This is a genomic window from Actinacidiphila sp. bgisy160 (assembly GCF_965342435.1).
GTDB lineage: Bacteria > Actinomycetota > Actinomycetes > Streptomycetales > Streptomycetaceae > Actinacidiphila.
The window spans coordinates 57,672-112,270 of record NZ_CBDRCM010000003.1; the positions used below are offsets into that span (position 1 = coordinate 57,672).

Sequence of the window (54,599 nt, forward strand, 5' to 3'; positions counted from 1 at the left end):
TCGCCTACCCCGAACGCCTGCGGCCCGCGGTGATGGCCGCCTTCGCCGCGTCCTGGGTGCTGCCGTCCATCGTCGGGCCGCTCGTGGCCGGCACGGTCACCGAGCAGTTCGGCTGGCGCTGGGTCTTCCTCGCCATCCCCGTGCTCGTCGTCCTCCCGCTCCTCATCGGCCTGCCCGCACTGCGCCGCACCTCCCTTCAGCGTCCGCCGGACGACCGCGCGGCCCCCGACGGCCGCCGGCTGCGCCTCGCGCTCGCCGTCTCCGCCGGCGCCGGACTGCTCCAGTACGCCGGGCAGGACCTGCGACCGCTGTCCCTGGTCCTCGCGGCGGCCGGTGCCGCGCTCGTCGTCCCGGCCGCGCTGCGGCTGCTGCCCCGGGGCACCTTCCGCGCGGCCCGCGGCCTGCCATCCGTGGTGCTGCTGCGCGGTGTGGCCTCCGGCACGTTCCTCGGCGCCGAGAGCTTCGTGCCGCTCATGCTCGTCACGCAGCGGCACATGTCGCCGACCCTCGCCGGGCTCTCCCTGGCCGGCGGCGGCGTCACCTGGGGCATCGGCTCCTGGATCCAGGGCCGCCCCCGCCTCGAACGCCACCGCGAACGCCTCGTCGTCCTCGGCATGTTCCTCATGGCCGCCGCGATCGCCGGCGCCGCCCTGCCGTTGCTGGACGCCGCCCCCGCGTGGAGCACGGCCGCCGCCTGGGCCGTGGGCGGCCTCGGCGCGGGCCTGGTCATCTCCTCCCTGAGCGTCATCCTCTTCAAGCTCTCGCCGCCCTCCGAGGCCGGCGCCAACTCCGCCGCGCTCCAGGTCTCGGACGCCCTGTCCAGCGTCGTCCTCGTCGCCGCCGCGGGCACCGTCTTCGCGGCCCTCGGCGGAGCGGGCGGAGCCTTCACGGCCGTCCTCCTCCCCATGGCCGCCATTTCCCTCGCGGGCGTGGGCGCCGCGGCCCGGCTCCGCCCGAAAACCGGGTGAGGCGGCCGCGGCGGGGAGTTACCGTCCCGGTGTGAAAGAGCTGACCGTCGTCTTCACCGACACCGAGTGGGAGTCCCTGAGCGACCTCGCCGACGCGCACGGCGTGCCGGTCGCGGAGTTCGTGCGCACCGCGGTGCGGGCGTACGAGGCGGCCGAGGCCGCGCGCGTGCGCGCCGCGGGGGAGGCGTACACCGTCGCCCACGCGGACCTGCTGCGCAGGCTGGGGGAGTGAGGTGACCGTGCGCCACCTGACCCTCGACGAGGTCACGGAGCTCGCCCGCCTGGCCGCCCGCGGCGAACGGCCCGCGGTGCGCGAGCCCGGGCTGCTCGCGTCGGCCGTGCACCGGCCGCGGGCGCGGATGTTCGGCGTCGAGGCATACGGGGACGTGTACGAGCGGGCGGGGGCGCTGCTGCACGCGATCGCGGCGAACCACCCCCTGGTCGACGGGAACAAGCGGACGGCGTGGCTGGCGGCGGCGGTGTTCCTGGGGCTGAACGGGGTCGACCTGCGGTCGGCCGACCAGGACGCGGCGTACGACCTGGTCGTGTCGGTGGCGGCGGGAACCGTTTCCGCCCCCGAGGCGATCGGGCAGGCCCTGTCCCGCCTCGCCGCCGCCTGAACGGGGCTCCTCCCGGCTCCTTCGGCCCGAAACAGCCGGTACGGCCACCGTCCCCGCCACGCCGCAGGCGCAACGCGCCCGCACACGGCAACCGGCCCTCACAGACGCGCCCCCGATCGCGCCGCAGGCGGGGGCACGCGCCGCGCGCCAGTAGGCTGTGACGGTTGTCGTACCCGACCCGTCACCGGAGACCGTGACTACCACCGCCCCGCACAGCGCCAGCAACTCGCACTCGCACCACCTGTCGCCCGCCTTCCCCGGCCGCGCCCCCTGGGGCACGGCCGGCAAGCTGCGCGCCTGGCAGCAGGCTGCCCTGGACCGGTACATCGCGACGCAGCCGCGTGACTTCCTGGCCGTCGCGACCCCCGGAGCGGGCAAGACGACCTTCGCGCTCACCCTGGCCTCGTATCTGCTCCACAACCACCTCGTGCAGCAGATCACCGTCGTGGCCCCCACCGAGCACCTGAAGAAGCAGTGGGCGGAGGCCGCGGCCCGGATAGGCATCAAACTGGACCCGGAGTACAGCGCGGGGCCGGTCGGCAAGGAGTACCACGGGGTCGCGGTGACCTACGCGGGCGTCGGTGTGCGCCCGATGCTGCACCGCAACCGCTGCGAGCAGCGCAAGACGCTGGTGATCCTGGACGAGATCCACCACGCGGGCGACAGCCGGTCCTGGGGCGAGGCGTGCCTGGAGGCGTTCGAGCCGGCGACGCGGCGCCTGGCGCTGACCGGGACGCCGTTCCGGTCGGACACGAACCCGATCCCGTTCGTGACGTACGAGGAGGGCAACGACGGCATCCGCCGGTCGTCCGCCGACTACACCTACGGCTACGGCAACGCGCTCGCCGACCACGTCGTGCGCCCTGTGATCTTCCTCTCCTACAGCGGCAACATGCGCTGGCGCACGAAGGCCGGCGACGAGATCTCCGCGCGGCTCGGCGAGCCGATGACCAAGGACGCGATCGGCCAGGCCTGGCGGACCGCGCTGGCGCCGACCGGCGAGTGGATCCCGAACGTGCTGCGCGCCGCCGACCAGCGGCTGACGGAGGTCCGCAAGTCCATCCCGGACGCCGGTGCCCTGGTGATCGCCACCGACCAGGACACGGCCCGGGCGTACGCCAAGCTGATCCGGGAGATCACGGGGCACAAGGCGACCGTGGTGCTCTCCGACGACACCGGGGCGTCCTCGCGGATCGAGGAGTTCAGCGCGAGCGACGACCGCTGGATGGTCGCGGTCCGCATGGTGTCGGAGGGCGTGGACGTCCCGCGGCTGGCCGTCGGGGTCTACGCGACGACGATCTCCACGCCGCTGTTCTTCGCGCAGGCGGTCGGCCGCTTCGTGCGGTCGCGCAGGCGCGGCGAGACGGCCTCGGTCTTCCTGCCGACCATCCCCACGCTGCTGGAATTCGCCGGCGAGATGGAGGTGGAGCGCGACCACGCCCTCGACAAGCCCAAGAAGGAGGGCGAGGAGGACCCGTACGCGGAGTCCGAGAAGGAGCTGGAGGAGGCCGAGAAGCAGCAGGACGAGGACACCGGCGAGCAGGACATGCTGCCCTTCGAGGCGCTGGAGTCCGACGCCGTCTTCGACCGGGTGCTGTACGACGGCGCCGAGTTCGGCATGCAGGCGCACCCGGGGAGCGCGGAGGAGCAGGACTACCTGGGTATTCCGGGCCTTCTGGAGCCGGACCAGGTGCAGTTGCTGCTGCAGAAGCGGCAGGCCCGGCAGATCGCGCACAGCCGGAAGAAGCCGGACAGCGAGGCGGACCTGCTGGAACTGCCCGCCGAGCGGCGGCCGATCGTCACGCACAAGGAGCTGCTGGAGCTGCGCAAGCGGCTGAACACGATGGTCGCCGCGTACAACCACCAGAGCGGCAAGCCGCACGGTGTCATCCACAACGAGCTGCGCCGCGTGTGCGGCGGGCCGCCGAGCGCGGAGGCGACGGCGGGGCAGCTCCACGAGCGCATCAAGAAGGTCCAGGAGTGGGCCACCCGGATGCGCTGAGCGGCGGCCGGACTCGCAGCCGGGATGTCCGGGACGTCTGCTGATGGTGCGTCAGGAGAGCTGTGAATCTTGCGGCGTGAGAGGTGATTCGACGCAAGATTTACGTCGGGCGCCCCAGCTGCCCCGGTCACGTGACCGGATTGTGGACGAAGTCTTCCGCTGAGCGGTACGCGTCGCTACCGTTCCGGTCACGCAACGCGCCGTGGCAGAGCAGCCTCGGGGCGCCAGCCGGTACCGCCAGACCGGTGGCCTCTCCGCGCTCTGCCGCGGGACCGGCAGGTGCTCCCGCCGTGAGAGATGAGCCGCCACTCACACGAGAAGGGGGCGTCGTGACCGCGGAGACCTCTCAGACGCTCGATAGGGGCCTGCGGGTCCTGAAGCTGTTGGCCGACACCGACCACGGACTGACCGTCACGGAACTGGCGGCGAAGCTGGGCGTCAACCGAACGGTGGTCTACCGCCTCCTGGCCACACTGGAGCAGCACTCCCTGGTCCGCCGCGACCTCGGCGGACGTGCCCGGGTCGGCCTCGGCGTACTGCGGCTGGCGCACCAGGTGCACCCGCTGCTGCGCGAGGCCGCGCTTCCCGCCCTGCGTTCCCTCGCCGAGGACATCGGCGCCACCGCGCACCTCACCCTGGTCGACGGCACCGAGGCGCTCGCCGTGGCCGTCGTCGAGCCGAGCTGGACCGACTACCACGTCGCCTACCGCACCGGTTTCCGGCACTCCCTGGACCGCGGCGCCGCGGGCCGGGCGATCCTCGCCGGGCGCAGCGTGCAGCCGTACGAGCCCGATCCGCGCTGCTCCGAGGGCCCCGGCTACGTGCTCACCCACGGTGAGCTGGAGGCCGGGGCGAGCGGCGCGGCGGCCCCGCTGGTGGGCGTGCCGGGCATCGAGGGCAGTGTCGGTGTGGTGATGCTCGCCGACGTGATACCCGAACGGGTGGGTCCCCGGGTGGTCGAGGCGGCGCTGGAGGTCGCCGACGCCCTGCGCTAGCGGCCGTGCCGGGGCCGGGGTGCCCCGGGCCCCGGCACGCCGGGGCGCCGCCGTGAACTACATTCACCCCATGCCTTTCGCCTCCGCCCGGAACCGGATCCTCGTCGTCTGCGCCGCGCTCGTGGCCGCGCTGCTGGCGGTGGCCCTGTTCGCGCCGCTGCCGATCTCGATCGTCGTGCCCGGGCTGACGGCGGATGTCCTCGGCGCCGACCGGGGCAGGCCAGTGATCACGATCACCGGCACCGAGACCCGCGACACCTCGGGGCAGCTGCGGATGACGACCATCGCGGCGACCAACCCGGACGCGACCGTCCGCTTCGGTGACGTCCTCACGGCCTGGTTCGCCACGGACCAGGCCGTGATGCCGCGCGACGCGGTCTACCCGACCGGCGGCACGGTCAAGGAGATCGAGCAGCACAACCGGGCGGAGATGACCGAGTCCCAGCAGGACGCCACCACCGCGGCCCTCCGGCAGCTGCGGCTGTCCCCCTCGGACGTCAAGGTCACCCTCCACCTCGCGGACGTCGGCGGGCCCAGCGCGGGGCTGATGTTCAGCCTGGGCATCATCGACAAGATCGAGGGCAACGGGCGCGGCGGCGACCTCACCGGCGGCCGAAGGATCGCCGGTACGGGGACGATCACCGCCGGCGGCAAGGTCGGCCCGGTCGGCGGCGTCCCGCTCAAGGAGCAGGCCGCCCGGCGCGACGGCGCGACCGTCTTCCTCGTTCCCAAGGCCGAGTGCACCGACGCCAAGGCCGAACTCCCCAAGGGGCTGCGGCTGGTGCCCGTCACCACCCTCGACGGCGCGATCGACGCCCTGGACGCCCTCGACCGCGGGGGCGAGGTCCCCGCCTGCTAGGGCGTGTTTCGAAAGTCCCGCCTGTCCCGCGACGCCTGGCACGGCACCCCGCTGCGTTGTCGAATCGTCCGAGTAGCCCACTACGAGGACGACTCTCCGCCTTGCGATGCACCGCACCAGACGCCGCGGGACCCGCCCTTCGGGCGGCCGGCGCTACTTTCGAAACACGCCCTAGTGGCTCGGCTCGGATGGCCGACCCGGTGATCGATCGACTGTCGGTCTCCGGGAGGGCCGTAGCACGCGTTCGTCGCACACGCGTTCCATCCCGGATCGCGGAGCCTGACGGCTCGTCCTAGCCTGATAAGGGGTGCTTCAGCGCCGGCGTGGAACGAGCCGAGGCATTCTTGGCCGACACCGATTGCCGAGGCGGTCCTTGACGCCATCGCGGGTTTCCCGCACGGATCCGTTGGACCACGGTCCTGAGCCGCGCCGTCGTGATGACGTCCTGTCACCCGTTTTCGTCTACTCCCACAACAAGGTTGGGAAGCCATGAACGCAAAGCGACTCGCTGTCCTTCTCGTTGCCCCAGTGGCCGCCACCGTACTCGTTCTTCCTCAAGCCGCCACGTCGCACGCCCTGACCGCAGGACCGGCTCCGGCGGCCGGGCAGCCTCGGTCTCCGAGCGCCACCCCCTACGACCAGGGATACCAGGACGGATACCGGAACGGCCTGGTCTACGCCCGCGACTGACATTCGCGGCGACAGCCGTGGGCGCACGGGACGGACCGGATACTCTGCCGAGTACAACCGCGGCTACGTCGCCGGGATCATCGCTGCCTATCAGTACGGCCACCGGACCTACTGCGGGTTCGGGCCCGCGTGATGGCTCCACCCCCGGTGTCCAGCGCGTCAACCGCCGCTCGTCGAAGGCGTGGCTGACATCGCGCACGTAATCCGCGCTGACCTGTGACAACGAGACGATGTCCGTCACCGACCGGCCCTGGGCGGACAGCATCACCACGATGGCCCGCCGCAGCCTGACCGGGTCCTTCGAGGACCGACCGATCCGCTGCAGACGCCGGCCCTCCTCCATGGTCACCGGCCGGACGAACACTCCCGCGGACGACGCCCCACAACCACCTCCGAGATCAAGTCCTGGCGGCAGCCTGCCCGGAGACCGACAGTCGGCCAATTGGCCAGGTCGACCATCCGAGCCGAGCCGCCGGCCGGAGCTCAGGCGTCCCGCCGGGCGTCCATGCGGCGCCAGGAGGGGAAGACCAGGGGGCTCAGCGTGGCCAGGAAGTACGTCCCGCCGATCAGCAGCAGCGCGCCGGTCAGGCCGATGCCGTCCACCAGGTAGCCTGCGGCGAGCCCGCCCACGGGGGTGGTGAGCAGCACTCCGGCGCCCAGGGTGCCCAGGGCGCGGGTGCGCAGCTCGTCGGGCACGTGCTCGAAGGTCACTGTCGCCAGGATCGGGTTGAGCGCCCCCGCCGCGATGCCGCCGGCCACCATGGTCACCGCCAGGGCGCCCCATCCGGGCACCCACGCGGCGACCAGGAACCGGGGCGCGCCGCACAGCAGGAAGCACAGCGTGTAGACCGGCCACCGCGGCATGCGGTGGCCCACCGCGCCGTACAGCAGCGCCCCGGCGAGCGCGCCGGCCCCGAAGAGGCCGGAGAGCAGGCCGAGCTGGACAGCGCCGCCGAGCTCCCGCTCGGCGTGCACGGGCAGCAGCACCGAACTCCAGCCCGCGTCCAGGCCGTTGGTGACCATGACCATGAGGGTGATGGCGAGCAGCAGCCGGTTGCGGATCAGGAAGGCGTAGCCCTCGCGCAGTTCGGCCCGGTAGGTGCGCAGGGAGACCGGTGCCGCGTCCTTCGCCGGTTCGGTGCCCGGCAGTCCGCGGACGCCGAACGCGATCAGGGCCGCGGAGACGCCGAAGGTGGCGGCGTCCAGCAGCAGCACCGCCTCCGCGCCCAGGACGGCGATGAGCACGCCCCCGGCTGAGGCGCCGAGCATCCGGGCGCCGCGCGAGGCGCCGTCGAAGTAGCCGGCGGCGCGCCCCAGCGGCGTCCCGGCCCGCTCCGCCAGTACGGGCAGCAGCACCTCGCGCGCGGTCTCACCGGGGGCGTGGAAGAGCCCGCTGACGGCCATCAGCGCGCACAGCTGCCAGAACCGCAGCACGCCCGCGAAATGGAGCAGCGGGATCGCCACGACGGCCACCGCGCACACCGCGTCCGACAGGACCGACGACCTGCGCCGTCCGAAGCGGTCGATGACCGGCCCGCCGACGAGTGCGGAGACCACGACCGGCAGCGTCGCGCAGAAGGCCACCAGGCCCGCGCGGGCGGCGCTGCCGGTGGTCTGCAGCACGAACCACGGGACGGCCAGCACGGTGAGCGAGTTGCCGCTGATCGACACGACGTTGGCGGCGAGGACCAGGCGCAGCGGCCGCGGATCGGGTGGCCGCGGGCCTGGCGCGGTGACCGCCGTGCCGTCGGATATGCCGGTCCCGGTGTCCATGTGGGTTCCCCCGTGGTGGTCGGTGCGGTCAGTCGGCGGCGCGCGGAAAGGCGTGCAGATGGACGCGGACGTGCGCGGCGTCCTCGGCGGACCCGGGCTCGCCGCCCTCCTGGGCCCGGTAGCGCTCCAGCACGGCGTGGAGTTCCTCGCACAGGGCGCGGGTCCGGGCGGGGGTGAGCCGCAGGGCGAAGTTGCTGAGGTCGAAGCTGTCGCGCCACTCCTCGGACCAGTCGCCGACGGTGGCGAGCCAGGTCTCCAGTTCCGCGGTGTGGATCGCGGCGATCTCCCGGCCGAACAGCCCGACCGCCGCCCGCACTTCGGGGTCGTCGTGGGCCAGGAGGCTCCCGGCGTCGAAGCGGGTGCCCCGGTGCGCGGCCTTCCACCAGCGCTCGCGGGCGGTGCCGCGGCCCGGGTCCTCCTCCACGAAGCCGTACGCCGCCAGCTGTCGCAGGTGGTAGCTGGTGGCGCCGCTGGACTCGCCGAGCCGGGCCGCCAGGCCCGAGGCGGTGGCAGGCCCGTACTCGCGCAGGGCGGCGAGCAGCCGGATGCGCAGGGGGTGGGCGAGTCCGCGCAGGGTGCGCGGGTCGAGGCTGATGACGCCGGGGTCGGGTGCGCCGGCGGCGGGTTCGTCAGGCACGGGTTCACCGTAGAGCGCGCAAAGGTTCCTTTGCAATGCTTTCTTTGCATGAATCGCGGCGGCGCTCCGGTGGCACTCCGGCGGCACTCCGGGGCTACGTGTCCGCGTCCTGTGCCGCCTGCTCGACCAGCGGGATGATCCGCAGCGGGACCGGGTTCTCCATGACGATCGCCGTGGAGGCCCGCACGATGCCATCGAAGCCCACAACCCGGTCGATCACACGTTGGAGATCGGCGTTGGAGCGGGCCACCAGCCGGCACAGCATGTCGCCCTGCCCGGTCGTGGTGTGCAGTTCCAGCACCTCCGGGACGCCGGCCAAGTGGGCCCGTACGTCCGGACCTTGCCCCTGCTTGATCTCCAGCGTCGCGAAGGCCGTCACCGGGTAGCCCAGCGCGGCCGGGTCCACCTGCGGCCCGAAGCCCCGGATCACCCCATTGGCCTGAAGCCGGTCCAGCCGTGCCTGCACGGTGCCGCGCGCCACCCCCAGGCGGCGCGAGGCCTCCAGCACGCCGATCCGGGGCTCCTCGGCGAGCAGCTTGATCAGCCGTCCGTCCAGCGCGTCGATCCCCATGCCACCCCAGTCCCTCCTGTGTCGGTGGTCACCATGCACAGAATGCCGCCCATTTTCCGTGAACTGCTGTACAGAGTGCTCAGCCGTTCCGGAAACTATTGCGCACCTTGAGCTGCCGGGCGAGGCTGCTGCCATGACTGAGACCCTGGATCACACTTCCCCCACCCCCGGCGACGCGGACCCGTTCCCGGTCAAGGGAATGGACGCGGTCGTCTTCGCGGTGGGCAACGCCAAGCAGGCCGCCCACTACTACTCGACCGCGTTCGGCATGAAGCGCGTGGCCTACTCCGGACCGGAGAACGGCAGCCGCGAGACCGCGTCCTACGTCCTGGAGTCCGGGAGCGCCCGCTTCGTCTTCACCTCCGTCGTCAAGGCCGCCACCGACCGCGGCCGGTTCCTGGAGGAGCACGTCGCCGCCCACGGCGACGGCGTCGTGGACCTCGCCCTGGAGGTGCCGGACGTCCGCGCCGCCTACGACTACGCCCTCGCGCACGGCGCCACCGGCCTGGAGGAGCCGCACGAGGTCGGCGACGAGTACGGCACCGTCGTGCTGGCCGCCATCGCCACCTACGGCCAGACCCGCCACACCCTGGTCGAACGCGGCGCCTACAAGGGCCCGTACCTGCCCGGCTACGTCGCCGCCGAGCCGATCGTGGAGCCGCCGGCCAAGCGCTTCTTCCAGGCGATCGACCACTGCGTCGGCAACGTCGAACTCGGCAAGATGAACGACTGGGTGACCTTCTACAACCGCGTCATGGGCTTCACCAACATGAAGGAGTTCGTCGGTGACGACATCGCCACCGAGTACTCGGCCCTGATGTCCAAGGTCGTCGCGGACGGCACGCTGAAGGTCAAGTTCCCCATCAACGAGCCCGCGATCGCCAAGAAGAAGTCCCAGATCGACGAGTACCTGGAGTTCTACGGCGGCCCGGGCGTCCAGCACATCGCCCTCGCCACCAACGACATCGTCGCCTCGGTCCGCGCCATGCGCGCCGCGGGCGTCGAGTTCCTCGACACCCCCGACTCCTACTACGACACCCTCGGCGAGTGGGTCGGCGACACCCGCGTCCCGATCGACACCCTGCGGGAGTTGAAGATCCTGGCAGACCGGGACGAAGACGGCTACCTGTTGCAGATCTTCACCAAGCCTGTCCAGGATCGCCCGACCGTCTTCTTCGAAATGATCGAGCGGCACGGTTCGATGGGCTTCGGCAAGGGCAACTTCAAGGCGCTCTTCGAAGCGATCGAGCGCGAGCAGGAGCGTCGCGGCAACCTCTGATCGCCACCACCGCGGACCCCGGCGCCGGACCATGCCTCCACGGGGGAGGGGCGTGGACCGGCGCCGGCCCGCGGGTCAGAAGACGATCCGGAAGTCCCGGAGGGCCATCGCGAGCGTCCAGGCCCCGAACGCCCACAGCGCCAGCGCCCCCAGCACCATTCCTGTCGCGGCCCACAGCCCCGTGCGCGGCGGCCGCCGCAGCGCCCCGGCCAGAGCGCCGGTCACCGCCCCCGCCACCGGCAGGCCCACGATGAGCAGGGCGGCATTCTCCAAAGCCACCTTGGTGCGGTGGTTGCCCATCCAGTCCGTGGGGCTCTTGTGCTGCGCGGCGTCCGCCGCGCCCATGACCCACAGCACCACCGGCGGGGCGAGCAGCACGACCGCCCACACGCAGCGCACCGCGACCCTGCGCCCGTCGTGCCGCCGCGCCTGTGCCGCGCTGCCCGCGTCCGTCGTATCCGTCACGGCCGTCATCCTCGCCGCGCCCCCGCCCGCGCCACCATCCGTACGGATACTCAGACGGCCGCGAGCCGCGCGATGACGTGATCTTCCCCGGGCGGCCGCGCGGTGCGAAGCTGGACGCATGGGCGATCTCATCGACCGGCTGCTCGCCGGACTCCCCGGCGAGGCCATCCTCGCCGATCCCGACGTCACCGCCTCGTACGCCAACGACATGGCCGGCTTCTGCCCGGCCGGGGCGCCCGCGGTGGTCGTCCTGCCGCGCACCGTGGAGCAGGTCCGCCACGTCATGCGGACCGCCACGGCGCTGCGGGTGCCCGTCGTGCCGCAAGGGGCCCGTACCGGCCTGTCGGGCGCCGCCAACGCCTCCGACGGCTGCATCGTGCTCTCCCTGACCAAGATGGACCGCATCCTGGAGATCGACCCCGTCGACCGCGTCGCCGTCGTCGAACCGGGCGTCGTCAACGCCGTTCTCTCCCGCGCCGTCGCCGAGCGGGGCCTGTACTACCCGCCGGACCCCTCCAGCTGGGAGCAGTGCACCATCGGCGGCAACATCGGCACCGGCTCCGGCGGCCTGTGCTGCGTGAAGTACGGGGTCACCGCCGAGTACGTGCTCGGCCTGGAGGTCGTCCTGGCCGACGGACGGCTGCTGCGCACCGGCCGGCGCACCGCCAAGGGCGTCGCCGGGTACGACCTGACCCGGCTGATCGTCGGCTCCGAGGGCAGCCTCGGCATCGTGGTGCGGGCCGTGCTGGCGCTCAAGCCCGCACCGCCCGCCCAGTTGGCGCTGGTGGCGGAGTTCCCCTCGGCCGAGGCGGCCTGCGCGGCGGTCTGCGACATCATGGCCGGCGGCCATGTGCCCTCGCTGCTGGAGCTGATGGACGGCACGACCGTGCGCGCGGTCAACGACATGACCAGCATGGGACTGCCCGAGTCGACCGAGGCCCTGCTGCTGGCCGCCTTCGACACCCCCGACCCGGCCGCCGACCTGGCCGCGGTGGGGGAGCTGTGCGCGGCCGCCGGGGCGACGCAGGTGGTGCCCGCCGAGGACGCGGCGGAGTCCGAAATGCTGCTCCAGGCACGGCGGATGGCGCTGCCGGCACTGGAGCGGGTCTCCACGGCCACGATGATCGACGACGTGTGCGTGCCGCGCGGCAGACTCGCCGCGATGCTCGACGGGGTCGCGGCGATCGCCCGCAAGCACGACCTCACCATCGGCGTGTGTGCGCACGCCGGGGACGGCAACACCCACCCCGTGGTGTGTTTCGACGCCGCCGACCCCGAGGAGTCCGGCCGGGCCCGCGAGTCCTTCGACGAGATCATGGCGCTCGGCCTGGAGCTCGGCGGCACGATCACCGGCGAGCACGGCGTGGGGGTCCTGAAGAAGGAGTGGCTGGCGCGCGAACTCGGTCCGGTGGGCGTGGAGATGCAGCGCGGCATCAAGGCCGTCTTCGACCCGCTCGGCATCCTCAACCCGGGCAAGGTGTTCTGAGCACCCGGGCCCCGGCCGCCGGGCTCGCGGGCCGTCGCCCTACGCGTCCGGCGACTCGTCGGAGCCGTGCCAGGGGTCGCGCGTGCGGCGCTCGTCGCGCGCGGCGCCCTCGCCGGCGGCCGGGGCCAGCAGCTCGTCCAGCCGCTCGTCCATGGCCAGGTGGTCCAGCTCCGTCCCCGGCGGCACCGCCCGCAGGGTGCGCTCCAGCCACGCCGCCACCGGGTGCGAGGACGCCTCCAGCAGTGCGGTGCCGTCCGGCGAGCTGAGGGCCATGCAGATCACGCTCCGCCCGTCCGTCTTGGTCGGCCAGATCCGTACGTCACCGTGCCCGCTCGGCCGGAACACCCCCTCGACCAGCAGCTCCCGGGCGAAGGTCCAGCTGACGGGGCGATTGGAACCGATGTGGAAGGTGATGTGCACGGCGAAGGGATCCTGCGCCCGGTAGGCCAGCCTGGCCGGGACGGCGACGCTGCGCTCGGGCGACAGCACCAGGTGCATCTCCAGCTCGCGTTCGACCACGGTGTGCATCTCGTCGTCCTTTCCTCGGCGCGAAGGACCCTGGCGGTGCTGCGCGGCGGGTGCCGCGGGGGGCCCGCACCGGGAGAGAGAGCGCATACGGCCTTCACCATTACGCGGGTTCCGGCGATCGGGAGGACTTTTCCCGAAGGGCCGGCACACGCGAGATGGATGCGGTACACACGGAACGTCGCCGTCCGCCCCCGCCTGAGGTCGTCCGGCCGTGCGACGGCCCTCCCGTTCCCGCCCCGCCGCGCCCACGGTTCCGCGGCGCGCACGTCCCCGTCCGTCCGATGCGGTGTCAGTTCGGAAGCGTATCGGTTCGGTCGCCGGGATTTGCCCCGGAATGCCGATCCTCGCCCATGGATCGTTTCTTTCGTCCGCCCGCCGCGTTCTTCGTTAGTGTCCTCCTTGCACGCCGGGGACGGCGGGCTGGTCGAGCGTGTCGGTCGTGAGGGGAGTTGTCACGGATGACCTCCGGTAGCAGCGACGGGAGTCTGCCCGGTCCCGGGTATTACCCGGACCCGTCCATCCCGGGCTACATCCGGTACTGGAACGGGTCCTCGTGGGTGCCCGGCACGAGCCGCCCCGCGCCGCGGCCGGGGGAGGACCTCGCGCCGCCCTCCGGCGCGGCCGTGGCCGCGGCCGGGCCCGCGCTGGCGCCGCCGCCCGCGCCCCCCGTGCCGCAGGCCCCGGAGGCGGTGGCGACGCCGCGGACCCCCGCGCTGGAGGAGTCCGGGCCGATGTTCCTGGACGAGGACCCGCGGGCGCCGCGGGCCGAACGCGGACCCGAGACCGTCACCGGGCCGCAGGCGCAGCCGCAGCAGCCGCGGCAGGGGTCCCCGGGGCCCGCTCCGGAGCGGGCGTGGGCCGCCGACCCGGCCCGGCAGGACCCCTCGCCCCGCGTCTCGTGGGGCACCCCCGAGCGCGCGGAGCAGCCCGCCGCGCCCGCCCGGGCCCAGGCCCCCGCTCCGGCCTCCACGCCGACGACCGCCCCCGCCGCCGCTCCTTCGCCGGCCCCGGCACCCGCGCGTGCGGCCGCCACGTCCGCGGCAGGGGCCACGGCGTCCGCGCCGACCGAGAGCGCCGTGCCCGTGCAGCAGCCCGCTCCCGTCCCATGGGCACAGCAGGTGCACGACCTGGCCCGCCAGGTCCCGTCCCAGGGCGGGGAGGGCGCCGCCCCCACGCCGTGGCGGCCGGTGGCCGACGACCCGTTCGCCTCGGCGCAGGAGCAGGCGCGCCCCGCGTCGCCGGGGAAGCGGCTGGTGGCCCGGTTGATCGACACCGTGGTGGTGGGCGCGGTCGTCGCGGCCGCCGCGGTGCCGCTGGGAACGTCCGCGTACGAGCACCTGCGCGACAAGGTGGACGCCGCCCGGCTGACCGGCGAGGAGATGACGGTCTGGCTGATCGACGGCACGACGGGCGTGCAGCTGGGCATCGTCGCCGCCGTCGCGCTCGTCACCGGGCTGCTGTACGAGGTGCTGCCCACCGCCAAGTGGGGCCGCACCCTGGGCAAGAAGCTGCTCGGCCTGCGCGTGCTGGACATCGAGAGCCAGTACGAGCCCGGCTTCGGGCAGGCGCTGCGCCGCTGGCTCACCCACACGGTGCTGGACGCGCTCGTGATCGGCTTCCTCGGCCTGGCGTGGTGCCTCTTCGACCGGCCGTGGCGGCAGTGCTGGCACGACAAGGCGGCGCGCACCTTCGTGGCCCGGGAGCGCTGACACCCGAACGGCCCCCGCCGGAGGCGCGGCCGAATCGTCCGGGTTTCACTCGGGGCATGAGCACCGACGAGCCCGAGGACCCGTTCGCCAAGCCGCCCCGGGAGCCGTCCGGGCCCGCGCAGCCGCCGCCCGGGCAGTCACCGCCGCCCGGGCCGCAGCCCCCGGGTCAGCAGCCCCCGGGTCAGCAGCCGTACCCGCCGCCCCCGTACCGGCAACCACCCGGCGGCTCGCCCTACGACCAGCCGCCCCCGGGCTACGGCCGCGGCGACCCGTACGCGAGCGGTCCGTACGGCGTGGGCGAGCCCGATCCCCTGGCCGGGATGCCGCCGCTGGCCAACCGCGGGCGCAGGCTGGTCGCCCGTATCGTCGACGCGCTGATCATCGGCATCCCGGTCTACGGCCTCACCGGGCTGATCTGGAACTACGACTACAACGCCACCGGGGCGGTGTTCTCCCAGGGCGTGATCTACGCCGTGGTCTACCTGGCCTACCAGGTGTTCATGCTCACCCGGTCCGGGCAGAGCCTCGGCAAGAAGCTGCTCAGGGTGCGCGTGGGCATGCTCGCTGACGGCGCCAACCCGACGACCCCGGCGGCACTGAAGCGGGAGTCGGTCTACTCGCTGGTGCCGATCATCCCGTGCTGCGGGGAGATCTTCTGGATCATCGAAGTGCTCTGGTGTACCTGGGACAAGCCGTACCGTCAGTGTCTGCACGACAAAGCGGGGCAAACAGTGGTGGTTGCGGTGGACTGAGGCACACTGTGGGGTGATCGTCGCAGGGCCGTGACCATTCTCGTCTATGCGCTGTCATGCCCGGCTGATTTACTCACTCCATGAGTTCGAATCAACCGCCCGGCTACGGTTACCCGCAGGGCGGCTCGGGGGGCCAGGACCCGTACGGGCAGAACCCGTACGGACAGCAGCCGCACCCCCAGGGCCAGAACCCTTACGACCAGCAGCCGTTCCCGCAGCAGCAGCAGCCCTACGCCTATCCGCAGCAGGCGCCCGGCTACGGTCAGATGCCGACGGACCCGGCCCTGGCGGGCATGCCCCCGCTGGCCGGCAGCGGCCAGCGCTTCGTCGCGCGCCTCATCGACGGCGGCATCTTCCTCGTCGTGCTCATCGTGCTGATGGCGGCGACGAGCACCTCCTTCACGGACACCGGGGCGTTCCTCGGCATCGAGCTGCTCGTCTTCGCGGGCGCGTTCGTGTACGAGGGCCTGATGCTCCAGTCCACGGGTCAGACCATCGGCAAGAAGGTCATGAAGATCCGCGTCGCCAAGCTGGCCGACGGCAGCCCGCCCGGCGGTGCCGCCTGGGGTCGCGCCGCGGTGTACTCCTTCGTCGGCGTCGTGCCCTGCGTGGGCTTCATCCTGTCGCTGCTGAACGTCCTGTGGCACCTGTGGGACAAGCCGTACCGCCAGTGCTGGCACGACAAGGCGGCCAAGACCGTGGTCGTCCAGGCCTGACACGCACCCTGAACGTGAACGACGGCCCCGGAGCGGACGCTCCGGGGCCGTCGTCGTGTTCAGCGGGAGGCGCGGCGGTCAGCGCCGCAGCGAGTGCTCGCCCAGCCGGGCCTCGGCGGTGCCGCGGACGCGGGGCCGCGGGACCGGCTGCCGGGCGACGGGCAGTTCGCGCTTCGTGCGACGCGTGCCGGCCGGGATCGCCGCCGTCACGGCGACCAGGACGCCGAGCGCGAGTCCCGCTGCGGCGATGACCGCCACAGCGACCCCCGATCTCGCCTCCGAGAGCAGCAGCATCGCGAGGGTGGAGAGCATCACGGTCGCGGAACCGTAGGTCAGCTGGGCGGGGGTGGGACGTGGCATGGCTGATCCGTCCTCATATGCGTCGATTGTGGCGGAGCTTCGGCCAGGGCCGTCTTCCGGGTGGTTCAGACGTGGCACGCCAACCACCGACTCTACGGTCCGAGATGCCCGCACGGAACGCCCGGTAAGCGTGACCTAACCCACGGTGCGGAAGCACGGGGGGCGCACGGGGTCGCATCGCGATCTCCCCGGAGGCCAACGAATCGACGGTCACGGGAACTTGGGCGCGTCGATGTGTCCGCTATGCGCAACGGACCGGTCGCTCACCGTACTTGTCGGTCATGGCCAAGTCAAGACCTGTCTTTTCATGCGTCACTCCGGTGCAATGGCTTCACCCTAGGGAGGTCAATACATCGTGATAAGCCAACGACGGACCATCAGATCCGCCGCTCTGGCCGTGGCGATCGCCGCAATAGGCGCCACCGCCTTCCCCGTCGCGGCAGCCCAGGCCGACTCGCAGGCCAGTCGTGTCGTGCGGCACGACCCGGCGAAGGCGGAGCGTGTCGAGCACGATCTGAAGGGCCCGCTGAGCGAGCGTCAGTCCGCACAGCGCCAGCAGGCGATCGAGCAGGTCATCTCCGGCAAGTCCAAGGTCGAGAACCGCGGCGCCTCGGACGTGGTGAAGCTCGGCCGGAACAAGTACGTCGAGCTCGCGCGCGAGAAGACCGACAAGATCTTCGTGATCCTCGCCGAGTTCGGGGACAAGACCGACCCCGCGTACGGCGGCACGGCCGGTCCCGCGCACAACCAGATAGCCAAGCCCGACCGCGGCAAGGACAACAGCACGGAGTGGCAGGCGGACTACAACCGCCAGCACTTCCAGGACCTGTACTTCTCGAAGGCCAAGGGCACGGAGTCCATGGCCAAGTACTACGAGAGGCAGTCCTCCGGCCGCTACTCGGTCGCCGGCGAGGTCGCCGACTGGGTCAAGGTCGACTGGAACGAGGCCCGGTACGGCAGCAACAAGTGCGACACCTGCACCTGGAACCTCGTCGCGGACGCGGTGAACAAGTGGGTCGACGCGCGCAAGGCCGCCGGTGACAGCGCCGCCACGATCAAGGCGAAGCTGGCCGAGTACGACCAGTGGGACCGCTACGACTACGACGGCGACGGCAACTTCAACGAGCCCGACGGCTACATCGACCACTTCCAGATCGTGCACGCCGGTGAGGACGAGTCCGCCGGCGGCGGCGCGCAGGGCGAGGACGCGATCTGGGCCCACCGCTGGTACGCGTTCGGCACCGACGCCGGGGCCACCGGCCCGGAGGGCAATCTGCTCGGCGGCACCCAGATCGGCGACACCGGCGTCTGGGTCGGCGACTACACCGTCCAGCCGGAGAACGGCGGCCTCGGCGTCTTCGCCCACGAGTTCGGCCACGACCTCGGTCTGCCGGACCACTACGACACCACCAACACCGCCGAGAACTCCACCGGCTTCTGGACGCTGATGTCGTCCGGTTCGTGGCTCGGCACCGGCAAGGACGCCATCGGCGACCTGCCCGGCGACATGACGGCCTGGGACAAGCTGCAGCTGGGCTGGCTGAACTACGCCACCGCCAAGGCCGGCAAGACCTCGGTCAGCACCCTGGGTGTCGCGGAGTACAACACCGCGAAGAAGCAGGGCCTGGTCGTCACGCTCCCGAAGAAGACCGTGACCACCGAGCTGGCGACCCCCGCCGAGGGCGTGAAGCAGTGGTGGAGCAACAAGGGCAACAACCTGAGCAACACGCTCACCCGTGACGTCGACCTCACCGGGAAGACCTCGGCGAGCCTGTCCCTCAAGGCCTGGTACGACATCGAGCGCAGCTACGACTACCTCTACACGGAGGCGTCCACCGACGGCGGCGCGACCTGGACGCCGCTCGACGGCACCATCGGCGGTGCCCCGCTCCCGCGCGACGCCAGCGACAAGCCGGCCCTGACCGGCAGCGCGACCACCTACCAGGACATGGTCGTCCCGCTGGACGCCTACGCGGGCAAGTCGTTCAAGCTGCGCTTCCGCTACCAGACCGACGGCGGACTGGCGATGAAGGGCTTCCTCGCCGACGCGATCACCGTGACCGCGGACGGGACGACCCTGCTCAGCGACGGCGCCGAGGCCGGTGACAACGGCTGGACCGCGAACGGGTTCTCGATCAAGGGCTCCACGTTCTCCGAGGACTACGCGCAGTACTACATCGCGGAGAACCGGCAGTACGTCTCGTACGACAAGACCCTGAAGGTCGGCCCCTACAACTTCGGCTTCGTCGCGCCCAAGGACAACTGGGTCGAGCACTACGCGTACCAGAACGGCCTGCTGATCTGGCTGTGGGACACCTCGCAGGACGACAACAACGTCAGTGAGCACGCAGGTTCCGGCCGGGTCCTGCCGATCGACGCCCACCCCAAGGCGCTGAAGTGGAAGGACGGCACGCTGATGCGCAACCGCGTGCAGTCCTACGACTCCACGTTCACCACGGGCCGGACCGACGCCGTCACCCTGCACAAGGCGGGTGTCGCCACCCGGATCCCGAGCCTGCCCGGCAACCCGGTCTTCGACGACAAGTACTCGTACTGGTCCTCGGAGAATCCCACGGGCAGCGTGAAGGTCAGCCCGACCAACACCCGCATCACGATCCTCCACGAGGCCCGGGACGGCAGCACGGTCACCATCAAGATTGGCCCGTCCAAGAAGTGATGAAGTGATCACGCACCGCGTGAAGTGACCTGATCGGCCCCCGTCCCCTGGTGGACGGGGGCCGATCTGCCGATCATGTGCTTATGGCCAGCGGCGGTTTCACCAGGCTTCCGAGCGGCGTCGTCGTCGTCGCGCTCCGACTGCCCTCGCCCGGCGGGTTCCCGGACGAATACATCAGGGTGCTCGTCGTCGCGGTCAACCGTCAGCGCGCGCTGACCCGGCTGCGGAACCTCGGCTTCCGTACCGTCCGCCTCGTCGGCAACATGGAGCCGCCCACGTCGGACGAGATCAACGCCGTCCTCCACCACCCCGACGGCCTCGTCTGGCGCCGCATCCCCTCGGCCCCGGCCGCCCCCTGGCAGTCCATCGCGGCCCTGCTGGGCCCGACCGTCCGCCGCTGAACCCGGGCACGGCCCGGCCGTCAGGCCTGTTCGCGAACGACCGGCTTCCCGGACAGTTCGGCTCCGGCCGCGCGCAGCTCCTCCAGCGCCCGCTCGGTCGTCGCCGGCATGACGCCCGCCGTCAGGTCGAGCAGCACCCGGGTACGGAAGCCCTCCCGCACGGCGTCCAGCGCGGTCGCCCGTACGCAGTGGTCGGTGGCGATGCCGACCACGTCGACCTCCGCCACGCCGCGCTCGCGCAGCCACTGGGCCAGTCCGGTGCCGTTCTCGTCGGCGCCCTCGAAACCGCTGTACGCGCCCGCGTACGCGCCCTTGTCGAAGACCGCCTCCACCGCGCCGGAGGCGACCGCCGGCGCGAAGTTGGGGTGGAAACCGGCGCCCTCGGTGCCCGCGACGCAGTGCGGGGGCCAGGTGTGGACGAAGTCGGGGTGCTCGGCGAAGTGGCCGCCGGGGGAGACGTGGTGGTCGCGGGTGGCCACGACGTGCCGGTAGCCGGCGGTGGCGTCCCCCACGAGGTCGGTGATGGCGGCGGCGACCTCGGCGCCGCCGGCGACCGGCAGGCTGCCGCCCTCGCAGAAGTCGTTCTGCACGTCCACGACGATCAGTGCGCGGTGCATGGCGGTCGGTCCCTTCCGGTCGCTTCGCTTGTCGACTGTAGTGAGCGGCGCCCCGCCGCGGCAGGGGCCCCGGCAGATCAGTGGGTGATGTACTCGGTGGGCAGCACCGGTTCGCCGCGCGACAGCTGCGTCGCGGACAGCGGCAGCCCGGCGCGTGCCTCGATGTGGCGGGTGCGGGCGGCGTCCAGCGGCTCCCGGTGCACGATCTCGCCGCCCAGCACCAGCGGCACCAGCAGCTGCCGGTCCGCCAGCGGCCCCGGGACCGGCCCGGCGCCGATCACCTCGGCCTCGGCGATCCCGTCGGCGTCCAGCCGCCGGGCCGCCCACTTGCGCCCGCCGACGCTGGTCTTGCCGCCCATGGACTTCTTGGCGACCGGCACCAGGGGCGCGCGGGGATCGTCGGAGGTGGCGCGGGCGACCAGCTTGTAGACCATCGAGCAGGTCGGCTGCCCGCTGCCGGTCACCAGGGACGTGCCGACCCCGTACGCGTCGACCGGCGCCGCGGCCAGCGAGGCGATCGCGTACTCGTCCAGGTCCGAGGTCACCACGATCCGGGTGTTCTTCGCCCCCAGGTCGTCCAGCTGCTGCCGCACCCGGTGGGCGAGCAGCAGCAGGTCCCCGGAGTCGATGCGCACCGCCCCGAGCTCGGGGCCGGCGATCTCCACGGCGGCCCGGACGGCCGAGGCCAAGTCGTAGGTGTCGACCAGCAGCGTGGTGCCGCGGCCGAGGGACTCGACCTGGGCGGTGAAGGCGTCCCGCTCGTCGTCGTGGAGCAGGGTGAAGGCGTGCGCGCTGGTGCCGATGGTCGGCAGGCCGTAGCGGAAGCCGGCGGCGAGGTTGCTGGAGGAGGCGAAGCCCCCGACGTAGGCGGCGCGCGAGGCCGCCACCGCAGCCAGCTCGTGGGTGCGTCGGGCACCCATCTCCATCAGCGGCCGTCCCGAGGCGGCCACGGCCATCCGGGAGGCGGCGGCCGCGATCGCCGAGTCGTGGTTGAGGATCGACAGCACCACCGTCTCCAGCAGCACCGCCTCGGCGAAGGTGCCCTCGACCCGCATGATCGGCGAGCCGGGGAAGTACACCTCGCCCTCGGGGTAGCCGAGGACGTCGCCGCGGAAGCGGTAGCCGGCCAGCCATTCCAGGGTGGGCGCGTCCACCATCCGCTCGCGTTCCAGGAAGGACAGGATGCCGTCGTCGAAGCGGAAGTTCTCCACGGCGTCCAGCACCCGGCCGGTGCCGCACACCACCCCGTACCGGCGCCCCTCGGGGAGCCGGCGGGTGAACACCTCGAACACGCAGCGGCGGTGGGCGGCGCCGCTGCGCAGCGCGGCCTGCAGCATCGTCAGCTCGTACCGGTCGGTGAACAGCGCGGTGGAGGGGACCGTGACGGGCAGCCCCAGGTCTGCAGTGCTCATGTCTGAGGATGCTACCCCCAAATCTCGTCAGAGTGACGATTTCTCGGAGGGCCGGTTTCCCTGTCGGCACGGTGTGGTGACAGCATGGGTCACGTGAGTGTCGCCCCCGCAGAGATCGAACGGACCGAGTCGCGCGAGGCCCCCTTCGAGGTGCCGTCCCCGGACGTTCCCTGGGTGACCGTCGTTCACAACGACCCGGTCAATCTGATGAGCTACGTCACCTACGTCTTCCAGGCGTACTTCGGCTACCCGAAGGACAAGGCCACCAAGCTCATGCTCGACGTGCACCACAAGGGCCGGGCCGTGGTGTCCAGCGGCACGCGCGAGGAGATGGAGCGCGACGTGCAGGCCATGCACGGCTACGGGCTGTGGGCCACTCTGACGCAGGACCGCTGAGGCCGCGAGACCACACCGAGACCACCGAGCCCCTGAGGGACGGCTGATACAGACATGCCCGGGTATTTCCAGACCGCGTCCGGAGGCGGCGCCGCCGTCGCGCTCGACGAGGTCGAGATCTCCATCCTGCGCAGCCTGGCCGTGCAGCTCCTGGAGCTGATCGGCCCCGGCGACGCCACCGTCGGCGGCGAACCGGCCGACCCGCTGGCCGGGCTGTTCGCCGAGGGGCCCACCCGGCCCCCGCAGGACCCGGCGCTCGCCCGGCTCTTCCCGGACGCCTACGAAGAGGAGGCGGACTCCTCGGAGTTCCGCCGCTACACCGAGATCGACCTGCGCGCCCGCAAGCGCGACGACGCGCTCGCCGTCGTCCGCAGCCTCGACGCGCTGACCCCCGGCGGCGACGGGGGAGCGGTGCTGACCCTCGACCCCGAGCAGGCGCGCCAGTGGCTCGGCACCCTCAACGACCTGCGGCTGACCATGGGGACCCGGCTGGAGGTCAGCGAGGACGAGGACAGCGAGCTGTACCGGCTGCCGGACTCCGACCCGCGCAAGCCGCTCGTCATGGCCTACCTCTGGCTCGGGGCGCTCCAGGAGAGCCTCGTGGAGACCCTCATGCCGTGATCCGGAGGGCGTCCATTCGCTCAGACGACGCTCAATTCCGGATAACGATCACGTCACCCGAGCGGACCGCATTCCCATTCGGCGCACCTTTTGTCCGCTTCTCCCTGTGCTGTGTGCCACATTTGCGCTGCGTGCCCGACGCACACCCCGTGATACGAATCCTCGACCACCGGCCGTGACGCCACCCCTGTCGCGGTCGGTCGCGTGGCCGGCCGACCCCGGCGTGCACCTCCACCATCCGGGGGGATCGGAACCCGATCCGGGCCGTTGCGGCCGGACGGGCATGGAGAAAGGCACAGCACCATGACCTCGACGCAGGTCGAACAGTACGAATCCGGCGGCGGCGCCACGGGGACCGCGCCGGAGGAGGGCTACAAGCGCGGACTCACCGCCCGCCAGGTCCAGATGATCGCCATCGGCGGAGCCATCGGCACCGGCCTGTTCTACGGGTCCAGCAAGGGCATCGCCGCCATCGGGCCCAGCCTGATCGCCTGCTACGCGGCCGCCGGCATCGTGATCTTCTTCATCATGCGGGCCCTCGGCGAACTCCTCACCTACCGCCCCACCTCCGGCAGCTTCGCCGACTACGCCCGCGAGTTCTTCGGGCCGTTCGCCGGCTTCGCCACCGGCTGGTCGTACTGGGCCCTGTGGGTCACCGCCTGCATGTCCGAGGTCACCGTCGCGGGCGCCTACATCAACTTCTGGTGGCCGTCGGTCCCGGTCTGGTCCACCGCCGCCGTCGCCCTGGTGGTGCTCTTCGGCGCCAACCTCGTCTCGGTCAAGATCTTCGGCGAGCTGGAGTTCTGGTTCTCCACGATCAAGGTCACCGCGATCGTCGCGATGATCGTCATCGGCGTCGGCATCCTGACCTTCGGCTTCTCCTCCGCAGGCGACACCGCCTCCGTCGCCCACCTGTGGTCCGACGGCGGCTTCGCCCCCAACGGCGCCTGGCAGGCCATGCTCGCCATGCAGGGCGTGATCTTCGCCTACCTCGGTGTCGAGCTGGTCGGCATCACCGCGGGCGAGGCGGAGAACCCCAAGCAGACCCTGCGCAAGGCGATCAACACCCTCCCGGTCCGCATCGGCATCTTCTACGTCGGCACGCTCATCGTCCTGCTGTCGGTCTTCTCCTGGACCAAGTACGACCCGGGAGTGAGCCCCTTCGTCGAGGTCTTCGTCCGGGTCGGCATCCCCGGCGCCGCCGGGATCATGAACTTCGTGGTCCTCACCGCCGCCCTGTCCTCCTGCAACTCCGGCATCTACTCCACCGGCCGCATGCTGCGCGGCCTGGCCGTCAACGGCGAGGCTCCCAAGGCCGTCGCCAGGCTCAGCGACCGGCAACTCCCGCTGCCCGCGCTCGTCATGTCCAGCCTCGTCATGGGCATCGGCGTGATCGTCAACGTCGTCTCCCCGGACAAGGCGTTCGTCTACATCACCTCCGTCGCGACCTGCGCCGGCCTGTGGACCTGGATCATGATCCTCGCTGCGCACCTGCGCTACCGCGCCAAGGTCCGCGCCGGCCTGCTGCCCCCCTCCGACTTCCGGATGCCGGGCGCCCCGGTCACCAACTGGATCGCCATCGTGGCGCTGCTGTCCGTCGTCGTCCTCATGGCGACCGACGCGGACACCCGGCTCGGCCTGTACGTCTGGCTCGTCTGGTCGGCCCTGCTCTGCGCCGGCTATCCGGCACTCAAGCGCCGCACCCCGGCCGACGCGACGCCGGCGCTCGCCCAGGAGTAACCCCGGGACCCCGTCACCCCGTCTCGACAGGTGGCTGCCGTACACCCCGTACGGCGGCCACCATCCTCGCAACGGGTGCCGCGCCGACTCCCCTTTATCCTGACGACCATGCTGACCATCACCCGTGCCCTGCACGACGCGCTCGTCGCCCACGCGCGCGCCGACCACCCGGACGAGGCCTGCGGCGTGATCGCGGGACCGGCCGGCACCGACCGGCCCGAGCGGCACATCCCGATGCTCAACGCGGCCCGCTCGCCCACGTTCTACGAGTTCGACTCCACCGACCTGCTGAAGCTCTACCGCGAACTCGACGACCGCGACGAGGAACCGGTGGTCGTCTACCACTCGCACACCGCCACCGAGGCCTACCCCTCGCGCACCGACATCTCCTACGCCAACGAGCCCGGCGCCCACTACGTGCTGGTCTCCACCGCCGACACCGACGACGCCGGCCCCTTCCAGTTCCGCTCGTTCCGCATCGTGGACGGCGAGGTCACCGAGGAGCCCGTCGAGATCGTCGACTCCTACATCTGAGACGCGACGGTCCGCATCCTGGGACACCCGTCTCTGGGGCCCCGGGGGAATCGATACGATGACCCCATGGTTTCCCACGACGTGAGCGACAAGGCGCCGGGCACGCTGCTCGTGGCGCGGCTGCACGTCGACCTGTGCCGCCTCGCCAGCGCGGCATGTCCGTGCGCCTGAGCACCGTCAGCCCGCGCATCCCCGCCTTCCCGCCGTACTCACGCACCCACTGGAGCCGACGCATGGCCATCGAGGTCCGCATCCCGACCATCCTCCGCACCTACACCGGCGGCGCCAAGGCCGTCGAAGGCAGCGGCAGCACCCTCGGCGAACTCTTCGCCGACCTCGACACCCGCCACACAGGCATCCGCGAGCGCATCGTCGACGGCGGTGAGCTGCGGCGCTTCGTGAACGTCTACCTCAACGACGAGGACGTCCGCTTCCTCGACGGCATCACCACCAAGCTCACCGACGGCGACAGCGTGACGATCCTCCCGGCCGTCGCCGGCGGCAGCGGCCTGCCGGCCGGCCGCGTCGGCGTGCGCTGATGCGGTACGACAGCCCGCTGGCAGCCGTCGGCAACACCCCGCTGGTACGGCTGCCGCGCCTGTCCCCCTCCACCGAGGTCTCCGTCTGGGCCAAGCTGGAGGACCGCAACCCCACGGGCTCGGTCAAGGACCGCCCGGCCCTGCACATGATCGAGCAGGCCGAGCGCGCCGGACGGCTCACCCCCGGCTGCACGATCCTCGAACCCACCTCCGGCAACACCGGCATCTCGCTCGCCATGGCGGCCCGGCTCAAGGGCTACCGCATGGTCTGCGTCATGCCCGAGAACACCTCGTCCGAGCGGCGCGAGCTGCTCACGATGTGGGGCGCCGAGATCATCCCCTCCCCGGCCGCCGGCGGCTCCAACACCGCCGTCCGCGCCGCCAAGGAACTGGCCGAGCAGCACCCCGACTGGGTGATGCTCTACCAGTACGGCAACCCGGACAACGCCGGCGCCCACTACGCCGGCACCGGACCCGAGATCCTCGCCGACCTCCCCTCCGTCACCCACTTCGTCGCCGGTCTCGGTACCACCGGCACCCTCATGGGCGTCGGCCGCTACCTGCGCGAGAAGGTCCCCGGCGTACAGATCGTCGCCGCCGAGCCCCGCTACGACGACCTCGTCTACGGACTGCGCAACCTCGACGAGGGCTTCATCCCCGAGCTGTACGACGAGTCCGTCCTCACCACCCGCTTCTCCGTCGGCTCCGTGGACGCGGTCCGCCGCACCCGCGAACTGCTCCAGCAGGAGGGCATCTTCGCCGGCGTCTCCACCGGAGCCGCCCTGCACGCCGCCCTCGGCGTGGCCCGCAAGGCCGAACGCGCCGGAGAACGCGCCGACATCGTGTTCGTCGTCGCCGACGGCGGCTGGAAGTACCTGTCGACCGGCATCTACACCGCCGAGTCCACCGAGGCGGCCGTCGCCGCCCTGCACGGCCAGCTCTGGGCCTGATCCGCACCCCACGGCGCCCTCGTCCCGTCGGACTTCCGGCGGCGAGGGCGCCGTACTGGTGATTCCGCCCACAACGGGGCTCCGCGAAGGAGCACGCGCACGCCGTGCGCCTTACGCTCAAGAACACATGGCGAGTCGCTCCCGCCCCCTCCCCCCTCCCCCTGCGGAGCGGGGGCGCCGTGGCGCGCCATCGCAAGACCCCCGGAACAATCCACGGAGGTTTCTGCACATGAAGCTCACCGTCGTCGGCTGCTCGGGGTCGTTTCCGTCCGCGGAATCGGCCTGCTCGAGCTACCTCATCGAGGCCGACGGCTTCAGGCTGCTCCTCGACATGGGCAACGGCGCCCTCGGCGAGATGCAGCGCCACTGTGGTCTGTACGACCTCGACGCCATCCTGCTCAGCCATCTGCACGCCGACCACTGCATCGACATGTGCGGGTACTTCGTCGCGCGCTACTACCGGCACGAGGGCGGCCCCGCCCACGCCATCCCCGTCTACGGGCCCGAGGGCACCGAGCGGCGGCTGGCCAGCGCGTACGGGGACGTGCCCGACGAGAAGTGCATGAGCGAGGTCTTCGACTTCCGCACCCTCGAACCCGGCACCTTCCGTCTCGGCCCCTTCACCGTCACCGCGGACGTCGTCAGCCACCCCGTCGAGGCATTCGGCTTCCGTGTCGAGCACGCCGGTCGCGCCATCACCTATTCGGGGGACACCGGCCCCTGCGACGCGCTGCTGAACCTCACCGAGGGCACCGACCTCTTCCTGTGCGAGGCCTCCTTCACGTACGGCAAGGAGGACATCCCCGAGCTGCACCTCAATGGCCGCGAGGCCGGCCAGTACGCGGACCGCGCGGGGGCCGGGCGGCTGGTGCTCACCCACATCCCGCCGTGGACCGACCCGCAGACCGCCCTCGAGCACGCCCGCGAGGTCTACGACGGCCCGGTCGAGGTGGCGAAGGCCGGCGCGGTCTACGAGGTCTGACCGTCCTCACGCCCTCCCCGAGCAGCACGAGGCCCCCGGAACCAGGCGGTTCCGGGGGCTTCGTCGTGTGTCGCGCCGGGCGTTACGCCTTGGCGGCGTCCTCGAGCTCGTCGTCTGGCTCGCGGCCAGGAGTGGGGAGGTTGAACTTGGTGATCGCGAAGCGGAAGACCACGTAGTAGATCACCGCGAACACCAGGCCGATGGGGATGATCAGCCAGGGTTTCGTTGCGAACGTCCAGTTCATGCCGTAGTCGATGGCACCAGCCGAGAACGTGAAGCCGTGATGCACACCGAATCCCCAGGTGATCGCCATGGACAGCGCCGTGAGTACGGCGTGGACGGCGAACAGCAACGGGGCGATGAACATGAACGAGAACTCGATCGGCTCGGTGATGCCGGTCAGGAACGAGGTAAGCGCCAGCGACATCATCATGCCGAGCACGGCTTTCCGGCGCTCGGGCCGGGCGGAGTGTGCGATGGCGAGGGCGGCGGCCGGCAGGCCGAACATCATGATCGGGAAGAAGCCGGACATGAACTGCCCGGCAGTCGGGTCGTGGTCAAAGAAGCGGGTGAGGTCACCGTGGACGACCTCGCCGGCGCTGTTGGTGAAGTCGCCGAGCTGGAACCAGGCCACCGAGTTGACGAACTGGTGCATGCCGATCGGGATCAGCCCTCGGTTGATCAGGCCGAAGAGGCCGGCGCCCACGCTGCCGAGACCGGTCATCCACTCGCCGAAGTCACTGATGACCTCACCGATGGGTTCCCAGACCAGACCGAAGAAGATGCCCACGAGCGTGCCGACGAAGGCCATGATGATGGGCACGAGACGGCGGCCGTTGAAGAAGCCCAGCCAGTCCTTGAGCCGCGTGCGGTGGAACCGCTGCCAGAGGACGGCCGAGAGCAGCCCCATCAAGATGCCGCCGAGGACGCCCGGATTGTTGTAGGTCGCGGGGATGTCCGCGCCTGCCTGGATCTTGGCCTCGGTGACCGGGAAGGCCTTCAGGACGTTGCTGTAGACCAGGAAGCCGACGAGGGCCGCCAGTGCGGTGGAGCCGTCCGCCTTCTTGGCGAAACCGATCGCCACGCCGATGCAGAAGAGCAACGGCAAATTGTCGAAGACCGCGCCGCCGGCCGTTCCGAAGATCTCGACCAGCTTGGTCGGGAAGTGCCACTTCTCGTGCACGTCGGGCTGGCCGAGACGCAGCAGAATGCCCGCCGCCGGCAGGACGGCGATCGGCAGCTGCAGGCTGCGGCCGACCTTCTGCAGGCCCTGGAAAAGGCCGGAGCCCCGCTTCTTCGCTGCGGGGGCCGCCGATGCGGTGGCGGTTGTCATGGGGGGGGTTCCTCCTGGTCTAAACCACCGAGTGGTGTAGACCAGTATTAACATGTAAGCGGCGCGTCAAGGAAAGGCTCCTCCGATGTGGTCTAGACCACACTCCCGAGCGTGGTGCTCTCGCTACGCCCTGACGTTGCCCCGCTCCATCTCCTCCGCGATCTCCTCCGGCTCACGCCCCGGTGTCGCCAGGTCGAACCTGGTGATCACGAAGCGGAAGAGCGTGTAGTACACCGCCGCGAAGACCAGCCCGATCGGGACGATCAACCACGGCTTCGTCGCGAGGTTCCAGTTGATGACGTAGTCGATCAGCCCCGCCGAGAACGTGAAGCCGTCGTGCACCCCCAGGCCCCATGTCACCGCCATGGACACCCCGGTCAGCACCGCGTGGATCGCGTACAGCGCCGGCGCGATGAACAGGAACGAGTACTCGATCGGCTCGGTGATGCCCGTCACGAACGAGGTCAGCGCCACCGACAGCATCAGGCCCCCCACCTCCTTGCGGCGGGCCGGACGGGCGCAGTGCGTGATCGCCAGCGCGGCGGCCGGCAGCGCGAACATCATGATCGGGAAGAACCCGGAGGTGAACTGCCCGGCCGTCGGGTCGCCCTGCAGGAAGCGCGTGATGTCCCCGTGCACCACCGTCCCGTCCGGCTTGGTGAAACTGCCGAACTGGAACCACACGAAGACGTTGAGGAACTGGTGCAGCCCCACCGTCAGCAACGCCCGGTTCGCCACACCGAAGATCCCCGCCCCGTACGAGCCCAGGTCCGTGAGCCACTGACTGAACGCGGTGAGTCCGGAGCCGACCGGCGGCCAGACGAACACGCACAGCACCGCGAAGACGATCCCGACGAACGCCATGATGATCGGTACGAGCCGGCGCCCGTTGAAGAAGCCCAGCCAGTCCACCAGCCTCGTCCGGTGGTAGCGCTGCCAGAAGAACGCGGTCAGCAGCCCGATCACGATGCCGCCGAACACCCCCGGGTTCTGGTACGCCGCCGGAGCCGCCGCTGACGGCGTCCCCGGCGGGATGCACGCCCCGCTGATGGTGCTCGTCGCCAGGAACGCCGTCCCCCGCGGACAGTCCTGCGGGAACTGGTGCAGCACCCCGTAGTAGACGAGGAAACCCGCCACCGCCGCCAGCGCCGTCGAGCCGTCCGCCTTCTTCGCCATGCCGATGGCCACGCCCACCGCGAACAGCAGCGGCAGCCCCAGCGAACCGTCCAGCAGCGCGCCGCCCGCGCCGTTGAACACCTTGGCCACTCCGTCCCAGCCCAGCCCCTCCGGGCCGAAGACGTCGTCCTGCCCCAGCCGGTTCAAGATGCCCGCCGCCGGCAGCACAGCGATCGGCAACTGCAGACTGCGCCCCATCTTCTGCAGCCCCTGGAACAGCACGGAGCCCCACTTCCGGCTCGGACGCGGGGCGGCTGCGGCGGCGTCCGGACCCATGGGACTACCTCCCGGCAGGTAATGTGGTGTAGACCAGTTGCGGCACGGCTGCGTCACCCATGCATCCCCGCAAATACGGTCCACCACTGCATTACGGTGTGAAATCGGACCGAACGGCCGAGACCAACCAGGAGTACAGATGGCCAGCAAGGCAGAGAAGATCGTCGCCGGGCTCGGCGGGCTCGACAACATCGAGGAAGTCGAGGGCTGCATCACCCGTCTCCGCACGGAGGTCAAGGACGCCTCGCTCGTCGACGAGGCCGCGCTCAAGGCCGCCGGAGCCCACGGCGTCGTCAAGATGGGCACCGCCATCCAGGTCGTCATCGGCACCGACGCCGACCCCATCGCCGCCGACATCGAGGACATGATGTGACCCGGCACTGACCGCCGGGCCACCCCACCTCACCCGCAAGGGGCCCGTTCCCGGACCGGCACGGGCCCCGGGCCGCGCTACGACTAGGCTCGACGCCATGTCTCGTATCGACGGCCGCACCCCCGAAGAGCTCCGCCCCGTCACCATCCACCGCGGCTGGAGCAAGCACGCCGAAGGATCCGTCCTCGTCTCCTTCGGCGACACCAAGGTCCTCTGCACCGCCTCCGTCACCGAGGGCGTCCCCCGCTGGCGCAAGGGCAGCGGCGAAGGCTGGGTCACCGCCGAATACGCCATGCTGCCCCGCGCCACCAACACCCGCGGCGACCGCGAGTCCGTCCGCGGCAAGATCGGCGGCCGCACCCACGAGATCAGCCGCCTCATCGGCCGCTCCCTGCGCGCCGTCATCGACTACAAGGCACTCGGCGAGAACACCGTCGTCCTCGACTGCGACGTCCTCCAGGCCGACGGCGGCACCCGCACCGCCGCCATCACCGGCGCCTACGTCGCCCTCGCCGACGCCGTCACCTGGATGCACGGCCGCAAGCTCGTCCGCCCCAAGGCCCAGCCCCTCAGCGGCACCGTCAGCGCCGTCAGCGTCGGCATCATCGACGGCGTCCCCATGCTCGACCTCTGCTACGAGGAGGACGTCCGCGCCGAGACCGACATGAACGTCGTCTGCACCGGCGACGGCCGCTTCGTCGAGGTCCAGGGCACCGCCGAGGGCCAGCCCTTCGACCGCAAGGAACTCAACAGCCTCCTCGACCTCGCCGTCGCCGGCTGCACCGAACTCGACGCGCTCCAGCGCGCCGCCCTCACCGAACTCGAACAGATCACCAAGGGCTGACAAAGAGAAGGTCTGGAAAACGCAACCCGAGGACGGCGCGGTGCGTATGTAAAGGTATGCACCCACGCACCCGCCGCCTCGCAGCGCTCGCCACCGCGGCCGCCCTCGGCACCACCGCCCTCGTCGGCTGCAGCGCCGTGGACGCCGTCGACAAAGCCCTCGACTGCGCCAACGTCGCAACCCAGGTCGCCACCGACGTCCAGAACCTGCAGAACGCCGTCAGCAACGCCGGCAACAGCCCACAGGACGCCGCCAACGCCCTCGACCAGATCGCCGACGACCTCGCCGAACTCGGCGACAAGACCGGCAACGCCGACGTCGACACCGCCGTGGGCGACCTCCAAAAAGCCGTCGAGAACGCACAGAAGGCCGCCGAGAACGGCGAAGTCCCCGACATCACCCCCGTCGCCGACGCCGCATCCGAACTCTCCAAGGTCTGCACCCCCGGCTGACGGGATAATCGGACCATGCCGCACACCCGCCTGGTCCTCGCCACCCGCAACGCCCACAAGGTCGCCGAACTCCACGCCATCCTGGCCGACGCCGGACTCGGCGTGGAGCTCGTCGGCGCCGACGCCTACCCCGAGATCCCCGACGTCCGCGAGACCGGCGTCACCTTCGCGGAGAACGCCCTCCTCAAGGCCCACGCCCTCGCCCAGGCCACCGGCCACCCCGCCGTCGCCGACGACTCCGGCCTCTGCGTCGACGTCCTCGGCGGCGCCCCCGGCATCTTCTCCGCCCGCTGGGCCGGCAAGCACGGCGACGACCGCGCCAACCTCGAGCTCCTCCTCGCCCAGCTCTCCGACATCGACGCCCCCCACCGCGCCGCCCACTTCGCGTGCGCCGCCGCCCTCGCCCTCCCCGACGGCACCGAACGCGTCGTCGAGGGCCGCCTCCTCGGCACGCTGCGCTTCGAGCCCCACGGCGCGGGCGGGTTCGGCTACGACCCGATCCTCCAGCCGCTCGGCGAGTCCCGGACCTGCGCCGAGCTCACCGCGGAGGAGAAGAACGCCATCAGCCACCGCGGTCAGGCCTTCCGGGCGCTGGTGCCGGTGGTGGGGGAACTGCTGGGGTGAGAGCGTTGCGGCCTGCGCACCCAATTCGTGGATTCGCAGGCCGCAAGGGGTGCGGCGGAAGGGATTCGAACCCTCAAGCCCGATCAAGGGCCACAGATCCTAAGTCTGCTGCGTCACCTCTGCGCCACCGCCGCTAGCCGCCACCCATGGTAACGGGTGGCGGCTGCGGAATCGTAGGTGGTTTACCTGACTGCCGGGCGTCTGCCCCCACGGCACCAGGTGTCGGTGACGGCATGACAGTTCGGACACAACAGCCGCAGATTCTCCGCTCGGTCGTCCAGCGGGTCGCCGTTGATATGATCCACTTCCAGCGTCATCGGCCTGCCGAGCCAGCGCTCGCCGGTGCCGCATTGTGCGCACTGGGACGGCACGCCGATCTCGGCGAGGGCCCTTCGCAGGAGTACCGCTTTGGTGCGGTAGCCGTCGCTGCGCGCGACGAGGATGGCGGCTGCGGGCTTCCTGCCCCTGGTGCTGTTCCGGTTGCCGTGTGCCTGCCCGAGGAAGTGCCCGGTATCCAGTCCGTCCTCGGCCAGCCAAGCACGGAACAGCGCGCGGGTGCGCGTGTTGTCGGGCCTGCTCAGTCGACGGAGGGTCTCGGCCACCGACACGGAAAGCGCCACGGCCTCGCGGAGTTCTGTGGGCGTGGGTCGAGGGCGCTTGCGGCCTGCGCCGTAAGTGAGCCCGCGGAAATGGGAGATGTCGATGCCGAAGTCACCGAACCGCTTGTACAGGTAGCGGTGCAGCTTTTCGTAGGGAACCCTGTCGAGAAACGCCACGACCTCCTTCATGGAATGGCATCGAGCCGCCGCTTCCTCGAGCAGTTCGCGGGTGTACGGGGTCCCGGCGCTCACTGGGTGGTGCTCCGGTCGTGCCGCTTGCCCCGGCCCCGGTACGTATCGGTCGTCGCGTGGCAGTTCGGGCACAGCAGACGGAGATTGCGGAGGCGGTTGTCCCGCCAGTTGCCGTCGATGTGGTCGACCTCCAAGGGCAGCGGCCGGCCGCACCACACGGGCTCCGTACCGCAGAGCGCGCAGCACTCGGCGACGCCCTTCGCCAGCAGCGCGCTCTTGAGCCGGTCACTGTGAACGCGACGGGCCGTCCCTGCTTCCTGCCTGACCAGGAGTTCGTCATGCGACCGTCGGCCCTTGCTTCGCGCTCTGGTCACGAAATGCGAGATGTCGATGCCGAACCCGCGGATGCGTCGACTGATGTGCGTGTGCTGGCCGCCGACGGCGTCCACCCCCAGGTGGCTGAGTACCTCATACATGTTTGTCGACGCGGCGACCGCCTCGGTGAGCAGTTCGCGTGTCCAACGACCGCCTTCTCGTTCGAAATGCGATGTGTCCACGTGCAACCGTCTCATCCGCTCACGGAGGTAGCCCCTGGTCGGGCTCTTCGGGTCCAGCCCGAGCTTGATCATCGCCTCGGTGAGCGTACGCGACGACGCGACGGCGTCGGACAAGAGATCGCGGGTGTAGGGGCTTGCGCGCACTGATTTCCCCCGTGCGGTCGTGTGTTGCACTTTCGCACGCTTTAACGACGCACTTGTACGACGGTTACGCCGTCCGGATGCGGCGAGGGCGCCCGGCGTGTCGTGCCGGGCGCCCTTCGGCGGGGGGTTGGGGGGCTACGCGTCCTTGAGGACCTGGCGCTGGTGGCCGAGCCCGTCGATCTCGAGCTCGACGACGTCGCCGGCCCGGAGGTAGGGCTTGGGCTCGGGGCGGCCGAGGGCGACGCCGGCCGGGGTGCCGGTGTTGATGACGTCGCCGGGGTAGAGCGTCATGAACTGGCTGACGTAGCGGACGACTTCGGCGACCGGGAAGATCTGCTCGGCGGTGCTGCCGTCCTGCTTGAGGTCGCCGTTGACCCACAGCCGCAGGCCCAGCGCCTGGGGGTCGGGGACCTCGTCGGCGGTGACGAGCCAGGGGCCGAGGGGGTTGAAGGTCTCGCAGTTCTTGCCCTTGTCCCATTGGCCGCCGCGCTCGATCTGGAAGGCGCGTTCGGAGACGTCGTGGGAGACGGCGTAGCCGGCCACGGCGGCGAGGGCCTCCGATTCGCCGGCCGCGTAGCGCAGTTCGGCGCCGATGACGACGGCGAGTTCGACCTCCCAGTCGGTCTTGAGGCTGCCGCGGGGGACGAGGACGGTGTCGTCGGGGCCGACGACGGTGTCGGGGGCCTTCATGAAGAGGATGGGCTCGTCGGGGACGGCGGCGCCGGTCTCGCGGGCGTGGTCGTGGTAGTTGAGGCCGATGCAGACGATCTTGCCGATGCGGCTGAGCGGCGGGCCGACGCGCAGGTCGTCGGGGTCGAGGGCGGGGAGGGTGCCGTCGGCGGCCGCGGCGCGGATGCGGGCGAGGGTGTCCGCGTCGGCGAGCAGGGGGCCGTCGATGTCGGGGGTGAGGGAGGACAGGTCGCGCAGGGTGCCGTCCTGGTCGAGCAGGGCCGGGCGTTCGGCTCCGGCGGGGCCGACTCGCAGCAGCTTCACAAGACTCTCCGGGTGTGGTCGGGGGTGGTGGTCATGTCGGTGGTCGTGTCCGGGGTCATGTCCGATGGGGGCGGTCATCGGAGGTCTTGGTTGATCCTCCAGCCGCGGGGGCGGCGTCCGCAACCCCTTGCCCACGGCGTGGCCTGTGCAGATAGGCGCGTTCGGCGACGGTCCAGGCGGCGGAGGTGGCGATGTAGAGCCCGGCGGCCGGGGGGACGACGGCGGCGGTGACCAGGGTGCCGAAGGAGAGCAGCGGGAGGTGCTTGGCGAGGCCCTGGGCGTCGGGGGAGGCCTTGCGGGCGCGGCGGTAGGACCAGTAGGCGACGGCGGCGACCACGACGAGGATCGCGACGTGCAGGGCGCCGGTCCGGTCGTCGGCGATCCGGGCGGTGGAGGAGGCGTGGTAGAGCACGAAGAAGGCGGGCAGTTGGAGGAGGGTCGGGAGCATGCCGGCGAAGGGGGAGGCGCCCTGCTGGGTGTAGAGGCCGTTGAGGGCGCGCTGGAGTTCCTGGGGGTCGCGTGCGTGCTTGCGGCGCAGTTCGGCGACGCGTGGGGCGAGTGCGGTGCGGGCCTTCTCGCCGCGGGCGGCGGCGCGGGCGAGGGGGTGGAGGGCGAGTCGTACCAGGAGGGTGACGAGGACGATCGCGGCGGCGGGTGCGGCGGCGCGTCCGGTGAGGGGGGCGAGGTTGTCGGTGAGGGTGAGCAGGGCGTGCGTGAACACGGACATGGGGGTGGGACCCTCCGCGGGTGTCGTCGTGCCGGTCGGTCGGGTGGGCGCGGCGTGACGGGGCGCGGTGGGGCAGCGGGTGCCGTGTGGTGCGGTGGCGGTGGCGTTGCCCCTAGGCGGCCGTCGGGAGGGGGCGGCCGGGAGCCCTGGGGCGTGGGCGGCCGGAGGCGTCGGGGTCGCGCTGGGGGAGGAAGGCGGTGCGGCGTTCCCGGTCGCGCAGCGCGGTGCGGACGCGTCCGCGGGGTACGGAGGGTGCGGTGGCCGAGAGGCGGAGGGCGCTGCCGAGCAGGAGGGCGAGCGTGGCGGTGGTCGCGGCGGCGGCGACGGTGGTGGTGAGGCCGCTGTGGGTGAGCAGGAGGCCTGTGAGGAGGAGCAGGAGGGCGGCGCCGTGCACGCGTGCGGCTGCGGCGGTGCTTCGCATCATGGGGACTCCTCCTTCCGTTCGTTCCGCAGGGGATGACGTACGGGGGGTCGGCGTGGTTCCGCTGCGGCGAGTCGCCCCAGTGGTGTGGGTGATGTGGTGGCCGGGTCCGGTCATGTGGCGGCGGGGGTGGACGGTGTTGCGGGCGTCGGCGCCGCCGGCTGCGGGGTCGGCTCCTGGGTGCGGTGCCGCCGGCTGGTGCGGATTCATCCGATGTCTTGGGGGTGGGGGTGTCGGAGGGGCCGGTGTGGTCCCGTTGCCGCTCCAGGGTGGTGACCCGGTGCGCGCCGCCGCCTGGGCCACGTGACGGGACGGCGCCGAGGGCGAGGGCGGTTTCGCCGGGGCCCGGCAGCGCGCGTCCCTGCCGGCGTGGCGGAACGTGGGGCGGGTGGCCATGCCGGCCGGGCAGGTGACGTGGCGTCAGTTTCCTGGTTCCGTGGCCTCCCCGCTTCACGCCACCGCCCCGCTACCCCGTCAGAAGCCGTGACACGGTGTAGATGACCAGCCCCGCCAGGGAGCCGACGACGGTGCCGTTGATCCGGATGAACTGCAGGTCCCTGCCGACGTTCGCCTCGATCTTGCGGGTGGTCTGCTCGGGGTCCCACCCGGCGATGGTGTCGGTGATCAGCGCGGTGATCTCGTCGCGGTAGGTGGTGACCACGTACGTGGCGGCGTCCTCCAGCCAGCCGTCGATCTTGGCGGTGAGCCGGGGGTCCTCGGTCATCCGCGCGCCCAGCGACAGCAGCGAGGCCCGGGCCCGCAGCCGCAGTTCGCTGCGCTCGTCCTCGGCGGCGGCGACGATCATGCCGCGGACCGAGCCCCACGCGGACTCGATGAGGTCCTGGACCTCGTCGCGGGCGATCAGGTCCTTCTTGAGCCGTTCGACGCGGGTCCGGGTGTCGGGGTCGGACTGCAGTTCACGGGCGAAGTCGGCCAGGAAGCGGTCGATGGCGCCGCGGGCGGGGTGCTCGGGCATGTCCCGCATCTCGGCGGTGAAGCGCACGAGTTCCTTGTAGACGCGTTCGCCGACCCGGCGGTCCACGAAGCGCGGGGTCCAGCCGGGGGCGCCCTCCTGGACGGCGTGCATCACCGAGTCGGAGTGCTCGACCAGCCAGTCGTGCGCCCGGACGCAGACCAGGTCGACCACTCGCCGGTGCCCGCCGTCGGCGACGACGCGCTCCAGCATCTTCCCGATCCCCGGGGCGATCTCCTGGGCGTCGGCGCGCCGGGTGATGGCCTCGCCGACCACCGCCTGGACGTCGGAGTCGCGCAGCACGGTCAGGGCGCCGCGCAGGGCGGCGGCGCCCTGTTCGGTGACGCGGTCGGCGTGGTCGGGGTGTTCCAGCCAGGCGCCGAGCCGCCGGGCGATGCCGACCTTGCGCAGCCGGGTGCGGACGACCTGCGGGGACAGGAAGTTCTCGCCGACGAAGTCGCCGAGGGTGCGGCCGAGCGCGTCCTTCTTGGTGGGGATGATCGCGGTGTGCGGGATGGGCAGGCCGAGCGGTCTGCGGAAGAGCGCGGTCACCGCGAACCAGTCGGCGAGGGCGCCGACCATGCCCGCCTCGGCGGCGGCCGCGACGTAGCCGGACCACGCGCCGACCCCCGCCGACTCGGCCCACTTGGCCAGCCCGTACACGGCTGTTGCCACCAGCAGCAGGCCGGTGGCGATCACCTTCATGCGTCGTACGCCGCGCCGCCTGCCCTCGTCGGCGGGGCTGTACGAGAACGCCGGAGTCGGGTCTTGGTCCGATCCGGTCACCGCAGCCGTTTCCATCCGCCGCATCCACTCCTTCCGCGTATCGTCCACACCACACTCTTCGAGTGGAACGAACAACGAGTTCCCGGCGTCCGACAATGCAGACGGGCAGGCCCGACGCCTCCATGGGATCATGGCGGCAGCGGATCGCGCCGGTTTCCCGCCCTTTGATCCCAGGAGTGAAGCGCCGCATGGCCAGATCGACGGGTTATGCACTGCTCGCCGGAATTGTCGCGCTGGTCGCGGTTCTCTCCGCCGCGATCTTCGTCACCGCCGGCCGCGGCGACTCCTCCGGCCGTTCCGGGAGGCCCGCGGTGGCGGCCGGACTGCCCGGTGTCCCCAACCAGGCCGCGCCCGCGGCGTCCGGTTCTTGGGTGGGCACCTGGTCGGCATCCCCGGTCGGGGGCGAGCCGAACGTGCCCAAGGGCTACGCGGGGTGGTCGATCCGCAACGTGGTGCACACCAGTGTCGGCGGCACCTCGGTGCGCATCCACCTCTCCAACCTCTTCGGCCGGACGCCGCTGCTGATCGGCCGGGCGACGGTCGCCGTCGCGGCGGCCGAGGGGTCGCCGGCCGCGGCGCGCGGCACGATGCGGTCGCTGACCTTCGGCGGGCGGACGCAGGTGCGGATCCCCGCGGGCGGCGGCGTCGTCAGCGATCCCGTGCAACTGGCCGTGCCGCAGGCGGCGGACCTCCTGGTGACGACGTACACGCCGCAGGCCTCGGGCCCGGTGACGTACCACCCGCGGGCGCGGCAGACCTCGTTCATGGCGCTCGGCGAGCGCACCGCGCGGACCGACGGCGCCGCTTACACCGCGCGGACCCCCTACTGGCGCTATGTGACGGGGGTGGACGTCTTCACGCGGCAGGCGGCCGGGTCGGTGGTGCTGTTCGGTGACTCGATCACCGACGGCATCACCTCCACGTCCGGCGCGAACCACCGCTGGCCGGACCGCCTGGCGGCGCGGCTGCGCGGCTCCGGTGACCGGGGATTGCGGCTCGGCGTCCTCAATCAGGGGATCAGCGGCAACCGGGTGCTGCGCGACGGCGAGAACGGCGGCAATCCCAGCGGCCTGAGCCGCCTCGAGCGCGACGCGCTCTCCCAGACCGGCGTCCGCACGCTCGTCGTCGAGCTGGGCATCAATGACGTGATCAGGCCGCCGCAGCGGACCGGTGCGCGCGAGATCCTCTCCGGGTTGCGGGAGATCGTGGCGCGCGGCCACGAGCGCGGGCTGCGGGTGCTGGGCGCCACGCTGATGCCCAGCGGGGGCCATGCGGGCTTCAACGCGCACACCGAGGCGGTGCGGCAGCAGGTGAACGCCGCGATCCGGGCGGGCACGGTGTACGACGACGTGATCGACTTCGACCGGGCGCTGCGCGACCCGCGCCGTCCCTCCGCGCTGCTGCCCGCCTACGACTCCGGCGACCATCTGCACCCCAGTGACGCCGGCTACCTGCGCATGGCGGAGACTGTGCGGTTGTCGCTGCTCAAGGGCGGCGCGGCGGCCAAGGTGTGACGAGTACGGACGGACGGCGAGACCCATGACGGACCACACGGGCGGTCTGCCCGGCTACGCCGGGCACTTCAGCGAGCCCGAGGGCTACCTGGACTTCGCACGCTACGGCCCGCCCTCGCGGGACGTCCTGGACGCTACAGCGGCCGCCCTGGCGGCGTCGGCCGAGGCCGACCACACCACCGTCAACGAGCTGATGCGGGCTGAGCCGCGCGCCCGGGCCGCGGCGGCCCGGCTGGCGGGGACGGACACCGGGCACGTGGCGCTGCTGCCCAACGCCTCCACCGGGCTCTTCCACGCCGCTTTCGGTGTGCCCGCAGGCGCCGTCCTGGTGCCGTCGGCCGACTTCCCCGCCAACCACTACCCGTGGCGGCGTACGGCCGCTCTGGGCCGGGCGGTCCCGCGCTGGCTGGACGGCGCGCCGACCCCGGACGCGGTGCGCGCTGCGCTGACGGACGACGTGGTGGCGGTCTCGGTCAGCGCCGTGGACTTCCGCACCGGGTACCGGGCCGACCTCGCCGCGCTGCGCGAGGTCGTCGGCGACCGGCTGCTCGTGGTGGACGCGATGCAGGGCTTCGGCGTCGTCGAGCTGCCGTGGCAGGCGGCGGACGTGGTCGTGGCGGGCGGCCAGAAGTGGCTGCGGGCGAGCTGGGCGACCGGTTTCGCGGCGCTGTCGGACCGGGCCCTGGAGCGGCTGGAGCCCACGCTGACGGGGTGGACCGGGGTGGAGGACGTCGCCGTCTTCGACGACACCGAGCACCCGGTCGCGCCGGACGCGCTGCGCTGGAGCATCACCAATCTGAGCCCGGTGACGGCCGCGGCCTTCGCGGTGGCGCTGGAGCTGGTCGAGGGCGTCGGGGTGGCCGCGATCGAGGCGCATGTCGCGCGCCGGGTCGACGAGCTGATCGACGTGGTCCGTTCGGCGGGCGGGCAGGTGCTGTCCCCGGTGGCGCGTGCCGAGCGGGCGGGCATCGTGTCCTTCGCGGTGCCGGACGTGGACCCGGCCCAGGTCGCCAAGGCACTGCACGCGCACGGGGTGACCCCGTCGGTGCGGACGGACTCCGTCCGGCTGTCGGCGCACGCGTCGACCACGGCGGGCGCGGTGGAGCGGGTACGGGCGGCGCTGACCTCGCTGCGCTGACCCCCGGGCGGGACGACGCGGTCCGGCCCGCGCTCCCGGTCGGGAACGTCCCCGTGCCGGGGAGGACTCCGTCGATTGCGGCCCCCGTCCTCATGGCGGCCCGGGGTGCCCACGCGCTCTGCGGGGCCCAACGAGCCTGCCGGGCAAGTACGGACCGGGGTCGGGGAGCTCGCCGCAGATGACCCGCGGCGCCGGTCGCCGGTACGCCCGTGGGTGGCGCCGGCGGTCGGGAAGGGTGCCGGTGCGGGGGCGAGCGGGCCGGGCCCGTGACGATCGCGTCGGGGTGGGCTGCCGGACGGTGGTGCGGCCGTTGTCGGGCCGGTCACGTGATGGCCGCACATCGTGCCCATCGCGCAGTCGGGGGCGGTTTGCCCAAGTCTTCCCGCAGGGCCGGCCCGGCGGTCGTGGACGCCGTGGGCCGGTCGCCGGTACGCCCGTGGGTGGCGTCGGCGGTCGGGGAGGGTGCCGGTGCGGGGGCGAGCGGGCCGGGCCCGCGACGATCGGGGCCCGGGCACCCGTTCCGGGCGCGTCGCCGGCCGGCTCGGCACGCACACCGGCCCCCGCCCCCGTGGCACCGTCGGGGCGGCTGCGGTCCGTCAGGCCGGGGCGGTGCTGCTCGCGGTGTACATGCGGGCGATGACGTCCTCGATGGTCGGTTCGCGCACCGACAGGTCGACGACGCCGTGCCGCGCGGTGAGTTCGGCGACCAGGGGCGCCGCGCTGGCGGCCGCGGGGAAGGCGATCCACTGCCGGGGTCCTTCGACGCGCTCGCAGCGGGCGCCCGGGAGTTCCACGGGCGGCAGTTCCCGTTCGAAGTCGACGACGAGGGTGCGTTCGCTCTCGCCCGCGGCGTGCAGCCCGTCGAGCCCCCCGTCGTACACCAGGCGGCCGTGGTCGATCACCATGACGCGGCCGCACAGCTGCTCGATGTCGGTGAGGTCGTGGGTGGTGAGCAGGACGGTGGTGCCCTGCTCGGTGTTGACGGCCCGCAGGAACGAGCGCACCTTCGCCTTGCTGACGACGTCCAGCCCGATGGTGGGCTCGTCGAGGTAGAGCACCTCGGGGTCGTGGAGGAGCGCCGCGGCGATGTCGCCGCGCATGCGCTGGCCGAGCGAGAGCTGCCGTACGGGGACGTCCAGGAGCGGTGCGAGGTCGAGCAGGCCGACGCAGCGGTCGAGGTTGCGGCGGTAGCGGGCGGCGTCGACGCGGTACATGCGGCGCACGAGTTCGTAGGAGTCCCGCAGCGGCAGGTCCCACCACAAGGTGGTGCGCTGCCCGAAGACGACGCCGACGCGGCGGGCGAGCCGGGTGCGCTCGCGGGAGGGGTCGATGCCGGCGACGCGCAGCCGGCCGCCGCTGGGGGTGAGGATGCCGGTGAGCATCTTGACGGTGGTGGACTTGCCGGCGCCGTTGGGCCCGATGTACCCGACCACCTGGCCGGCGGGGACGGTGAAGGAGAGGCCGTCCACGGCGCGTACCCGGCGGCGTTCGCGGCGCAGCAGGCCGGCGCGGCGGCGTACGTCGAAGACCTTCTCGACGCCGTCGAGTTCGATGAGGGAGGTCATGTCGGGCATCAGCTCCCGGTGCTCCGGTACGAACGCAGGCCCGCCCGCCAGGCGGCGCCGGCCAGGGCGCAGCAGGCGACGGCGACCAGCGGTGGGGCGAAGTCCACCCAGCCGGGCAGGCCGAGGGGGTCCTGGCGGCCGAGGATGCGCAGCGCGGGCAGCCAGTTGACGAAGGCGAGCGGCACCACGAAGGTGACGCCGCGTACGAGGTCCTTGGCGAAGACCGACGGCGGGAACTGCAGCAGGGTGGCGCCGCCGTAGGTGAAGGAGTTCTGCACCTCCGAGGCGTCGCCGGCCCAGAACTGGAAGGCCGCGCCGGCGACGAAGACCGCGCCGAAGATCCCGGCGCCGCTGAGCAGCATCACCGGCAGCAGCACCAGGTCCAGGGCGGTCCAGTGCAGTTCCAGGCGGGTCACCGACCAGCCCAGGACGAGCAGTCCCTGGACGATACGGCCGATCCGGCGCAGGGCGAAGCGGTCGGCGGCGACCTGGGCGAGCACGGGCACGGGCCGCACCAGGAGGGTGTCGAGCGTGCCGTCGCGGACCCGGTCGCCGAGCCGCTCCATGCTGCCCAGGGCGAGGTCGGCCATGCCGAAGGCGATGCCGGCGGTGCCGTAGAGGAAGGCGACCTCGGGCAGGGAGAAGCCGCCGAGCCGGTCGATCTGGGAGAACATCAGCAGGATCGTGAGGAAGTCCAGCCCGGTGGCGGCGAAGTTGACGGCCGCGGTCATCGCGAACGACGCCCGGTACGCCATGGTCGAGCGGGTCCACATCCACACGATCAGCCCGTAGGCGCGCAGTGCCTCAGCCACCCTGGACCACCACCTTGCGGGTGGCCGCGGACTGCAGCAGCCGCCCCGCGCCGAGCAGGAGCACCGCCCAGACGGCCTGGAAGCCCAGGGCGGCGGCGAGGGCGGCGCCGGTGTGCCGGCCGAGCAGGATGTCGGCGGGGACCTGGAGCAGTGCTGACCAGGGCAGCAGCAGGGTGATCGCGGCCAGCTCGCCGGGGAAGGCGTTGAGGGGCAGCAGCATGCCGGAGAAGAAGAGCGTGGACAGGCCGGAGACAGCCACGATCCCGGTGCCGTCCATGAGCCAGAAGACGCTGAGGACGACGAGATAGCGCAGGGCGAAGCTGACGACGACCCCGAGGGCGACCGACAGCAGGAAGCAGGCCCAGGTGGCGGGGGAGGCCGGGAGGGCGAGGTCGAAGGCGAGGGCGCCGCAGGCCATGGGCACCACGCCGCGGGCGATCAGCTGGTAGCCGGCCCGTCCGAGGTCGGCGGCGAGCCACCAGGCCTGCAGGTCGGCGGGGCGGTGGAGGTCGACGGCGATGTCGCCGCTGCGGACGCGCTCGATCAGCTCGTCCTGGAACCCGCCGCCCATGAGGGAGGAGGTCGCGAACAGTGCCTGCCCGATCCAGACGTACGTCAACGCCATGGACTGGTCGTAGCCCCCCAGGTGGGGCCGTTCGTGCCAGAGGGCGATGTAGGTGTATGCGGTGATGAAGCCGAAGACCGTGTTGGTGAATACGCCGGCCGCGGTGGCCACCCGGTACGTGGCGTGGCGCCGGAAGCCGCTCGCCGCCACGGTCGCGTACAGGTGCATGGTCCCTCCTCCCGGTGATGGGGAACGGGTCCGCCCGTTCGCGCGCAAGCGCCCGACCTTACTCGTGGTGACCTCCCGATGCCATGGAGTTTTCACCCGGCGGGGTGGTGGGTGTCACGCTTTCGGCCTGTCACAGGCTTGTCACGGATGCGCAGCGATGACCCGTTTTGTCCTGATGGTGGGAGGGTGTCCGGCGGGTCGTACGGCACGATTGACCCAAGATGTTCCGCCGCGGCACAACCCTCGGCGGCCGCGGAGGAGTCAGTACAGACATGAGCAGCAGCAACGCTTCCCCCGGCGGCTGGGAGAACCGGCCCTCCGGCAAGAAGCCGAAGCGCACCGGTGCCCGCAGACTCATCCCGAGCTGGCGCGGGGTGCTCGGCGCGTTCCTGTTGGTCGTGCTGGCGTGCGCGGGGGCGTTCATCATCGGTTACCAACTGGTCGACATCCCCAAGGCGAACGCGGGCGCGGTCGCGCAGAGCAACGTCTACCTGTACTCCGACGGCACCCAGCTCGCCCGCGACGGCGCGGTCAACCGCGAGAACGTGGGCCTGGACCAGGTGTCCGAGGTCGCCCAGCACGCCACCCTGGCCGCCGAGGACCGGAACTTCTACCACGAGTCCGCGGTCAGCCCGAAGGCGATGCTGCGCGCGGCGTGGAACACGGTCACCGGCAAGGGCAAGCAGTCCGGTTCGACCATCACCCAGCAGTACGTCAAGAACTACTACCTCAACCAGGAGCAGACGGCGGTCCGCAAGGCCAAGGAGTTCTTCATCGCGATCAAGCTGGACCGCGAGAAGACCAAGGAGGAGATCCTCGAGGGGTATCTCAACACCAGCTACTACGGCCGCAACGCCTACGGCATCCAGGCCGCCGCCCAGGCCTACTTCGGCAAGGACGCCGACGAGCTCGACGCCGCCGAGGGCGCGTACCTGGCGACCCTGCTCAACGCGCCCAGCGAGTACGACATCGTGGCCCATCCGGAGAACAAGGCCAAGGCGCGGGCCCGCTGGGACTACGTGCTGGACGGCATGGTCAAGGAGGGCTGGCTGAGCGCGGGCGAGCGCGCCGGGCTGAAGTTCCCGGAGCCGCACAAGGCCAAGGCCGCCACCGGGATGTCCGGCCAGCGCGGCTACCTGGTCGAGGCCGTCAAGGACTACCTGTACGGGGCGAAGATCCTGGACGAGGAGACCCTGCGCTCCGGCGGTTACCGCATCACCACCACCATCGACCGCAAGAAGGAGAAGGCCTTCGTCAAGGCGGCCGAGAAGCGGCTGCTGGACAAGCTCGACCCCAAGGCGCACCCGGCCGACAGGTTCGTGCGGGTCGGCGGGGCGTCCATCGACCCGGCCAGCGGCAAGGTCGTCGCGATGTACGGCGGCGTCGACTTCACCAAGCAGTACGTCAACAACGCGACCCGCTCCGACTACCAGGTGGGTTCCACCTTCAAGCCGTTCATCTTCGCCTCCGCCGTGCAGAACGACGCCACCACCCAGAACGACCGGCGCATCACCCCGTACACCGTCTACGACGGCCGGAACAAGCGCGAGGTCATCGGTCCGGACGGCCCCACCGGCTACGCCCCGGAGAACGAGGACGGCGTCTCCTACGGTCCGATCACGGTCACCAAGGCCATGGACAAGTCCGTGAACTCGGTCTACGCCCAGATGGCGCAGGACGTCGGGGCGGGCGAGGTCAACGACACGGTGCGGGCCCTGGGCATGCCGGAGAAGGTGAAGCTGGTGACCACCCCGGCGATGGCGCTCGGCACGATGACGGCGAGCCCGCTGGACATGGCGCAGGCCTACGCGACGCTCGCCAACCACGGCCGGTACGTCCCGTACACCATGGTGGTGAAGATCACCAAGAACGGGCAGGAGGTGCAGCTGCCCGTGCGCCGGCCCACGCAGGCCGTGCACCGGGAGGCCGCCGACACCACGACGTCCATCCTGCGCTCGGTGGTTCGCGGCGGTACCGCGACCGCCGCGCAGGCCTCCGGCCGGCCCGCCGCGGGCAAGACCGGCACGGCGGAGGAGGACCGGGCCGCCTGGTTCGCCGGCTACACCCCGGACCTGGCCACCGTCGTCGCCGTCATGGGCCAGGACCCCGAGCCGCCGTACGGCCAGAAGAAGCTGTACAACGTCACGGGACTGCCCCGGGTCAACGGCGGCGGCTACCCCACGCAGATCTGGGCCCAGTACACGGCCGACGCGCTGGAGGGGAAGCCGGTGAAGAACTTCAAGCTGCGGCTGGCGCCCGGCGCCCAGGCCCCGCCGACCACCGCCCCGCCGGCCAGCTCCGCGCCGCCCACCACGGCCCCGCCGACCGCCCCGGCCCCGCCGCAGACGTCCGAGCCGCCCGGCACGGAGGAACCGCCGGTCAGCGAGGAGCCGACCGAACCCGGCGGCCCGTCCAGCCCCGGCACGGACGGCGGCCCCGAGGGCGGCGGACTGCCCATCGGCGGCCTGGACGGCGACCCCGGTGGCGGGGACGACTTCCCGTAGGCCGGACCGGGCGCCGCCGGGGGTCTCCGGCGGCGCCCGGAGCGGGCCCGGTGCCTCAGTGCCCCGAGGTCGCCTTCAGGCCGACCACGGACACCAGCAGCAGGCAGATGAAGAAGATCCGGGCGGCGGTCGCCGGCTCACCCAGCACGACGATGCCGAGCACCGCCGCGCCGGCCGCGCCGATACCCACCCACACCCCGTAGGCGGTGCCGATCGGCAGCGTCCTGGCCGCGTACGACAGCAGCAGCATGCTCGCCACGATGCCGAGCCCCGTGCCGACGCTGGGCCACAGCCGGGTGAAGCCGTCGGTGTACTTCATGCCGACCGACCAGCCGACCTCGAGCAGGCCGGCGGCACACAACAGGACCCATGCCATGACGGGCACCTCCACGATCCTCGAGGGGTTCAGGGGGTGCGTCGTCTTTGCATGGGCCCTGGTACGGCGCGTCTCGTCAGGGGGACGAAGCCGACGATAACAAATCAGAGGTAGAGGCCGGTGGAGTCCTCCGAGCCCTGCAGCCGCTCCGCGGCCACCGCGTGCAGGTCCCGCTCCCGCATCAGCACGTACGCCGTGCCGCGCACCTCGACCTCGGCCCGCTCCTCCGGGTCGAAGAGCACCCGGTCGCCGACCTCCACGGTCCGTACGTTCTGTCCCACCGCGACCACCTCGGCCCAGGCGAGCCGCTTGCCGACGGCGGCCGTGGCGGGGATCAGGATGCCGCCGCCGGAGCGCCGCTCGCCCTCGGGGACGTCGGAGCGCACCAGCACGCGGTCGTGCAGCATGCGGATGGGAAGCTTGTCATGCGTATTCGAACTCACAGGTACGACGTTACCGGCGACGCCGGCGCAGTGAGAGCCCGGCCACCACGGCGACCAGCGCCACCGCCGCCACCGCGACCGGCACGATGCGCTCCACGCGCGGCGCGCCGTCCTCCGACACGAAGTGGCCCCGCAGCTCGGTCACACCGCGGTTCACCGCGACGTAGGCACGGCCCGCGGTGCGGTCCACCGCCGAGGCGACCTTCGCCTTGGCGTCGGCCGCGATCGTGCTGGGGTGCACCCGCACCGCGATCTCGTCCAGCGTCGCGGCCAGCGCCTGCCGCTTGAGGGCGATGTCCGCCTCGATCTGAGCAGGGCTCCTGCCATCCGACACTGCTCCGCCTCCATCGTCCTAGTCGACCGGTACCGTGCAGACAGTCTGTCAGCCCGTCCGTGCCGATGCCCGTCGGCACCCCGAATCGGAGAACTGCACCATGAGCGAGCGCCTCCAGCCCGGCGACACCGCCCCCGCCTTCACCCTTCCCGACGCCGACGGCAACGAGGTCTCCCTCGCCGGCCACGCGGGCCGCAAGGTCGTCGTGTACTTCTACCCGGCCGCCCTCACGCCCGGGTGCACCAAGCAGGCCTGCGACTTCACCGACAACCTCGACCTGCTCGCGGGCGCCGGCTACGACGTCATCGGGATCTCGCCCGACAAGCCGGAGAAACTGGCCAAGTTCCGCGAGAAGGAGTCCCTGAAGGTCGCCCTGCTCGCCGACCCCGACAAGTCGGTGCTGAGCGCGTACGGCGCCTTCGGCGAGAAGAAGCTGTACGGCAAGGTGGTGACGGGGGTGATCCGCTCCACCGTCGTCGTCGACGAGCAGGGCAACGTCGAGCACGCCTGGTACAACGTCAAGGCCACCGGCCACGTGGCCAAGCTCATCCGCGACCTCGGAATCTGACACCCCGTCGGGCCTGTGCCGGTCATGCCCGGGTGTGCGAGCCGGTCAGCGCCGCGTACACCACGACGTTAGCCGAGTAGGACTGGGTGGCGTGGTCGAAGGTGCCGCCGCAGGTGATCAGCCGTAGCTCGGGGCGGACCCCCGAGCCGTACACCCGGTCCGGGCGGAAGCCCGTCTTGTCGACGATCTCCACGCCCTCGACGGCGAACTCGGCGATCGAGCCGTCGGAGCGGGTGACCTCCACCAGGTCGCCCTGCCCGACCGTGCTCAGGGCGTAGAACACCGCCGCCTTGGTGCGGGTGTCGACGTGCCCGACGATCAGCGCCGCCCCCGCGTCGCCGGGGGCGGGACCGCGCCCGTACCAGCCCGCCACGTCCGGGGTGCTGAACGGCGGCGGGTCCACCGCGCCGTCGGCGGTGAGCCCGCGCTCCACCAGCTTGGCGTGGATGCCGGCCGAGGGGATGTCGATCCGCAGCGGGCGCGCCGGGGGCAGCGGCGTGTGCGCCGCGTACACCTGGGCGGGCCGCCCGGCGGCCCCCGCGGTCGCGGCGGGCGCGGGGGCGCCCAGTCCGGAGCCCGGCTGGCCCGGGTGGATGTACCCCTTCAGCCACGCCGCGCAGAGCACCACGGCGGCCGCGAGGGCCGCGACGGTACGTCCCTGCACCGGGTCAGTCCCTGGTGCGGCGGCGGTGCACGACCAGCCCCGCCGCCCCTGCCACGGCCAGCACCCCGGCCGCCACGACGCCCGGCACACCCGCCGGCCGCTGCTCCGCGGCGGCCTGGTGGGCCGCCATGGCGCCGCCGCCCGCGGGGACCGGCGCGGACGGGAAGCCGGGGACGGCCTCGGTGACCTCCAGCGTGCCCTCCTGGGACTTGCCGTCGCAGGTGACGGCGACCCGGTAGGAGCCCGGGGTCAGCCCGGAGCGGACCACCGCGGAGGCGTACATCCCGCCGTCGCTCGCCGGGGCGAGCGTGACCGGAGTGACGAACGCCGAGGAGCTGACGGTGCCGGTCTTGGCGCGGTCGCACTGGTCGGTGCGGACGTCCACGTCGCCGCCGGGGCCGGCCGTGCCCGGGGTGATCTTCACCGGGCCGCTGCCCACGCCACCCACGCCCCCGGTGCCGCCGACCCCGCCGACGCCACCGACGCCGCCGCCGTTGTCGTCCGGACTGTTGTCAGGGCCGTCGCCGGGGCCGCTGTCCTGGCGGTTGTCGTCGTCCTGCCCGGAGTTGTCGCGGCCGCTGTTGTCACGGCCGGAGTCCTCGTGGTCGTCGTCGTTGTTGTTCTGCCGGCCGTTGTCGCGCCCGTTGTCATCCTCGCCGTCATCGTCGCTGTCGACGTTCTGCCGGCCGTTGTCCTGGCGGTCGTCGTCGCCCTTCGAGCCGAACTGCAGGAGGGGGTTGTTGCCACCGCCGTCCTCGTCCCCGTCACCCCCTCCGCCGCCTCCGCCGAAATGGAACGTGGTCCCGCTGGATTCGTCCGACCCGTCGTCGGCCAGGGCGGCGGGACCGCAGAACACGATCAGCGTGGCCGCGGCGGCGGCGCACAGGGGAACGCGGGCGGCTCCCATGACAGAGCCCATGATCACAACCTCCACTCAACCGGGCTCAGGTCATCGGATTGGTCGGCCCCGGTGTTTCGAAGGTCCCTTCCCTCGCGGGCCCTCGCATGCGGTGGTGCTCCGGACGGGTCGGGAGGTCGCCCGGACCGGGGAACCAGGGGCGGACCCCGCCCGCGTGTGCACAGCTCACCCGCCCGGACTAGAGTCCGCAGCCATGACAGCGCGCAAGCCCATCGAATCCTGGCTCACCGACATGGACGGCGTCCTCATGCACGAGGGCATCCCGGTGCCCGGCGCGGACGCCTTTATCAAGCGGCTGCGGGACTCGGGCCGCCCGTTCCTCGTCCTGACGAACAACTCGATCTACACCCCCCGCGACCTGGCGGCGCGGCTCAGCCGTATCGGCCTGGACGTGCCGGCGGAGAACATCTGGACCTCGGCGCTGGCCACGGCCCGCTTCCTGGACGACCAGCACCCGGGCGGGACGGCGTACGTCATCGGCGAGGCCGGCCTCACCACGGCCCTGCACGACGCGGGCTACGTGCTGACCGACCACGAGCCCGATTTCGTGATCCTGGGCGAGACCCGGACCTACTCCTTCGAGGCCCTCACAAAGGCCATACGCCTGATCAACGCGGGGTCCCGGTTCATCGCCACCAACCCCGACAACACCGGGCCCTCGCCCGAGGGCGCGCTGCCGGCCACCGGCTCGGTGGCCGCCCTGATCACGAAGGCGACGGGGAAGGACCCGTACTTCGTCGGCAAGCCCAACCCGCTGATGATGCGCACCGGCCTCAACACCATCGGCGCGCACTCGGAGACCTCCGCCATGATCGGCGACCGCATGGACACCGACGTGCTGGCGGGCCTGGAGGCCGGGATGCAGACCTTCCTGGTGCTGACCGGCCTGACCGAGAAGGGCGACATCGACCGCTTCCCGTACCGGCCGACCACCGTCGTGGACTCCATCGCGGACCTCGTCGACCTGGTCTGACGACGGTGCGCCCCCGGCCGCCACACGCCGGGGGCCTTTCACGGTCCCGGGCGGTGCGGCGGCGCCGCGCCGTGAGACGTTCACCGGACGCCCGTCTCGCGGGCCGCGGGAGCCGGTGACCGCGGCGACCTCAGGCATCCCCAGGGGCGGCGGTCCCGCACCGGTTCACCCTCGGCGGCTGAACCGCAGGGCCGCACCGCCCATGACCAGCAGCACCCCGGCGCCCGTGAGCATCAGCGCGGGCGCCCGGTGCCGGTCGCCCGTGGCGGCCAGTCGGGGTGCGGTGCCCGGGGCGGCCTCGTCGCCCTTGCCCGGTACCGTGCCCGGGTCTGTGCCCGGTCCAACATCCGCGGAGGAGTCCGGTGCCGGGGACCCGCCCGGTCGTGCCCCCGGTCCGGTGCCGTCGCCGTCCCCGCCCTCGCCGCCTTCCTGCCGTCCGTGCTCACCGGTCCGGCCGGGGCGCGGGGACTGCGGCCGGGGCGTGGCGTTCCGGGGCGGGACGATGTCGAAGTCGTAGCCGACGGACTCCCCGACCCAGTCGCCGTCCGTGCCGCGGCGCTCCATGATCGTGGCCGACGCCGTGACCGGCCCGGCGGGCGTGGGCGCGGTGAAGCGCAGCCGCAGCGCGATCGTCACCTTGCGGTGCGCGGGCAGCGTGGTTCCGGGCCCGTTCTTGCCGCCCACCACGGCGATGTTCTCGTCGTTGTCCGTGCGCTCGACGGCCACCGGCCGCCACGAGCGGTCCCGGGTGCCCGCGGCTCCCGCGATCGGGGCCGTGGTCCGGTACTCCAGGCGGATCTGATCGGGCGCCAGCTTCCGTGCCCGGTCGACGAAGACGAGGACCGGGTGCACGTCACGCAGCGGCGCGCGCGCGGTGTTCTCCAGTTCCACCCGGAACTCCCGGGGGCCGGCCCCGGCCGCGTAGGTGTGGGGGCCGCCCAGCAGCAGGGCGGTGACCGGGAAGGGTTCCGCGGCCGCCTGGGGGGCCGCCGCCACGACCGCGGCGGCCGCGACGGCCAGAGCGCTGCACCACCTCATGGACAGCGAAGCTCTCACGGTCATCCGCTGATATCACCGCGCGACGCGGCGGCGGCCGGTCCCCGTACCCGTACGGGCGGCTAGCGCACCGCCGTCTGGCCGAAGAGCGGCGCCAGCGCCAGCAGCGCGGCCCCCTCGGCGACCACGCGCCGCCCGGCAGGGGCGACGGTGACGGGCACCGTGCGGCCGGCCGCGCGCAGGGTGCGCGGGTCCATGGCGGCGGCCACCTCGCGCGCGAACAGCGCGGGCTCCGCCAGCACCGTACGGCCACCGAGCACGACCCGGTCGATGTCCAGCAGGGAGACCAGGTTGGCGGCGCCGACCCCGAGCAGCCGCGCGGCCCCCACCGTGTCGCCGCGGCCGACGGCGGCCAGGCACAGCGCCTCCAGGCAGCCCCGGTTGCCGCAGGCGCACACCGGGCCGTCCAGGGCGACCGCCTGGTGGCCGAACTCCCCGGCGCCGGTACGGGCGCCGCGGTGCAGCGCGCCGCCGAGCACGAGGCCCGCGCCGAGCCCGGTCCCCAGGTGCAGATAGCCGAACGAGTCCCCGGCGTCCGCGGCCGGTCCGGCGCCGGCGGCCGCGCCCCCGTCGCCGTCCCCGCCGGGCCGGAGCACGGCGAGCGCCGCCGCGTTGGTGTCCTTGTCCAGCACGACCGGCAGCCCGAGGCGCCCGGCCAGCGCCTCGCGCAACGGGTAGCCGTCCCATCCCGGCAGGCCCGTTACGCGGTGCAGCACCCCCGCGGTGTGGTCGAGCGGGCCCGGGCAGGCGAGCCCTGCGCCGAGCACCGCCCCGTCCGCGCCGGGGGTCGCGCCGACGGTCTCCCGGACCAGTCCCGCCACGGCCTCCAGCACCTCCCCGGCCGGGCGGCGCAGGTCCAGGGGAACCGTCCTGGCGTCCACCACGCCGCCCGCCAGGTCGGCGAGCACCACGGTCAGCTCGTCGCGGTCCAGGTGCACCCCGGCGGCGTACCGGGCGCGGCGCGCCAGCCGCAGCAGGGTGCGGGGCTTGCCGCCGGTGGGGGCGCCGCGGCCGGCCTCGTCGACCAGGCCGTCGGCCCGCAGCCGCGCGGTGATCTTGCTGACGGCCTGAGGGGTGAGCCCGGTGCGCTCGGCCAGTTCGAGACGGCTGATGCCCGCGCCCCCGCCCACCGTCGCCGTCCGCAGCAGACCCAGGACGAGGGCGGCGTTGTGGCTGCGCAGCGCGGGCAGGTTGGCCCCGGAGATTCCCCTGTTCACATCTCCCATTGTCAGGCTCGCTTGCGCTTTGGCAACAGCGTTGCTTAAGTGTGTCCCATGGCTCCCGCACCCCTTCGCGTCGGACTGGTCGGCTACGGTCTGGCCGGCTCGGTCTTCCACGCCCCGCTGATCGCCACCACCGACGGCCTCGTCCTGGACACCGTCGTCACCAGCAACCCGGAGCGCCAGGCGCAGGCCCGCGCCGAGCACCCGGACGTCCGCCTGGCCGACCACGCGGACGAGCTGTGGAAGCGCGCCGGCGAGCTCGACCTGATCGTCGTGGCCTCGCCGAACAAGACCCACGTCCCGTTCGCGACCGCCGCCCTGGAGGCCGGGCTCGCGGTCGTCGTCGACAAGCCGGTGGCCGGCACCGCGGCCGGGGCGCACGCCCTCGCGGACCTCGCCGACGAACGCGGCCTGCTGCTCTCGGTCTTCCAGAACCGCCGCTGGGACAACGACTTCCTCACCCTGCGCGGGCTGCTGGAGCGCGGCGAACTGGGCGAGGTGGGGCGCTTCGAGTCCCGCTTCGAGCGGTGGCGGCCGAGCCTGAAGGGCGGCTGGCGCGAGTCCGGAGACCCCGCCGAGATCGGCGGCCTGCTCTACGACCTCGGCAGCCACCTCGTCGACCAGGCCCTCACCCTCTTCGGGCCCGCCGTCTCCGTGTACGGCGAGCTGGACGCGCGCCGGCCCGGTGCCCAGGTGGACGACGACGCCTTCGTGGCCGTCACCCACGCCGGGGGTGTCCGCTCCCACCTGTGGATGAGTGCCACCACCGGGCAGCTCGGCCCCCGTTTCCGGGTGCTCGGCAGCGCCGCCGGATACGTCAAGCACGGCCTGGACCCGCAGGAGGCCGCGCTGCGCGACGGCGCCCGCCCCGCGCCCGGCACCGCGTGGGGCACCGAGCCGGAGACCGGGTGGGGCGTCCTGGGCGCCGGCGACGACGTACGCCCCGTGCCGACCCTCCCGGGCGACTACCCCGCGTACTACGCCGCCGTCGCCGCCGCCCTGCGCGACGGCACCGCGCCGCCGGTCACCGCGCGCGAGGCCGCAGACGCGCTCGCCGTCCTGGAGGCGGCCGCCGTCTCGGCCCGCGAGGGCCGGACGGTGCGGCTCACGCCGACGGCCTGACCGCACCCCGGGCCTGCCGAGGCGTACAGCGCCCGGCCCGCGGTCCGCTCCTCCTCGGAGCCGCCGGCCGGGCGCTCCTCACCCTCGGGCGCCGGGACCGCGGGAGTGGTCCGGCGCGTCAGGGGGGAGACGGTGGGCCGGCCCGGCCGCCCGGCCCGGGCGGCCGGGCACGGAAGCGCACCGGCGCCGTGCCGTCCGCGGTGGGCTGCCGGCCGCGGCCGGGGTCCGTCAACGCCCGGAGCGGACAGGGACAGCGTGGCGAGGTCGCGAGCTCGGCCATGGCCGGACCAGGTCCTGGAGATGGAGGAAGTCCTTCCGGCGACCGGGGTCCTGGGCCGCCCTGCCAGGCTGGAACACCCGAACGCGGCCAGGCCAGGGCGTGTCGGGGCGCGCGCGTCGGCGCGCGTCAGTCCGCCTGCTCCGGCCAGTCCGGCAGGATGGTGAAGCACCGGGTCAGCCGGGTCGCCCGCAGCGTGCGCAGCGTGAACTCGTCCCGGCACACCAGCCGTACCCGCCCCGCGTGCTCCTCGGCGCGGCGCCGGGCGCGCACCAGCGCCGACAGGCCACTGCAGTCGATGAACTCCACCGGTCGCAGGTCCACCACGATGTCCGGGCGGTCGGCCCCGGTCAGCGCGTCGAGCGCGGCGGACACCCCCGGAGCGGTGAGCGCGTCCACCGCGCCGCCGAGCGTCACCAGGGTGCTGGACCCGTTGGTGCGCCGGTGGATCCGGGGCATGGCGTCTGTGGCGTCGTCGGACATGGGACGTCTCCGGGAACGGGAACCTGGCGAGTGCGGCACGCGGACGGGGAACAGGACGGGACGCCACCGGGGTCCGGGGTGGTGGG

58 protein-coding genes, 1 tRNA gene and 1 riboswitch (1 of these 60 only partly in view) are annotated in these 54,599 nt (G+C 72.2%); of the genes, 31 read left to right on the forward strand and 28 right to left on the reverse strand.

The window, feature by feature from the left end:
- The 6 genes from ACRWNP_RS04675 to ACRWNP_RS04700 form a co-directional block, all read left to right on the forward strand.
- On the forward strand, positions 1-968 hold the 3' portion of the coding sequence (locus ACRWNP_RS04675) for an MFS transporter (RefSeq protein WP_431959825.1). It extends 400 nt beyond the left edge of the window; only the last 968 of its 1,368 coding nucleotides appear in the window; its start codon lies beyond the left edge, outside the window; the stop codon is at positions 966-968.
- Positions 969-999: 31 nt separating this feature from the next.
- Positions 1,000-1,200, forward strand: coding sequence for a hypothetical protein (locus ACRWNP_RS04680; RefSeq protein WP_431959641.1), 201 nt, complete (start codon positions 1,000-1,002; stop codon positions 1,198-1,200).
- Position 1,201: 1 nt separating this feature from the next.
- Positions 1,202-1,588 (forward strand): type II toxin-antitoxin system death-on-curing family toxin, encoded by a 387-nt coding sequence (locus tag ACRWNP_RS04685; protein WP_431959642.1) that lies wholly within the window; start codon positions 1,202-1,204, stop codon positions 1,586-1,588.
- Positions 1,589-1,781: 193 nt separating this feature from the next.
- On the forward strand, positions 1,782-3,590 hold the full coding sequence (locus ACRWNP_RS04690; protein WP_431959643.1) for a DEAD/DEAH box helicase: 1,809 nt from the start codon (positions 1,782-1,784) through the stop codon (positions 3,588-3,590).
- 329 nt (positions 3,591-3,919) lie between these two features.
- The gene (locus tag ACRWNP_RS04695) at positions 3,920-4,585 is read left to right on the forward strand and encodes an IclR family transcriptional regulator (protein WP_431959644.1); all 666 of its coding nucleotides are present in this window, start codon (positions 3,920-3,922) and stop codon (positions 4,583-4,585) included.
- A gap of 70 nt (positions 4,586-4,655) precedes the next feature.
- Positions 4,656-5,444 (forward strand): S16 family serine protease, encoded by a 789-nt coding sequence (locus ACRWNP_RS04700; RefSeq protein ID WP_431959645.1) that lies wholly within the window; start codon positions 4,656-4,658, stop codon positions 5,442-5,444.
- Between the two features lie 1,173 nt (positions 5,445-6,617).
- On the opposite strand, the gene ACRWNP_RS04705 is transcribed toward ACRWNP_RS04700, so the two are convergent.
- The 3 genes from ACRWNP_RS04705 to ACRWNP_RS04715 form a co-directional block, all read right to left on the reverse strand.
- Entirely contained in the window at positions 6,618-7,907 is a 1,290-nt protein-coding gene (locus ACRWNP_RS04705) for an MFS transporter (RefSeq protein ID WP_431959646.1), read from the reverse strand.
- A gap of 28 nt (positions 7,908-7,935) precedes the next feature.
- On the reverse strand, positions 7,936-8,544 hold the full coding sequence (locus ACRWNP_RS04710; protein ID WP_431959647.1) for a helix-turn-helix domain-containing protein: 609 nt from the start codon (positions 8,542-8,544) through the stop codon (positions 7,936-7,938).
- A gap of 94 nt (positions 8,545-8,638) precedes the next feature.
- A complete protein-coding gene (locus ACRWNP_RS04715; protein WP_431959648.1) occupies positions 8,639-9,115 on the reverse strand; it encodes an Lrp/AsnC family transcriptional regulator in 477 nt (158 codons plus the stop codon).
- 133 nt (positions 9,116-9,248) lie between these two features.
- Here ACRWNP_RS04715 and hppD point away from each other — a divergent pair, with 133 nt between their 5' ends.
- Positions 9,249-10,394, forward strand: coding sequence for a 4-hydroxyphenylpyruvate dioxygenase (gene hppD / locus ACRWNP_RS04720; RefSeq protein ID WP_431959649.1), 1,146 nt, complete (start codon positions 9,249-9,251; stop codon positions 10,392-10,394).
- 75 nt (positions 10,395-10,469) lie between these two features.
- Here hppD and ACRWNP_RS04725 read toward each other — a convergent pair whose 3' ends face one another.
- Positions 10,470-10,859, reverse strand: coding sequence for a hypothetical protein (locus ACRWNP_RS04725; protein WP_431959650.1), 390 nt, complete (start codon positions 10,857-10,859; stop codon positions 10,470-10,472).
- A gap of 118 nt (positions 10,860-10,977) precedes the next feature.
- Between ACRWNP_RS04725 and ACRWNP_RS04730 the strand changes: the two genes are divergently transcribed.
- Positions 10,978-12,345: an FAD-binding oxidoreductase gene (locus ACRWNP_RS04730; protein ID WP_431959651.1), complete on the forward strand. Its 1,368-nt coding sequence runs from the start codon at positions 10,978-10,980 to the stop codon at positions 12,343-12,345.
- A 39-nt stretch (positions 12,346-12,384) separates the two neighbouring features.
- Here ACRWNP_RS04730 and ACRWNP_RS04735 read toward each other — a convergent pair whose 3' ends face one another.
- Positions 12,385-12,873, reverse strand: coding sequence for an SsgA family sporulation/cell division regulator (locus ACRWNP_RS04735; RefSeq protein WP_431959652.1), 489 nt, complete (start codon positions 12,871-12,873; stop codon positions 12,385-12,387).
- A 458-nt stretch (positions 12,874-13,331) separates the two neighbouring features.
- Between ACRWNP_RS04735 and ACRWNP_RS04740 the strand changes: the two genes are divergently transcribed.
- The 3 genes from ACRWNP_RS04740 to ACRWNP_RS04750 all read left to right on the forward strand — a co-directional run bounded on the left by ACRWNP_RS04740 (position 13,332) and on the right by ACRWNP_RS04750 (position 16,050).
- Positions 13,332-14,582 (forward strand): RDD family protein, encoded by a 1,251-nt coding sequence (locus ACRWNP_RS04740; RefSeq protein ID WP_431959653.1) that lies wholly within the window; start codon positions 13,332-13,334, stop codon positions 14,580-14,582.
- A 56-nt stretch (positions 14,583-14,638) separates the two neighbouring features.
- A complete protein-coding gene (locus ACRWNP_RS04745) occupies positions 14,639-15,334 on the forward strand; it encodes an RDD family protein (protein ID WP_431959654.1) in 696 nt (231 codons plus the stop codon).
- Between the two features lie 80 nt (positions 15,335-15,414).
- Positions 15,415-16,050, forward strand: coding sequence for an RDD family protein (locus ACRWNP_RS04750; RefSeq protein WP_431959655.1), 636 nt, complete (start codon positions 15,415-15,417; stop codon positions 16,048-16,050).
- Between the two features lie 78 nt (positions 16,051-16,128).
- Here ACRWNP_RS04750 and ACRWNP_RS04755 read toward each other — a convergent pair whose 3' ends face one another.
- Entirely contained in the window at positions 16,129-16,410 is a 282-nt protein-coding gene (locus ACRWNP_RS04755; RefSeq protein ID WP_431959656.1) for a hypothetical protein, read from the reverse strand.
- A 355-nt stretch (positions 16,411-16,765) separates the two neighbouring features.
- Here ACRWNP_RS04755 and ACRWNP_RS04760 point away from each other — a divergent pair, with 355 nt between their 5' ends.
- Together ACRWNP_RS04760 and ACRWNP_RS04765 are read left to right on the forward strand one after the other, a co-directional pair.
- Positions 16,766-19,087, forward strand: a complete 2,322-nt coding sequence (locus ACRWNP_RS04760) for an immune inhibitor A domain-containing protein (RefSeq protein WP_431959657.1) — start codon at positions 16,766-16,768, stop codon at positions 19,085-19,087.
- Between the two features lie 83 nt (positions 19,088-19,170).
- Entirely contained in the window at positions 19,171-19,488 is a 318-nt protein-coding gene (locus ACRWNP_RS04765; protein ID WP_431959658.1) for a hypothetical protein, read from the forward strand.
- Positions 19,489-19,508: 20 nt separating this feature from the next.
- Here ACRWNP_RS04765 and ACRWNP_RS04770 read toward each other — a convergent pair whose 3' ends face one another.
- Both ACRWNP_RS04770 and ACRWNP_RS04775 read right to left on the reverse strand, forming a co-directional pair.
- Positions 19,509-20,105, reverse strand: a complete 597-nt coding sequence (locus ACRWNP_RS04770) for an isochorismatase family protein (RefSeq protein ID WP_431959659.1) — start codon at positions 20,103-20,105, stop codon at positions 19,509-19,511.
- 77 nt (positions 20,106-20,182) lie between these two features.
- Complete coding sequence (locus tag ACRWNP_RS04775) at positions 20,183-21,517, reverse strand: nicotinate phosphoribosyltransferase (protein WP_431959661.1); 1,335 nt, start codon at positions 21,515-21,517, stop codon at positions 20,183-20,185.
- 84 nt (positions 21,518-21,601) lie between these two features.
- Here ACRWNP_RS04775 and clpS point away from each other — a divergent pair, with 84 nt between their 5' ends.
- The 8 genes from clpS (at position 21,602) to ACRWNP_RS04815 (ending at position 27,279) form a co-directional block, all read left to right on the forward strand.
- Complete coding sequence (gene clpS / locus ACRWNP_RS04780) at positions 21,602-21,913, forward strand: ATP-dependent Clp protease adapter ClpS (protein ID WP_431959662.1); 312 nt, start codon at positions 21,602-21,604, stop codon at positions 21,911-21,913.
- A 54-nt stretch (positions 21,914-21,967) separates the two neighbouring features.
- Positions 21,968-22,534: a DUF2017 domain-containing protein gene (locus tag ACRWNP_RS04785; protein WP_431959663.1), complete on the forward strand. Its 567-nt coding sequence runs from the start codon at positions 21,968-21,970 to the stop codon at positions 22,532-22,534.
- A 303-nt stretch (positions 22,535-22,837) separates the two neighbouring features.
- On the forward strand, positions 22,838-24,274 hold the full coding sequence (locus tag ACRWNP_RS04790) for an amino acid permease (RefSeq protein ID WP_431959664.1): 1,437 nt from the start codon (positions 22,838-22,840) through the stop codon (positions 24,272-24,274).
- 108 nt (positions 24,275-24,382) lie between these two features.
- Positions 24,383-24,808, forward strand: a complete 426-nt coding sequence (locus tag ACRWNP_RS04795; RefSeq protein ID WP_431959666.1) for a Mov34/MPN/PAD-1 family protein — start codon at positions 24,383-24,385, stop codon at positions 24,806-24,808.
- A 66-nt stretch (positions 24,809-24,874) separates the two neighbouring features.
- Positions 24,875-24,979: a putative leader peptide gene (locus tag ACRWNP_RS04800; RefSeq protein WP_431959667.1), complete on the forward strand. Its 105-nt coding sequence runs from the start codon at positions 24,875-24,877 to the stop codon at positions 24,977-24,979.
- A 62-nt stretch (positions 24,980-25,041) separates the two neighbouring features.
- Entirely contained in the window at positions 25,042-25,347 is a 306-nt protein-coding gene (locus ACRWNP_RS04805; protein WP_431959826.1) for a MoaD/ThiS family protein, read from the forward strand.
- A complete protein-coding gene (locus ACRWNP_RS04810; RefSeq protein ID WP_431959668.1) occupies positions 25,347-26,297 on the forward strand; it encodes a PLP-dependent cysteine synthase family protein in 951 nt (316 codons plus the stop codon). The genes ACRWNP_RS04805 and ACRWNP_RS04810 overlap by 1 nt, the downstream gene beginning before the upstream one ends.
- A 229-nt stretch (positions 26,298-26,526) precedes the next feature.
- Complete coding sequence (locus ACRWNP_RS04815) at positions 26,527-27,279, forward strand: MBL fold metallo-hydrolase (protein WP_431959669.1); 753 nt, start codon at positions 26,527-26,529, stop codon at positions 27,277-27,279.
- A gap of 82 nt (positions 27,280-27,361) precedes the next feature.
- On the opposite strand, the gene ACRWNP_RS04820 is transcribed toward ACRWNP_RS04815, so the two are convergent.
- Both ACRWNP_RS04820 and ACRWNP_RS04825 read right to left on the reverse strand, forming a co-directional pair.
- Positions 27,362-28,612 (reverse strand): PTS transporter subunit EIIC, encoded by a 1,251-nt coding sequence (locus ACRWNP_RS04820; RefSeq protein WP_431959670.1) that lies wholly within the window; start codon positions 28,610-28,612, stop codon positions 27,362-27,364.
- A gap of 123 nt (positions 28,613-28,735) precedes the next feature.
- Positions 28,736-30,064 carry a PTS transporter subunit EIIC gene (locus ACRWNP_RS04825; protein ID WP_431959671.1) on the reverse strand — a complete coding sequence of 443 codons (1,329 nt, stop codon included), beginning with the start codon at positions 30,062-30,064 and terminating at the stop codon, positions 28,736-28,738.
- A 139-nt stretch (positions 30,065-30,203) separates the two neighbouring features.
- Between ACRWNP_RS04825 and ACRWNP_RS04830 the strand changes: the two genes are divergently transcribed.
- The 4 genes from ACRWNP_RS04830 to rdgB all read left to right on the forward strand — a co-directional run bounded on the left by ACRWNP_RS04830 (position 30,204) and on the right by rdgB (position 32,357).
- On the forward strand, positions 30,204-30,437 hold the full coding sequence (locus tag ACRWNP_RS04830; RefSeq protein WP_018564026.1) for a glucose PTS transporter subunit EIIB: 234 nt from the start codon (positions 30,204-30,206) through the stop codon (positions 30,435-30,437).
- 97 nt (positions 30,438-30,534) lie between these two features.
- Positions 30,535-31,281 (forward strand): ribonuclease PH, encoded by a 747-nt coding sequence (gene rph, locus ACRWNP_RS04835; protein WP_431959672.1) that lies wholly within the window; start codon positions 30,535-30,537, stop codon positions 31,279-31,281.
- Between the two features lie 56 nt (positions 31,282-31,337).
- Positions 31,338-31,733, forward strand: coding sequence for a hypothetical protein (locus ACRWNP_RS04840; RefSeq protein ID WP_431959673.1), 396 nt, complete (start codon positions 31,338-31,340; stop codon positions 31,731-31,733).
- 15 nt (positions 31,734-31,748) lie between these two features.
- A complete protein-coding gene (gene rdgB / locus ACRWNP_RS04845; protein ID WP_431959675.1) occupies positions 31,749-32,357 on the forward strand; it encodes an RdgB/HAM1 family non-canonical purine NTP pyrophosphatase in 609 nt (202 codons plus the stop codon).
- Between the two features lie 50 nt (positions 32,358-32,407).
- Here rdgB and ACRWNP_RS04850 read toward each other — a convergent pair.
- The 7 genes from ACRWNP_RS04850 to ACRWNP_RS04880 form a co-directional block, all read right to left on the reverse strand.
- A tRNA-Leu gene (locus tag ACRWNP_RS04850) sits at positions 32,408-32,491 on the reverse strand.
- 48 nt (positions 32,492-32,539) lie between these two features.
- Positions 32,540-33,208, reverse strand: coding sequence for an HNH endonuclease (locus ACRWNP_RS04855; protein WP_431959676.1), 669 nt, complete (start codon positions 33,206-33,208; stop codon positions 32,540-32,542).
- A complete protein-coding gene (locus tag ACRWNP_RS04860) occupies positions 33,205-33,849 on the reverse strand; it encodes an HNH endonuclease (protein ID WP_431959827.1) in 645 nt (214 codons plus the stop codon). Before ACRWNP_RS04860 ends, ACRWNP_RS04855 begins: the two co-directional genes overlap by 4 nt.
- A gap of 135 nt (positions 33,850-33,984) precedes the next feature.
- On the reverse strand, positions 33,985-34,842 hold the full coding sequence (locus tag ACRWNP_RS04865) for a fumarylacetoacetate hydrolase family protein (protein WP_431959677.1): 858 nt from the start codon (positions 34,840-34,842) through the stop codon (positions 33,985-33,987).
- 55 nt (positions 34,843-34,897) lie between these two features.
- Positions 34,898-35,569 carry a YidC/Oxa1 family membrane protein insertase gene (locus tag ACRWNP_RS04870; protein WP_431959678.1) on the reverse strand — a complete coding sequence of 224 codons (672 nt, stop codon included), beginning with the start codon at positions 35,567-35,569 and terminating at the stop codon, positions 34,898-34,900.
- A 112-nt stretch (positions 35,570-35,681) separates the two neighbouring features.
- Positions 35,682-35,993, reverse strand: a complete 312-nt coding sequence (locus ACRWNP_RS04875) for a DUF6412 domain-containing protein (protein ID WP_431959679.1) — start codon at positions 35,991-35,993, stop codon at positions 35,682-35,684.
- Positions 35,994-36,456: 463 nt separating this feature from the next.
- On the reverse strand, positions 36,457-37,773 hold the full coding sequence (locus tag ACRWNP_RS04880; RefSeq protein WP_431959828.1) for a DUF445 domain-containing protein: 1,317 nt from the start codon (positions 37,771-37,773) through the stop codon (positions 36,457-36,459).
- 164 nt (positions 37,774-37,937) lie between these two features.
- Between ACRWNP_RS04880 and ACRWNP_RS04885 the strand changes: the two genes are divergently transcribed.
- Together ACRWNP_RS04885 and ACRWNP_RS04890 are read left to right on the forward strand one after the other, a co-directional pair.
- The gene (locus ACRWNP_RS04885) at positions 37,938-39,263 is read left to right on the forward strand and encodes an SGNH/GDSL hydrolase family protein (RefSeq protein WP_431959680.1); all 1,326 of its coding nucleotides are present in this window, start codon (positions 37,938-37,940) and stop codon (positions 39,261-39,263) included.
- Positions 39,264-39,288: 25 nt separating this feature from the next.
- Positions 39,289-40,401, forward strand: coding sequence for an aminotransferase class V-fold PLP-dependent enzyme (locus tag ACRWNP_RS04890; protein WP_431959681.1), 1,113 nt, complete (start codon positions 39,289-39,291; stop codon positions 40,399-40,401).
- 596 nt (positions 40,402-40,997) lie between these two features.
- Here ACRWNP_RS04890 and ACRWNP_RS04895 read toward each other — a convergent pair.
- The 3 genes from ACRWNP_RS04895 to ACRWNP_RS04905 are packed head-to-tail and all read right to left on the reverse strand — an operon-like array spanning position 40,998 to position 43,571.
- Positions 40,998-41,975, reverse strand: coding sequence for an ABC transporter ATP-binding protein (locus ACRWNP_RS04895; RefSeq protein WP_431959682.1), 978 nt, complete (start codon positions 41,973-41,975; stop codon positions 40,998-41,000).
- Complete coding sequence (locus ACRWNP_RS04900; protein ID WP_431959684.1) at positions 41,975-42,778, reverse strand: ABC transporter permease; 804 nt, start codon at positions 42,776-42,778, stop codon at positions 41,975-41,977. The genes ACRWNP_RS04895 and ACRWNP_RS04900 overlap by 1 nt, the downstream gene beginning before the upstream one ends.
- Positions 42,771-43,571, reverse strand: coding sequence for an ABC transporter permease (locus ACRWNP_RS04905; protein ID WP_431959685.1), 801 nt, complete (start codon positions 43,569-43,571; stop codon positions 42,771-42,773). Before ACRWNP_RS04905 ends, ACRWNP_RS04900 begins: the two co-directional genes overlap by 8 nt.
- 272 nt (positions 43,572-43,843) lie before the next feature.
- Here ACRWNP_RS04905 and ACRWNP_RS04910 point away from each other — a divergent pair, with 272 nt between their 5' ends.
- Positions 43,844-46,075: a transglycosylase domain-containing protein gene (locus ACRWNP_RS04910; protein WP_431959686.1), complete on the forward strand. Its 2,232-nt coding sequence runs from the start codon at positions 43,844-43,846 to the stop codon at positions 46,073-46,075.
- 55 nt (positions 46,076-46,130) lie between these two features.
- On the opposite strand, the gene ACRWNP_RS04915 is transcribed toward ACRWNP_RS04910, so the two are convergent.
- The 3 genes from ACRWNP_RS04915 to ACRWNP_RS04925 form a co-directional block, all read right to left on the reverse strand.
- Positions 46,131-46,451, reverse strand: a complete 321-nt coding sequence (locus tag ACRWNP_RS04915) for a DMT family transporter (RefSeq protein WP_361002094.1) — start codon at positions 46,449-46,451, stop codon at positions 46,131-46,133.
- 35 nt (positions 46,452-46,486) lie between these two features.
- Positions 46,487-46,551: riboswitch (guanidine-III (ykkC-III) riboswitch) on the reverse strand.
- 4 nt (positions 46,552-46,555) lie between these two features.
- The gene (locus ACRWNP_RS04920) at positions 46,556-46,894 is read right to left on the reverse strand and encodes a GroES family chaperonin (protein WP_431959687.1); all 339 of its coding nucleotides are present in this window, start codon (positions 46,892-46,894) and stop codon (positions 46,556-46,558) included.
- Positions 46,895-46,904: 10 nt separating this feature from the next.
- Complete coding sequence (locus tag ACRWNP_RS04925) at positions 46,905-47,228, reverse strand: DUF3618 domain-containing protein (RefSeq protein ID WP_431959688.1); 324 nt, start codon at positions 47,226-47,228, stop codon at positions 46,905-46,907.
- 100 nt (positions 47,229-47,328) lie between these two features.
- On the opposite strand from ACRWNP_RS04925, the gene bcp reads away from it, so the two are divergent.
- The gene (bcp, locus tag ACRWNP_RS04930; RefSeq protein WP_431959689.1) at positions 47,329-47,796 is read left to right on the forward strand and encodes a thioredoxin-dependent thiol peroxidase; all 468 of its coding nucleotides are present in this window, start codon (positions 47,329-47,331) and stop codon (positions 47,794-47,796) included.
- Positions 47,797-47,818: 22 nt separating this feature from the next.
- On the opposite strand, the gene ACRWNP_RS04935 is transcribed toward bcp, so the two are convergent.
- Positions 47,819-48,460 (reverse strand): class F sortase, encoded by a 642-nt coding sequence (locus ACRWNP_RS04935; protein ID WP_431959690.1) that lies wholly within the window; start codon positions 48,458-48,460, stop codon positions 47,819-47,821.
- A gap of 4 nt (positions 48,461-48,464) precedes the next feature.
- Entirely contained in the window at positions 48,465-49,379 is a 915-nt protein-coding gene (locus ACRWNP_RS04940; RefSeq protein ID WP_431959691.1) for a hypothetical protein, read from the reverse strand.
- Positions 49,380-49,572: 193 nt separating this feature from the next.
- Here ACRWNP_RS04940 and ACRWNP_RS04945 point away from each other — a divergent pair, with 193 nt between their 5' ends.
- Positions 49,573-50,352, forward strand: coding sequence for an HAD-IIA family hydrolase (locus tag ACRWNP_RS04945; RefSeq protein WP_431959692.1), 780 nt, complete (start codon positions 49,573-49,575; stop codon positions 50,350-50,352).
- A 165-nt stretch (positions 50,353-50,517) separates the two neighbouring features.
- Here ACRWNP_RS04945 and ACRWNP_RS04950 read toward each other — a convergent pair whose 3' ends face one another.
- Both ACRWNP_RS04950 and ACRWNP_RS04955 read right to left on the reverse strand, forming a co-directional pair.
- The gene (locus ACRWNP_RS04950) at positions 50,518-51,414 is read right to left on the reverse strand and encodes a hypothetical protein (RefSeq protein ID WP_431959693.1); all 897 of its coding nucleotides are present in this window, start codon (positions 51,412-51,414) and stop codon (positions 50,518-50,520) included.
- 56 nt (positions 51,415-51,470) lie between these two features.
- Positions 51,471-52,634, reverse strand: a complete 1,164-nt coding sequence (locus ACRWNP_RS04955; RefSeq protein ID WP_431959695.1) for an ROK family transcriptional regulator — start codon at positions 52,632-52,634, stop codon at positions 51,471-51,473.
- 48 nt (positions 52,635-52,682) lie between these two features.
- On the opposite strand from ACRWNP_RS04955, the gene ACRWNP_RS04960 reads away from it, so the two are divergent.
- Complete coding sequence (locus ACRWNP_RS04960; protein WP_431959696.1) at positions 52,683-53,753, forward strand: Gfo/Idh/MocA family oxidoreductase; 1,071 nt, start codon at positions 52,683-52,685, stop codon at positions 53,751-53,753.
- Positions 53,754-54,159: 406 nt separating this feature from the next.
- Here ACRWNP_RS04960 and ACRWNP_RS04965 read toward each other — a convergent pair whose 3' ends face one another.
- A complete protein-coding gene (locus ACRWNP_RS04965; protein ID WP_431959697.1) occupies positions 54,160-54,513 on the reverse strand; it encodes an STAS domain-containing protein in 354 nt (117 codons plus the stop codon).
- Positions 54,514-54,599 lie beyond the last annotated feature (86 nt).

Bases quoted from the DNA above. Each gene is read 5' to 3' on its own strand.
- ACRWNP_RS04700 (WP_431959645.1), top strand. From the start codon at position 4,656: ATGCCTTTCGCCTCCGCCCGGAACCGGATCCTCGTCGTCTGCGCCGCG.
- ACRWNP_RS04705 (WP_431959646.1), bottom strand. From the start codon at position 7,907: ATGGACACCGGGACCGGCATATCCGACGGCACGGCGGTCACCGCGCCA.
- ACRWNP_RS04715 (WP_431959648.1), bottom strand. From the start codon at position 9,115: ATGGGGATCGACGCGCTGGACGGACGGCTGATCAAGCTGCTCGCCGAG.
- hppD (WP_431959649.1), top strand. From the start codon at position 9,249: ATGACTGAGACCCTGGATCACACTTCCCCCACCCCCGGCGACGCGGAC.
- ACRWNP_RS04730 (WP_431959651.1), top strand. From the start codon at position 10,978: ATGGGCGATCTCATCGACCGGCTGCTCGCCGGACTCCCCGGCGAGGCC.
- ACRWNP_RS04735 (WP_431959652.1), bottom strand. From the start codon at position 12,873: ATGCACACCGTGGTCGAACGCGAGCTGGAGATGCACCTGGTGCTGTCG.
- ACRWNP_RS04740 (WP_431959653.1), top strand. From the start codon at position 13,332: ATGACCTCCGGTAGCAGCGACGGGAGTCTGCCCGGTCCCGGGTATTAC.
- ACRWNP_RS04745 (WP_431959654.1), top strand. From the start codon at position 14,639: ATGAGCACCGACGAGCCCGAGGACCCGTTCGCCAAGCCGCCCCGGGAG.
- ACRWNP_RS04750 (WP_431959655.1), top strand. From the start codon at position 15,415: ATGAGTTCGAATCAACCGCCCGGCTACGGTTACCCGCAGGGCGGCTCG.
- ACRWNP_RS04755 (WP_431959656.1), bottom strand. From the start codon at position 16,410: ATGCCACGTCCCACCCCCGCCCAGCTGACCTACGGTTCCGCGACCGTG.
- ACRWNP_RS04765 (WP_431959658.1), top strand. From the start codon at position 19,171: ATGGCCAGCGGCGGTTTCACCAGGCTTCCGAGCGGCGTCGTCGTCGTC.
- ACRWNP_RS04770 (WP_431959659.1), bottom strand. From the start codon at position 20,105: ATGCACCGCGCACTGATCGTCGTGGACGTGCAGAACGACTTCTGCGAG.
- ACRWNP_RS04775 (WP_431959661.1), bottom strand. From the start codon at position 21,517: ATGAGCACTGCAGACCTGGGGCTGCCCGTCACGGTCCCCTCCACCGCG.
- clpS (WP_431959662.1), top strand. From the start codon at position 21,602: ATGGGTCACGTGAGTGTCGCCCCCGCAGAGATCGAACGGACCGAGTCG.
- ACRWNP_RS04785 (WP_431959663.1), top strand. From the start codon at position 21,968: ATGCCCGGGTATTTCCAGACCGCGTCCGGAGGCGGCGCCGCCGTCGCG.
- ACRWNP_RS04790 (WP_431959664.1), top strand. From the start codon at position 22,838: ATGACCTCGACGCAGGTCGAACAGTACGAATCCGGCGGCGGCGCCACG.
- ACRWNP_RS04795 (WP_431959666.1), top strand. From the start codon at position 24,383: ATGCTGACCATCACCCGTGCCCTGCACGACGCGCTCGTCGCCCACGCG.
- ACRWNP_RS04800 (WP_431959667.1), top strand. From the start codon at position 24,875: ATGGTTTCCCACGACGTGAGCGACAAGGCGCCGGGCACGCTGCTCGTG.
- ACRWNP_RS04805 (WP_431959826.1), top strand. From the start codon at position 25,042: ATGGCCATCGAGGTCCGCATCCCGACCATCCTCCGCACCTACACCGGC.
- ACRWNP_RS04810 (WP_431959668.1), top strand. From the start codon at position 25,347: ATGCGGTACGACAGCCCGCTGGCAGCCGTCGGCAACACCCCGCTGGTA.
- ACRWNP_RS04815 (WP_431959669.1), top strand. From the start codon at position 26,527: ATGAAGCTCACCGTCGTCGGCTGCTCGGGGTCGTTTCCGTCCGCGGAA.
- ACRWNP_RS04820 (WP_431959670.1), bottom strand. From the start codon at position 28,612: ATGACAACCGCCACCGCATCGGCGGCCCCCGCAGCGAAGAAGCGGGGC.
- ACRWNP_RS04825 (WP_431959671.1), bottom strand. From the start codon at position 30,064: ATGGGTCCGGACGCCGCCGCAGCCGCCCCGCGTCCGAGCCGGAAGTGG.
- ACRWNP_RS04830 (WP_018564026.1), top strand. From the start codon at position 30,204: ATGGCCAGCAAGGCAGAGAAGATCGTCGCCGGGCTCGGCGGGCTCGAC.
- rph (WP_431959672.1), top strand. From the start codon at position 30,535: ATGTCTCGTATCGACGGCCGCACCCCCGAAGAGCTCCGCCCCGTCACC.
- ACRWNP_RS04840 (WP_431959673.1), top strand. From the start codon at position 31,338: ATGCACCCACGCACCCGCCGCCTCGCAGCGCTCGCCACCGCGGCCGCC.
- rdgB (WP_431959675.1), top strand. From the start codon at position 31,749: ATGCCGCACACCCGCCTGGTCCTCGCCACCCGCAACGCCCACAAGGTC.
- ACRWNP_RS04870 (WP_431959678.1), bottom strand. From the start codon at position 35,569: ATGTCCGTGTTCACGCACGCCCTGCTCACCCTCACCGACAACCTCGCC.
- ACRWNP_RS04875 (WP_431959679.1), bottom strand. From the start codon at position 35,993: ATGATGCGAAGCACCGCCGCAGCCGCACGCGTGCACGGCGCCGCCCTC.
- ACRWNP_RS04880 (WP_431959828.1), bottom strand. From the start codon at position 37,773: ATGCGGCGGATGGAAACGGCTGCGGTGACCGGATCGGACCAAGACCCG.
- ACRWNP_RS04885 (WP_431959680.1), top strand. From the start codon at position 37,938: ATGGCCAGATCGACGGGTTATGCACTGCTCGCCGGAATTGTCGCGCTG.
- ACRWNP_RS04890 (WP_431959681.1), top strand. From the start codon at position 39,289: ATGACGGACCACACGGGCGGTCTGCCCGGCTACGCCGGGCACTTCAGC.
- ACRWNP_RS04895 (WP_431959682.1), bottom strand. From the start codon at position 41,975: ATGCCCGACATGACCTCCCTCATCGAACTCGACGGCGTCGAGAAGGTC.
- ACRWNP_RS04905 (WP_431959685.1), bottom strand. From the start codon at position 43,571: ATGCACCTGTACGCGACCGTGGCGGCGAGCGGCTTCCGGCGCCACGCC.
- ACRWNP_RS04910 (WP_431959686.1), top strand. From the start codon at position 43,844: ATGAGCAGCAGCAACGCTTCCCCCGGCGGCTGGGAGAACCGGCCCTCC.
- ACRWNP_RS04915 (WP_361002094.1), bottom strand. From the start codon at position 46,451: ATGGCATGGGTCCTGTTGTGTGCCGCCGGCCTGCTCGAGGTCGGCTGG.
- bcp (WP_431959689.1), top strand. From the start codon at position 47,329: ATGAGCGAGCGCCTCCAGCCCGGCGACACCGCCCCCGCCTTCACCCTT.
- ACRWNP_RS04940 (WP_431959691.1), bottom strand. From the start codon at position 49,379: ATGGGCTCTGTCATGGGAGCCGCCCGCGTTCCCCTGTGCGCCGCCGCC.
- ACRWNP_RS04945 (WP_431959692.1), top strand. From the start codon at position 49,573: ATGACAGCGCGCAAGCCCATCGAATCCTGGCTCACCGACATGGACGGC.
- ACRWNP_RS04950 (WP_431959693.1), bottom strand. From the start codon at position 51,414: ATGACCGTGAGAGCTTCGCTGTCCATGAGGTGGTGCAGCGCTCTGGCC.
- ACRWNP_RS04955 (WP_431959695.1), bottom strand. From the start codon at position 52,634: ATGGGAGATGTGAACAGGGGAATCTCCGGGGCCAACCTGCCCGCGCTG.
- ACRWNP_RS04960 (WP_431959696.1), top strand. From the start codon at position 52,683: ATGGCTCCCGCACCCCTTCGCGTCGGACTGGTCGGCTACGGTCTGGCC.
- ACRWNP_RS04965 (WP_431959697.1), bottom strand. From the start codon at position 54,513: ATGTCCGACGACGCCACAGACGCCATGCCCCGGATCCACCGGCGCACC.